At 46.5% G+C, this 57671-nt stretch carries 40 protein-coding genes and 2 pseudogenes (1 of these 42 running past the window's edge); 21 read left to right on the forward strand and 21 right to left on the reverse strand.

Features of this window, described 5'->3' with window-relative positions; genetic code table 11:
• Positions 1 to 86: 86 nt before the first annotated feature.
• From ADIS_RS01885 to ADIS_RS01925, 9 genes are all read left to right on the forward strand, one after another.
• The gene (locus ADIS_RS01885; protein ID WP_238325357.1) at positions 87 to 596 is read left to right on the forward strand and encodes a hypothetical protein; all 510 of its coding nucleotides are present in this window, start codon (positions 87 to 89) and stop codon (positions 594 to 596) included.
• Positions 597 to 673: 77 nt separating this feature from the next.
• Positions 674 to 1606, forward strand: a complete 933-nt coding sequence (locus ADIS_RS23310) for a hypothetical protein (RefSeq protein ID WP_238325358.1) — start codon at positions 674 to 676, stop codon at positions 1604 to 1606.
• Positions 1599 to 2015 (forward strand): hypothetical protein, encoded by a 417-nt coding sequence (locus ADIS_RS01895; protein WP_035804336.1) that lies wholly within the window; start codon positions 1599 to 1601, stop codon positions 2013 to 2015. Before ADIS_RS23310 ends, ADIS_RS01895 begins: the two co-directional genes overlap by 8 nt.
• Positions 2016 to 2062: 47 nt before the next feature.
• Positions 2063 to 2554, forward strand: a complete 492-nt coding sequence (locus ADIS_RS01900) for a hypothetical protein (RefSeq protein ID WP_155907026.1) — start codon at positions 2063 to 2065, stop codon at positions 2552 to 2554.
• Positions 2547 to 2963 (forward strand): hypothetical protein, encoded by a 417-nt coding sequence (locus ADIS_RS01905; protein ID WP_010852577.1) that lies wholly within the window; start codon positions 2547 to 2549, stop codon positions 2961 to 2963. The genes ADIS_RS01900 and ADIS_RS01905 overlap by 8 nt, the downstream gene beginning before the upstream one ends.
• Before the next feature lie 103 nt (positions 2964 to 3066).
• Positions 3067 to 3435, forward strand: a complete 369-nt coding sequence (locus ADIS_RS01910) for a hypothetical protein (RefSeq protein ID WP_010852578.1) — start codon at positions 3067 to 3069, stop codon at positions 3433 to 3435.
• 26 nt (positions 3436 to 3461) lie between these two features.
• Positions 3462 to 4253 carry an RHS repeat-associated core domain-containing protein gene (locus tag ADIS_RS01915; RefSeq protein ID WP_010852579.1) on the forward strand — a complete coding sequence of 264 codons (792 nt, stop codon included), beginning with the start codon at positions 3462 to 3464 and terminating at the stop codon, positions 4251 to 4253.
• 152 nt (positions 4254 to 4405) lie between these two features.
• Positions 4406 to 4615 (forward strand): hypothetical protein, encoded by a 210-nt coding sequence (locus ADIS_RS01920; RefSeq protein WP_010852580.1) that lies wholly within the window; start codon positions 4406 to 4408, stop codon positions 4613 to 4615.
• Between the two features lie 6 nt (positions 4616 to 4621).
• Positions 4622 to 4882, forward strand: a complete 261-nt coding sequence (locus ADIS_RS01925) for a hypothetical protein (protein ID WP_035804338.1) — start codon at positions 4622 to 4624, stop codon at positions 4880 to 4882.
• Between the two features lie 235 nt (positions 4883 to 5117).
• Here ADIS_RS01925 and ADIS_RS01930 read toward each other — a convergent pair whose 3' ends face one another.
• A complete protein-coding gene (locus tag ADIS_RS01930; protein WP_010852582.1) occupies positions 5118 to 7391 on the reverse strand; it encodes a hypothetical protein in 2274 nt (757 codons plus the stop codon).
• A gap of 80 nt (positions 7392 to 7471) precedes the next feature.
• A complete protein-coding gene (locus ADIS_RS01935; RefSeq protein WP_035804340.1) occupies positions 7472 to 9799 on the reverse strand; it encodes a hypothetical protein in 2328 nt (775 codons plus the stop codon).
• A gap of 213 nt (positions 9800 to 10012) precedes the next feature.
• Here ADIS_RS01935 and ADIS_RS23740 point away from each other — a divergent pair.
• Positions 10013 to 10687, forward strand: a pseudogene (locus tag ADIS_RS23740) (hypothetical protein).
• Positions 10688 to 11234: 547 nt separating this feature from the next.
• Here ADIS_RS23740 and ADIS_RS01950 read toward each other — a convergent pair.
• Both ADIS_RS01950 and ADIS_RS01955 read right to left on the reverse strand, forming a co-directional pair.
• Positions 11235 to 12350, reverse strand: a complete 1116-nt coding sequence (locus tag ADIS_RS01950; protein ID WP_010852587.1) for a Fic family protein — start codon at positions 12348 to 12350, stop codon at positions 11235 to 11237.
• Between the two features lie 238 nt (positions 12351 to 12588).
• A complete protein-coding gene (locus ADIS_RS01955; protein ID WP_155907040.1) occupies positions 12589 to 13650 on the reverse strand; it encodes a hypothetical protein in 1062 nt (353 codons plus the stop codon).
• Positions 13651 to 13891: 241 nt separating this feature from the next.
• On the opposite strand from ADIS_RS01955, the gene ADIS_RS01960 reads away from it, so the two are divergent.
• From ADIS_RS01960 to ADIS_RS01970, 3 genes are all read left to right on the forward strand, one after another.
• Positions 13892 to 18313, forward strand: a complete 4422-nt coding sequence (locus ADIS_RS01960) for a type IIG restriction enzyme/methyltransferase (RefSeq protein WP_010852589.1) — start codon at positions 13892 to 13894, stop codon at positions 18311 to 18313.
• Positions 18314 to 18871: 558 nt separating this feature from the next.
• The gene (locus ADIS_RS01965; RefSeq protein ID WP_010852590.1) at positions 18872 to 19654 is read left to right on the forward strand and encodes a DUF2971 domain-containing protein; all 783 of its coding nucleotides are present in this window, start codon (positions 18872 to 18874) and stop codon (positions 19652 to 19654) included.
• Positions 19655 to 19912: 258 nt separating this feature from the next.
• A complete protein-coding gene (locus ADIS_RS01970) occupies positions 19913 to 20632 on the forward strand; it encodes a hypothetical protein (RefSeq protein WP_010852591.1) in 720 nt (239 codons plus the stop codon).
• 721 nt (positions 20633 to 21353) lie between these two features.
• Here the strand turns inward: ADIS_RS01970 and ADIS_RS01975 are convergent.
• Together ADIS_RS01975 and ADIS_RS01980 are read right to left on the reverse strand one after the other, a co-directional pair.
• On the reverse strand, positions 21354 to 22853 hold the full coding sequence (locus ADIS_RS01975) for a sulfatase (protein ID WP_010852594.1): 1500 nt from the start codon (positions 22851 to 22853) through the stop codon (positions 21354 to 21356).
• 12 nt (positions 22854 to 22865) lie between these two features.
• Positions 22866 to 24647: a c-type cytochrome gene (locus tag ADIS_RS01980; RefSeq protein ID WP_162141546.1), complete on the reverse strand. Its 1782-nt coding sequence runs from the start codon at positions 24645 to 24647 to the stop codon at positions 22866 to 22868.
• A gap of 155 nt (positions 24648 to 24802) precedes the next feature.
• On the opposite strand from ADIS_RS01980, the gene ADIS_RS01985 reads away from it, so the two are divergent.
• Positions 24803 to 25339 carry a hypothetical protein gene (locus ADIS_RS01985; RefSeq protein WP_010852596.1) on the forward strand — a complete coding sequence of 179 codons (537 nt, stop codon included), beginning with the start codon at positions 24803 to 24805 and terminating at the stop codon, positions 25337 to 25339.
• 3 nt (positions 25340 to 25342) lie between these two features.
• On the opposite strand, the gene ADIS_RS01990 is transcribed toward ADIS_RS01985, so the two are convergent.
• The 12 genes from ADIS_RS01990 to ADIS_RS02045 all read right to left on the reverse strand — a co-directional run bounded on the left by ADIS_RS01990 (position 25343) and on the right by ADIS_RS02045 (position 42779).
• Positions 25343 to 27076 carry a M14 family metallopeptidase gene (locus tag ADIS_RS01990; protein WP_010852597.1) on the reverse strand — a complete coding sequence of 578 codons (1734 nt, stop codon included), beginning with the start codon at positions 27074 to 27076 and terminating at the stop codon, positions 25343 to 25345.
• Positions 27077 to 27136: 60 nt separating this feature from the next.
• Positions 27137 to 27928 (reverse strand): PhzF family phenazine biosynthesis protein, encoded by a 792-nt coding sequence (locus ADIS_RS01995; RefSeq protein WP_010852598.1) that lies wholly within the window; start codon positions 27926 to 27928, stop codon positions 27137 to 27139.
• A gap of 133 nt (positions 27929 to 28061) precedes the next feature.
• Positions 28062 to 29513 (reverse strand): TrkH family potassium uptake protein, encoded by a 1452-nt coding sequence (locus ADIS_RS02000; protein WP_010852599.1) that lies wholly within the window; start codon positions 29511 to 29513, stop codon positions 28062 to 28064.
• 3 nt (positions 29514 to 29516) lie between these two features.
• On the reverse strand, positions 29517 to 30857 hold the full coding sequence (gene trkA, locus ADIS_RS02005) for a Trk system potassium transporter TrkA (protein ID WP_010852600.1): 1341 nt from the start codon (positions 30855 to 30857) through the stop codon (positions 29517 to 29519).
• Between the two features lie 174 nt (positions 30858 to 31031).
• Positions 31032 to 31871 (reverse strand): hypothetical protein, encoded by an 840-nt coding sequence (locus ADIS_RS02010; RefSeq protein ID WP_010852601.1) that lies wholly within the window; start codon positions 31869 to 31871, stop codon positions 31032 to 31034.
• 11 nt (positions 31872 to 31882) lie between these two features.
• Positions 31883 to 33376, reverse strand: coding sequence for a DUF6850 family outer membrane beta-barrel protein (locus tag ADIS_RS02015; protein ID WP_010852602.1), 1494 nt, complete (start codon positions 33374 to 33376; stop codon positions 31883 to 31885).
• Between the two features lie 98 nt (positions 33377 to 33474).
• Complete coding sequence (locus ADIS_RS02020; RefSeq protein WP_010852603.1) at positions 33475 to 34683, reverse strand: DUF4876 domain-containing protein; 1209 nt, start codon at positions 34681 to 34683, stop codon at positions 33475 to 33477.
• A gap of 66 nt (positions 34684 to 34749) precedes the next feature.
• Positions 34750 to 37455 (reverse strand): TonB-dependent receptor, encoded by a 2706-nt coding sequence (locus ADIS_RS02025; protein ID WP_155907044.1) that lies wholly within the window; start codon positions 37453 to 37455, stop codon positions 34750 to 34752.
• Positions 37456 to 37587: 132 nt separating this feature from the next.
• Positions 37588 to 38784, reverse strand: a complete 1197-nt coding sequence (locus ADIS_RS02030; protein WP_010852605.1) for a GTP-binding protein — start codon at positions 38782 to 38784, stop codon at positions 37588 to 37590.
• A gap of 291 nt (positions 38785 to 39075) precedes the next feature.
• Positions 39076 to 40248 carry an AGE family epimerase/isomerase gene (locus tag ADIS_RS02035; protein ID WP_010852606.1) on the reverse strand — a complete coding sequence of 391 codons (1173 nt, stop codon included), beginning with the start codon at positions 40246 to 40248 and terminating at the stop codon, positions 39076 to 39078.
• Complete coding sequence (locus tag ADIS_RS02040) at positions 40248 to 41786, reverse strand: sialidase family protein (RefSeq protein ID WP_010852607.1); 1539 nt, start codon at positions 41784 to 41786, stop codon at positions 40248 to 40250. Before ADIS_RS02040 ends, ADIS_RS02035 begins: the two co-directional genes overlap by 1 nt.
• Before the next feature lie 78 nt (positions 41787 to 41864).
• On the reverse strand, positions 41865 to 42779 hold the full coding sequence (locus ADIS_RS02045) for a dihydrodipicolinate synthase family protein (RefSeq protein ID WP_010852608.1): 915 nt from the start codon (positions 42777 to 42779) through the stop codon (positions 41865 to 41867).
• A gap of 343 nt (positions 42780 to 43122) precedes the next feature.
• Between ADIS_RS02045 and ADIS_RS02055 the strand changes: the two genes are divergently transcribed.
• From ADIS_RS02055 to ADIS_RS02070, 4 genes are all read left to right on the forward strand, one after another.
• A complete protein-coding gene (locus ADIS_RS02055; RefSeq protein WP_238325359.1) occupies positions 43123 to 46080 on the forward strand; it encodes a SusC/RagA family TonB-linked outer membrane protein in 2958 nt (985 codons plus the stop codon).
• Between the two features lie 20 nt (positions 46081 to 46100).
• Positions 46101 to 47654 carry a RagB/SusD family nutrient uptake outer membrane protein gene (locus tag ADIS_RS02060; protein ID WP_010852612.1) on the forward strand — a complete coding sequence of 518 codons (1554 nt, stop codon included), beginning with the start codon at positions 46101 to 46103 and terminating at the stop codon, positions 47652 to 47654.
• A 285-nt stretch (positions 47655 to 47939) separates the two neighbouring features.
• Positions 47940 to 49781, forward strand: coding sequence for an alkaline phosphatase (locus ADIS_RS02065; protein WP_010852613.1), 1842 nt, complete (start codon positions 47940 to 47942; stop codon positions 49779 to 49781).
• Between the two features lie 98 nt (positions 49782 to 49879).
• Positions 49880 to 50608: a lysophospholipid acyltransferase family protein gene (locus ADIS_RS02070; RefSeq protein ID WP_010852614.1), complete on the forward strand. Its 729-nt coding sequence runs from the start codon at positions 49880 to 49882 to the stop codon at positions 50606 to 50608.
• A 54-nt stretch (positions 50609 to 50662) separates the two neighbouring features.
• On the opposite strand, the gene ADIS_RS02075 is transcribed toward ADIS_RS02070, so the two are convergent.
• On the reverse strand, positions 50663 to 51859 hold the full coding sequence (locus ADIS_RS02075; RefSeq protein WP_010852615.1) for a DEAD/DEAH box helicase: 1197 nt from the start codon (positions 51857 to 51859) through the stop codon (positions 50663 to 50665).
• A gap of 171 nt (positions 51860 to 52030) precedes the next feature.
• On the opposite strand from ADIS_RS02075, the pseudogene ADIS_RS23745 reads away from it, so the two are divergent.
• Together ADIS_RS23745 and ADIS_RS02085 are read left to right on the forward strand one after the other, a co-directional pair.
• Positions 52031 to 52189, forward strand: a pseudogene (locus tag ADIS_RS23745) (IS91 family transposase); the annotation flags it as partial.
• 284 nt (positions 52190 to 52473) lie between these two features.
• Positions 52474 to 52806: a hypothetical protein gene (locus tag ADIS_RS02085; RefSeq protein ID WP_010852618.1), complete on the forward strand. Its 333-nt coding sequence runs from the start codon at positions 52474 to 52476 to the stop codon at positions 52804 to 52806.
• Here ADIS_RS02085 and ADIS_RS02090 read toward each other — a convergent pair.
• Positions 52787 to 54745, reverse strand: a complete 1959-nt coding sequence (locus ADIS_RS02090; protein WP_162141547.1) for a glycoside hydrolase family 97 protein — start codon at positions 54743 to 54745, stop codon at positions 52787 to 52789. The two genes, ADIS_RS02085 and ADIS_RS02090, sit on opposite strands and share 20 nt — an antisense overlap.
• A 559-nt stretch (positions 54746 to 55304) precedes the next feature.
• Between ADIS_RS02090 and ADIS_RS02100 the strand changes: the two genes are divergently transcribed.
• Complete coding sequence (locus tag ADIS_RS02100; RefSeq protein WP_010852621.1) at positions 55305 to 56345, forward strand: bile acid:sodium symporter family protein; 1041 nt, start codon at positions 55305 to 55307, stop codon at positions 56343 to 56345.
• A gap of 41 nt (positions 56346 to 56386) precedes the next feature.
• Here ADIS_RS02100 and ADIS_RS02105 read toward each other — a convergent pair whose 3' ends face one another.
• Positions 56387 to 57671 carry the 3' portion of a M81 family metallopeptidase gene (locus tag ADIS_RS02105; RefSeq protein ID WP_010852622.1) on the reverse strand. 194 nt of this gene lie beyond the right edge of the window, so only the last 1285 of its 1479 coding nucleotides appear in the window; the start codon falls outside the window, past its right edge; its stop codon occupies positions 56387 to 56389.

Here is a 57671-nt window from a genome sequence, read left to right on the forward strand (position 1 = left end):
AATGACTGTCCCGACCCGTCGGGAAGGTCGCGGGTTCGAGTCCCGTCGACAACCAAGTCGCTTGGCTGAATGCCGACCGGGGCCGCGTGGTGGGCCCCGGCAGGACGCAGCCCGTCTATGCGGGAGACAGTGTCACGCTCCGCGTACACGGGAAGTACGCCGATGACAACCTAACAAAAATCAATGCTGGCAGTTACATGACCCAATCCGCAAAAGACCGGATGGTGGATGGTTTAAGCGAACTGGCGGGAAGCCTCCAACGCTCCGGTTCAGGTAACCCTATAGCCATCCTAAACCTAGCCAATATCCTAGCCAGTGACTTACAGAACAAGGAAGCTCCTGAAGCGTATCTGATTTACGCACTATACGATCAGGACAGCAATAGATATGAAGTCGGCAAGCAAGTGCTGACGAAAAACGCAGCCAATCAACATGAAGTTCTGGAAGAGAATCTCTATATTAGTGAGGACGGATACCTGGAAACCTTCGTCGTCAACGAAACCCCGGAGGACGTATGGTTCGATGACTTTATGGTCATGAGCACCACCTCTCCCATTATGCAGGAGACGCATTATGACCCGTGGGGTTGGAACTGACGGGGATTGGGTTTCAGTATGGGGAGGACCGAGCGTTAAGAATTAGTCCTTTAGGACTAATTTCGCAAGGGGCCGGGTTGCAGCGTTGGACGAATAAATATCTGTATAATGGTGGAAGCCTACTGATTGATGAATTGAATCTGGGATTGTATTGGACTGCCAATAGACAATACGATCCGATTATCGATAGATTTCAAGGAATGGACAAGCTTTCGGACATGTTTACTTCTGTGAGTCGCATGGTCTATGGCTTTAACAATCCTTTGATATTCAAAGACAAAACAGGCCTGTCTGGGGAATGCGAAGATTGTGTTGACCTCAATGAAGTAGTGGTTTATGCCACAAAGCTACCGAGGGTGGCTCCGGATTATGGTTCTTTGATGCGAGATCTAGGTAGAAGCAGCAGTCCCATCCATCGGAATATAAGCTTTACCGCACAGAACGAGGGGTTATCCCAGGCCCACCAGCTTTTTAGCCGCGGAAGCAATCTCCATTTTAGTTCCGGGGAGGTAATAAAATACAGAGACTCTGAGTATATGAGAGGAATACGGGCGATGGTGGCTTATGGTATTACAGGGAGCGGGAGCATGGTGGCAGCGGCGGCCAGTCCCATGTTGATAGAGACGCTAGGCCCCGTTTTGGCAAGCCGGACAAGAATTAATATGACTATGGAGGCCACAGGGCAGGCAGGAAACAGTTTACTATTTAATGGGAATTTTTCGCAAATGGATTTGGCGGATATTGGACTTTCGGCTTTTAGCAAATATGGATTTGTTGGAATGGCTCTTGTTGATTACAATTTAAGCGGTGAATTTAGTACTGTAGGAAATGGTAAGAGTACCTTACAATTTGGCACAGATATGCTTATTGGAGGATTTAATAAATGGCATAACGATGCTATGGGAGTTGCCGGAGTTGAAGCTTCCGTAGTTAACATTTTCAATCGATTTAATAGTAATTTAACAAATACTGTAGGAACTGGAATTAAGGAAGGGGTGAAAGATGAGTGATAAGAAAGAGCTTTTGACTGTGATCTTAATTTGTTTTTTTGGAGCGGTTTTGTGGTACTTGTATTGTGATTCTTATGACAAATTGTATACGGTAGGTATAGTTGAAAGAAAGCAAATCGGTTTGAAATCAGGCACGGTGATTAAATTCAACTATTCATATAATGGCCGTAAGTATGAAGGAGGAACCGGAATAGGTGATTATAACATAAAAATAGGCGAAAGGTATATTGTTGAATTTGCTAAAGATAAAGTGGATTTGTCAAAGGCTTTATTTTATTATCCCATACCAGATTCCGTTAGGGTTGAAATCCCTTTCGACGGGTGGAAGGAAGTTCCATCAGAACTTAAACGATATCACAGGAAGAGGATGGAACTATTTGGATTGTATGATATCATGTTCAAAAACTAAAGTCGATTTATTTCCATCAAGGTAGGAATCTACATTATAATCAGGCAATGGCCGCAGAAAACTCAGAATTTCTTGACGGTATCCGAGCAATGATGAAATATGGTGTTACAAGAAGCATGGCTGCTACTACAAGTCCGATGTTGGTTGAGACTTTGATTCCAATAATGGCTAGCAAAACAGGAATATATATGACAATAGAAGCCACATGGCAGACAGGTAATAGCCTTCTATTTAGTGGGAATTTATCCCAAATGGATTTGGCGGATATTGGGTTTGCAGGGTTGTTTGGGAAATCAGGATATGTTGCAATGGCTATGTTTGAATATACTCAAGAGGATGGATTTACGAGGTTGGGTAATAGAAAAAATGCTGCACAATTTGGCACGGATTTGCTGATTGGTGGCTATAATAGATGGCACGTGGATAAAATGAGTGCTGCAGGAGTTGAAAAGTCAGTAGTTGACTTTTTTAACAGCTTTAATGGCAACTTAAGAAATACCGTAGGAACAGGCATTAAAGAGGGTATAAAAGATGAGTGAAAAGCAAAAATTTATTTTGGGGTTAGTCCTTGGCATTTCTGGAGTGATTATTTGGAACATCTATTACAATTCATTTGAGAAGTTGTATACTGTTGGAGAAATAACCGGTACAAGCATAGGACTGAAATCAGGCACCTCGGTACAATTTGATTTTTATTTCAAGGGACAGAAAATAGAAGGATCAAGTTGGAAAGGATCTTATTCTGCAAAGATTGGTCATCAATTTATAGTGGAGTTTGGTAAGGATAAACAATCCATATCCACTATTCTTCTATATTACCCAGTTCCAGAATCGCTAAATATTGATATTCCAGAAGAAGGTTGGGTTAAAATTCCTGATGAAATAAAAAAATACAGGTTGAAACGGACCGAGGATTTTGGATTAAGGGAATATTTTCATAGGGATTAAGCTGGTTTTTGAGTTTTTCTAGGAAGAATTTTAAAAATGTAATACAGCTGAGCGAACCATTCTTAACGCTGGATCCTACCTCACCCAATCCGCAAAAGACCGGATGGTAGATGGCCTAAGCGAGCTGGCCGGAAGCCTCCAACGCTCTGGTTCCGGCAACCCCATAGCCATTCTAAATCTAGCCAATATCATAGCCAGTGACTTGCAGCACAAGGAAACCCCTGAAGCCTATCTGATCTACGCATTGTATGACAATGACAGTAATCGGTACGAAGTCGGCAAGCAGGTTTTAACCAAAAACGCAGCCAATCAACATGAAGTTTTGGAAGAAAACCTGTATATTTCGGAGGACGGTTATATTGAAACCTTCGTCGTCAACGAAACCCCGGAGGACGTATGGTTCGATTACTTTATGGTGTTGAGCACTACCTCGCCTATTATGCAGGAGACGCACTATAGCCTGTCCCGATAGCGCAGCGTATCGGGAATCCGTGGGGGTTGGAACAGAAGGGGATTGGGTTTCAGTATGGCAATATAAAGGCAAATAAGTATCTCTATCAAGAGGTCGAGTTTAATGACGCTATTGGTGTTTACGAAACAGAATATAGACTTTATGATCAGCAAATTGGTAGGTATTTGAGTGTTGACCCTTTAGCGGATCAGTTTTTAAGTTGGACACCATATCATTATGCATATAATAACCCTATCTTTTGGAATGACCCTACAGGAGCTGCTCCAGAATCTGGAGATGAGTTTAGGGGGTTAGCTACTCGACACATTGATCCGAGTGGAAGAACCATAATCAATACGGATGATGGTAGAGATGATGTTTTCGTGGTTCCGTGGAATAGGGTCAATGATTTTAAAAGGAATGCTGAATTTGCTTCAGAGACAGGGGTTTCAAATTCAGTTGGATGGAGCGACTATTGGAGGTCTGAGTTTCAAATGCTTGTCAGTGAAGGTACTCTTAATACGCTTCATTCTGAAAGGGCGAAAGATGCTTTGATTGACTATCTGGTTTCGGGTGATTGGAAGGATTGGGGTAGGTTTCTTATGTGGGAAGTAGGAGGACAATGGACAGATCCGGAATTAGTTGTGGGGAGTCTATCCCTAACAGTTTTATCATTACCACGTTCAATTAGAAATTCCATCAGTCCTAAAAGGGTAAAGCATATTTTTAGAGATGCACCTGGCCATGTTGCCGATAGTCCAGCAAATAGAAGAATGGTTGAAACTGTGGGAAATAATAGGCGAAATTTACAAGGTACTGATAATCATGGGAATACCTAACATGCATTTACCCGGAAAGATGGTACTCAAGTTTGGACACAATCTAGGAACGGTGAAATTATAAATGGTGGTGTTAACAATACTCCTAGAACATATAATCCAGAAACTGGCTTGTCTGCGCAGAGTGCTAAAAGAAATTAATTAAGAATGATATGGAAGAAAAAAAAATAACAATATTGGAGGCATATAAAGCCATGTTAAAGTATTTAGAGAACCTTTATGAATTGACCGAATCTGATGATTTAGCGGGTTTTCTTGGATCAATGACATTATTGGAAGACGGTAAACCAGCAGATCAAGCGGTGTGGCATGATTGGATAAATGCGGTTAACAATACATTAGATAAATCAAAAGAGCATTAAATTCGAATGAATTTTTTATTACTTAAAAGGCCGAGGCGCATTGCTTGGGCTTTTTTAATGCGCCAGTTTCTGCACATGCCTTTTGGTGATAAAAGCATCCAGGATAAACAATCTGTTTCTTCAATCCTTTTGTATTATCCCGTTCCCGATTCATTGGAAATAAGAGTTCCTGAATCAGGTTGGACAGAAATCCCTAAAGAAATAAAAAAGCACAGATTGAAAATAAAGGGAGATTTTGGATTAAGGGAATACTTTCACAAGGATTAAGCTGATTTCGGAGTTTTCCCACAAAAGAGTTTAAATTATAGAATACAACTTAGGAAACCATCCTCAAGCCTGCGGCTGACTCATCTAATCCGCATACATGCCATGCCAATGCCGGTCGCACCATTGGTGCTTGTTTGATTATCCGTGCAATAGGGTTTGGTACCGCAGGAATCGGGAACTACCTCCGTTTTTGCACTTCCGACTACCCGGGAAGTATTCAGGATAAATCAACTTTCTATTTCCGCACCGGAGCGCTGATGACTCCAAGATACCTTCCCATCCAATAAGGAAGCAAATAGGTATCTCCCGCACTGAGTTCAGATCTTCTGTCGCCCGCATCCAATTTGAATAGGTTTCTGTTATGCTTTAGTTCAGGACGCTCATCTGGAGGAAGCACCTCCGCTGTCAGCTGTCCCCAAAATCCAGGATCCATCAACATTTCGATATCCATCCGATGGCTGTTTTCGGTTTTGTATTCAATCATGTCCAGGGGAAATTCCTTCAGGTGCCAGATGGACTCTTCCAAGTCAAATTCGCTGGCTCCTGTCATCGCATAGCAGAAATTCCAGAGCGCGTTCTTTTCTGGACGCTCAAACTCCCAATGGTCTTTGATCGCTTCCCTGTAAATCGGCTTTAGAGAATCATGCAACGCATACGGATACAGTCCCCAATAAGCCAGAAAGTACATTTCGTCGTCGCTGTGATTCCATTCCTCGGAAAGCATCTTGCTCCATTCATCGGCATCTGCGGGGGCCTGTCCTATTTGACTGAAAGGCCGGGTCAGGTTTTCCAGGTACCCGTGATTTCCGATCAGGTCCTCTGCACTATTCTTGTAAATTTCCTTTCCGGTAAATTTGTAGGCAGCCTGCAAAAAAGCGATCAGGTTGGAAGAATAGACTTTTCGGTCCCCGATCATGGTGTCAAACCGGTTGATGAATTCGGGATTCCATCTGCCCCAGAGGGAGGGTTTTCCATCTACATCGACCAAGGTATAGTTATTGGCTACGATATAGCCCATCAGGTCGTCCACCAGTTTGATGGCCCGGTTTCTCCAGTCTTCCTCATCGATGTACTCCGCTATCAGGATCAAGGCAAACATCTGCCCCACCGCCTGATCGCTGCTGGCAGAAGCTCTCCAATCCCACTCGGGGTCTTCGGAGTGGTTCCAGCTTACGTTATTGTTGTAGCCCTCATACCAATAATTTTCCACATAATCCCGGTATTCCTTTCGGAATTCAAAATAGCCGCTACGCTCGAAAGTCCTTCCAAAAAGGCCTGGAATTCGCGTAATATGGTGTAACCTCTCCATGGCCTCAAAAGCCTCGTAGCAGTTTTGCTTGGCTTCCTCGGATTGGGTGACCAAATAGCGGAAAAGCTGACTTCCCAGGTACATCCCGGTCCAGAGATTGTCACTGTCGGCGATGCTGTTTTGTGTGGTTGCCAGATCATGGTTATGCAGACGGCTTACGTTCGCATTGATGCCGTAGCGGATATGGCGCTTCCTGACCTGTTTTTCAAAAACCAGGGCCTTATCCTCCAACGTCATTTCTTCAAAGACGATCTGGCCCAAGCCGCGGTCTGTAAGAATCAGCACCGACTGTTCAGGCCCCTTGGAGATATGAATTACCTGCTCTCCCGGAAGCCACCGTTCCCCATGGTAATAATTGAACTTTCCATCCTCTCTGAGCATAAATGCTCCCTTGGTTGACCCAAACCACAGCTTTCCGTCAATCTCTTGTATGGCCGTAAGCACTGTCCAAGGCAACCTAGCGTTGAGAGGTCGGGTCACTTGGCCTAAAGCATCGACCACCACATATCCTTCTTGAGTGCCCAAAGCGATTTCCCCGGAAGCCAGCAAATCAAAGGCAGTCAGCCCCACACCTGAATAAACCTGCTTCTGCTCTCCCCCACTTTCCGAAATCCGGTAAAGGGCAGTGGAAGTCAGGATATAAAACTGGCCGGTGATCGAATCATACTTGCTGTCCAAAACAGGAGAATCGACCTGTCCCGAGAACTTCGCCTTTGAATCGTGGATCAGGGTATAGGAACTTCCTGAGGCGACCAGAAACGCGAAGTCCCTGCCTCCCGCCAAAACATCAGCTTGCGAAGTTTGATGCCGGGAAAACAATTTTCCTGCCAAGGCATTGCTGAATACTGCCTCATCGTCCAGATAGACAAACTGATTTTGGTACAAGATGAAATCAGATACCTTTTTGTCAAGCATGGGCCGGTACTGGATGTCAGGGCCAATGGTGCCGGGGTATTGAAAATGCCCGTTGACGGGATTCATCAAGCCTTTGGAAGTCAGGATTTGGATGACCTCATTTCTATCCGCAAAGACTTTCTTGAAACTAAGCTGCTCATCATCCGAATAGAATTTGACCGCATAATCCTGTAGGTAGGCCACATCCTGATAAACCGAGAGGGATTCCTTTTCCTGTCCTGCTTTTTGCTCGCAGGAGAAAAGTTGTAGGACAACAAAAGGAAGCAGGTAAACAAATTTCTTCATGACGTTGAACTGGAGATTGTTTGCACTTGTAAGGGTTCTGGAATCAACATCCAGGATGGGTTTCGTATTGAAATCCGGAACTACCGTTTGATCAGCCACACATCGGATACTCTGGAGTAATTTCTCCAGCGCATATGAGACTCTTCGGGACGGTCAAAACTCACGGTGATCTTACCGTCACCGACCACATCTCTGGGCACAATGAATTCTTTGAATCCACCCAATTCCTTTTCATACACCAACGGTTCCAAACGCTTGCCGTCAATCCGGATTAAGGCCTCCCCAAAACCGGTCACCCGAATCAGGTAGCGGGCATTGGGATCCAGATCTTCGTATTTCAAGATAGGCTCGACCTGATAGACTTGGGAAGAAAGTCTCCATCGGCTATATCCACTGTCCCACCATCCAAAATCCACCGCATCATACACCGTTGTGGTGACGTGAGGGCTTTTGGAAATATTGGAGACATCGTCGTAGTAGCCACCTTCGCCGGGGTTTTCCCAGTTGGCGATCAACTGCAGCCGGTCTTGCTTTTGCTGTTCTGATTCCATCTTACGGATGGCTTCAAACTCGTCTGCCAGCCACCACCGGTTATTAAGCGGATAATCCACAAAATCCAGGATACAGCCCCTTTGGGAGTTGCTCGCCTGGAATTTGTCCACACTGGTCTGTAGGCCAACAGTCGTAAACAAGGCATAGGCGTAATCCTCGATTTTCTTTCGGGATTCCCGCTCAATAGGTTGGGAGTCGGCCCGATTGACCAGTTCCAATGCCTGATCCATGGCAGCTTCTACGCCAAGTGTTGGGTATTGAAGGAGAACCGCATTGGCTTGTTTTTCCAGGTCGGTTTCGTAGATCTTTCGCTGACGCACATAGGCATCGTAGTAGGCCCTCATCACCAGCATCTGCCACCTCCAGTTTCCCGAAAGCTGGGGGTGGCCCGATTCCAGATTTTTCCAATACGCAAGGGTTGGTTCTATACTCCCGTTGTCTATGATAGAACCATCCCAGTTTTTTTCCAAGCCAAGGATACCCTCGGCGGCCTTTTTGTCCAGGCTAGCACCAAAGAAAAATCGGGAATACGCTGTGAGAATATCCAAGATGTTTTTGTCCGGATCCCAACCTCTTTGGCTCCAAACTACCTTGTTTACATCATCGTGAGCCCCATCCGAGTAGGAGACAAAACCGTCTGTAAAAGGGGCAAATTTGTTATGGACCTGTCCATAGAACACAGGCATGGGATTGATCCCCTCTCGGCCAATGGTCAGGGCAAAAGCCTGGTCAAAGTTTGGCACCGGGTAGTCACAGCGCACATTGTGGGTGATATCGGGATAGTGCCTGTGCTTATACTGCTTGGGAAGCCTGAATCGGGTCTCTGAAATCGGAGGACTACTGGGACCCGACACCACGCCACGAAGCCAAGTCGGTTGGTGTCGCTCCAAATACTGGTAAAAATAATCCACCTGCTCCTGACTGAATCCCTGAAGGGAAATCCAGATGCCTGCGTTGGGATGGTATTTGACCAACCGCGCATGCAGATCCCGGAGAAATGGCATGACTTCCTTGGGGTGGTTATTTCCAGGGTCTCCGCCCGGGAAAAAGATATTGTCCAGCCTTGGCACTTTTCGGTAATTGGCTTCATGGATGTCCAATTCTTTGGTCCGAACCGCTGGATCAGTCAAGTCCACGGTGGCCGGAGTCCATATCCAGTATTCGATGTCGTACTTCTCACAGATCTCACTCATCTTCACGTTCATCTCCTCCCGGGAGATTTTGAAATGAGGACTGTTGTCCTGGACGCCATCAGGCGGAATGTTTTCGATGGCATTGGTGCCAAACAGTACCAGATCACGGATATACTGATCGTATTGTTCCACCGACCAGGCATCGTAGGAATTGGCGGTATTTCGGTAGCCGATTTGATGTCCCCGCAGGGAATATCTCGGCGCAGAGGCGAAATCAAGGTTGTCGTCAATCAGAAACTGCCCTTTGCCCAGTAGGGAGGTTCGGAGCAACTCTCCGATCCCGAAGAGCACCGCTCTGGAGTCCGCCCCAATAATCCAAAGGACATTGTCCTCCCATACAATCCTGAAACCTTCCGGCTGAAATTCAGGCGAGTTACTTCCCTTGGGTTTTGGGAGGTTTTTCCCTTCCAACTGGACCGAAGAAGTTAAGGCAAGCGCTATCGTATATTTTCCGGCTGCGTTCCAATTCTCAATTGCGCTTACGCTAATTTTGCTTCGTTTTCCGATTTCATCCCGCAATATCTCCAAAGCCGAGGCGCGTACCTGGGATTTGATATCCTTTGACAGAATGACATTTACTTTGGAAAGGTTGATGGATTCGGCAGAAAGGGCTAATCGGAAAAAAAATAAGCCAAAGAATAGCAAGGCGATTTTCGTTCTCATTGGTAAAGGGCTGAGGGGGTGATGGGATTTTGGCAGATTGATTATTCAAATTCTCACATGCATTACTACCGGTTCCGGAATTTGGGCTATCCAGTGGCCTGTTTCTAGCTAATACTACTTTACGGAGTTAAAAATTTTGCCCAATAGGGCAAAATTAGCTATGTTGTGGTAACATATATAGCGTCTTCAACCATTACCGATTGAATTAGGCCCATGCTTCTTCAATCGGATAAAAAAATTTTTGGTTTTCGGGTAAACCTCTGTGAATCAACTGCTAGGCTACAGGGTTTCGCCGCCTCATTCAACCCACATTTTACCTGTCACCGTTTCGACAACACCCCGACGGCCCTGGAGTACATAAAAGGGCTGATGGTCTGCGAGAAGAACACCGCCAATATGGAAAGAATGGAAGAGACAATCGATTTGTCCGATTACAGGCGTTACCAGCACTTCCTGTCCAATCCCACCTGGAGCCACCATGCCGTAATCAGGGAGGTTCAGATCCAGGCCTCCTCAGTCCTTGCCGTGGAAAAGTCCAGGAACGGCGGGGTGGACGAATATACGCCAAAGCAATACGCTTACTTTCAGGCACAAAGGAACTGAGTGGAAAGGACGTTAGACGACAGCAAAAATGAGCTGGGCCTTTCTGATTACCAGACGAGGAAGTGGATAGCATGGCACCACCACCACGCCATGGTTTTCATGGCCGCGCTCTTCATGATGAAAGAGCGGATAGCAAACAGCAATGACTTCCCACTCATGCGCGTAAGGGACCTGAGGATATTGATGGTCCTCCTGCTCTTTGGCAGCCCAGAGGATTTTGATAAAAAGCTCAACCAGATGAAATCGGGCATGACGCAAGCGACACACACTGGGATGCCCCGATAGCTATCCGGGGCTGCCATGCGAGATTCCATCCCGATAAACCGGGACAAGTTCTGACCATTAAAAAACAATTATAGACAGATGAAAACCAGACATAAAACCGTAAAAGAAACATCGACCGGTATTACCAAAACGATGGTTTGTTTAACTTGGTAAAGTAGAAATATTTACCCACTTCCAGCACCGCAAAGCAAGAGTAGCCCGATATTCCATTCCGCTGCGCTACATTCCATACCGTACCACACTTGCTTTTCCCAACATACCCCCCAACGCAGGTAAAGCGGTGTCCGTCAGTCGTTCCGTTTTGTTCCGCAAAAACATATCTGCAAGGGTAAAATGAACTTCCTTCGGTCGCCCTTGCATATACCGTTCACTTACCAGTTCGCTTGCGCTCCAGTAGGTGCTTACTCATTGCCGTTCACTTGTTTTGATTCACACACTCTCTTCTTCCTCACTCGCAGCTATTTCATCCCCACAAACCCCATAGCCTATCGAACCATCAAACCGATAAAAGTAACCCCGAGAAAGAGTCCGTAAGAGAAAAACAGCATCAGATTATATCTGGATTTCTATCCCCCATTGGGAGATAGTAGCGAGTATACCTAAGTTTACCAGTCTTTTTTAGAGCTCCAAGGGCTACCATTTCCGCTAGATCTCTGGTTGCGGTAGCAGGAGAAGTTTTGCAGATACGAATGTAATTCTCGGCACTCAGACCACCTTTGAAACCCTCCGGTCCTTCCCGAAACAATCGCAGCGCGACTTTGGCCTGCCGCTCATTTAGCTTATTCCGGAATTCCTCAAAGTAGCGAGCCTTTTCAACAATAAATAGAATCAATTTCTGCACATTGATTTGGGCTTTCAATACCTCTTCAGAAAAATACACTAGCCAATCTGTCACCTCCAAAGAGCCATTGGCACGCTCTAATGCCTGATAATACGCTTTTTTATTTCGCTCTACGGTACTGGAGAGTGAAGTAATCAAGGGATGCTTGGCACCCATAGCCAGGGCTTTTTCTGCAATGGCTCGTCCAATTCGACCATTTCCGTCTTCAAAGGGGTGAATTAATTCAAAATACAGGTGCGCCAAGCCAGCATGAACCAATGTGGGCATTCCCTCGCTGAAAGCTCTATTGAACCAAAGAAGATAATTTTCCATCTCTTTTGGCACCCTATAAGAAGGCGGAGCCTCATAGAAAACTTGGGGCGAATCTAACCTCCCCGATACAATCTGCATCGGATCTTCATGAACTCGATAACCTCCTACAATTTCTAAATCAATCCTTCCGTTCATCATCATTCGATGCCAAGAGAATAGGCGCTCCTGGTCAAGGGGCTCATTATAACTCTTATAAAGGTCCACCATCATTCGGGAAACACCCGTTTCTTTGGGACCAGGCCTTCTTCCATCAGTCTGCAATCCCAGCTGACCGCGGATGGATAATTGAACAGAATCTCTGTCCAATATCTCCCCTTCAATTTTAGATGTATCCAGCGCTTCGTTGCTCAAAAGACTCACCTTTAATTCATCCGCATCGTCAGGCGACACAGAACTAACTGAACCTAAAATCAAACCCGTATTTCGATGAAATTCGCGTTCTAATTGAACGAATGCCGCAGGGTCAAATGTGAAGTTTGGCCAGTCCGCTCTCTTCCAAATCCATTGCATGAGCTATTGAAATTGTTTCTATAGCTCAATAATACGAAATAAATGAGTTATAGGATGATTTTCTATCCCTCAAAGTGAAAGACTTTGCGGAAAACATTATCTAAAATTGCAAAGGAATTTGGGATTGGCAATGATCTATTGTCAGGCATAAATGAGGATCTAAACCAGGTGACCTTAGAGGGCAAAACGGTACATTTAAACTTCAGAACCATGCTGAAATGGTTCAACTGGTTCCGCATTACTTCGGTTGCCCAGCAACCAACCGATAGGTATACAGGGTATGGAAATCTTCCTCTACTCCTGCCCTTTCCTGGTCCTTCAACGCCACAATTTGCCCTTTGCTGTCCACCAAGGCTGAATAGGGATTCATGCTTTTCGGAATGGATTGATCAATGGTCAATTTACTTAAATTTGAGTCAAAAACAGCCATTTCCATAGGAAAAGAGTAAACCAGCTCCATTCGCTGGGTCGGGTCTGATACGTTGTAGGCCAACTTTGTTTCCGGAGAAACACCCTTACTATAAAAGACCAAAAAGTGATCTTCTAGTGGCAAAAACCGGTGAATCCGTGGAATGCGATACACAAGTCCGTTTTTCTCAAAAAAAGTATCCATCTGCTCCAGCGGAACAGGTTGGTCCGGGAACGCATTTTTAGCCGAAATTTTCACGGTTTTCCCAAAGATCAGCTGTTGCTCCTTTTCATGATACACGTGAAACTCCAGCGCATTCGTGACCGAAAGGAACCACTTGGAGCCGCCATTTTGGATAAGGGGCGTGGGGTAGCCGTAAAAAAGCCCTGGCTCAAACGCATCGGTCTCCGGGAAATGCATAGTACCATAATGGTCCCCACTCAACGTATCCAAAACCTCCATCATAGCCCCACCATCCAGCATGCGCTGATAGGCTGCCTGCCGGTCTTGTCCTTCTACCGCCGATCCCGGTTTATAATAGAGTAGTTTGTCCCCAAAGGAAAAGCCGGCAATACTTCCTCCTCCTACGATCCAGAAATAGGGATAGGGAATCTCTGTGCGGTTCAAGAGATTTCCAGATCGGCTCAACGTATAGATTTTGTCTCCAAAAATGCAGATGCCGTTTTCGGAAAACGTGGGGTTTAGTCCATAGCCATGGATCGCCTCAGGCCCTTCACTCAACAGGGTAAAAGCCTGTTGGATAGCTCCTACCGAGTCAAAAATCAGGATTTCTCTTTTTTGGTGGTTATATGCCAGGTACTGATTGGTTGCCGGGTCGTAATCCTTTAAGTCCAAGTTTCCCATGTAGGCTATTTGGACCGAGTCAATCAATACAAGGGAATAGTTACTTTCTGTTACCGTTTCCTTTTCGGATCGAGCACATGACAGCAAGCACGCTACCGAAAAAAATAGGACTGCTAGGCGAAGATTCGACATCACTAAATGTAAAACGAACGGCTTAAAATTCCAAAAAACATCGCACATCATGCATTCATCAGCCCTTTTTTGTTGCAAATCCCGGCAAAAACAAGCAACTTGGTTCTCGGTATTTTTCTGGATCTAATCCCGCAACATGAATCAAAAGATTTTCAAACCTAGGCAGGCATTAAACAAGGCATTTTTGAAAGTAAAGCCTGTACGGACGCAAATCGAGGTCTTTAAATCCAACCTCATCCGCTTGCTTGATCAGATCAATGAAGCGGAGTCCGAAGAGTTTCACAAGAATTTGGTTGCGGACTTCCTCAAACGAACCTATTATGAACCGGATTTCTCCATCAACACCAAAGGGAGAAACGATCTGGTCATCCACAATGGAAAGGATGGGAAAAGCCCCGTGGGCATAATCCTGGAAACCAAGAAGCCCGCAAATAAGAGTGAGATGATTGGGTTTGGCGCCCTCACCCCCCGGCCCCCTCTCCCCGCCGGAGAGGGGGAGATTTTGAGGAAGGCTAAGGAAATAGCACTTCAGCGAAAAAAAGTTAATCCCATCATTCTCGAGTTTGCTAGAAACAACCGGAAAAATGCCACGGATGCAGAAGCATTCTTGTGGGAAATGCTCAGAAACAGAAAACTGAATGGGTTAAAATTTAGGAGACAACATCCTGTCAACGATCAGTTTATTCTGGATTTTTATTGTGCCGAATGCCGATTGGTAATTGAAGTTGATGGCGGATACCACCAATCATTGGAGCAAAGAGGATATGATGAGGGCAGGACACATGAATTGAACGAATTAGGATTGACTGTATTAAGGTTTTCCAATAAAGAGGTCATCGAAAAAACCGAAAGGGTTTTGCAGGAGATTTTGGATTGTGCCTTTGTACTTCAAACTTCATTGGGGGAGAACGCCCTCACCCCCCGGCCCCCTCTCCCCGCCGGAGAGGGGGAGGCTGACCTCTCAGCTTCGCCGAGAGGGGATTTGAGGGCGAATCTCAATGTAAAATCCTTGCAGGAGCTCATATTGTACTTCCTCAGAGAACGCATTACGCATGGTAATCTGGAGATAAAGCACCTGATCGTTACCAATATACATGAGTGGTTTGTGTTTGACGCAACCGTGTTTGAAAAGGCTTTTGCCCAAAACAATGCGTTGGTGAAGGACTTCAAGGCATTTGAGGAGGGAAAACTATCAGGCACAACCACCGATTTTTTTTATAAGGAGATCGCCGCCAAGGCGATTGACAGGATGGAGGGGGAAATGGCATTTACCTATTTTGACCTAAGGCAGTATGAAAAACCGCTCCGAAATGCGGATATGGCGGATGATGTGCAGCTGATTGCGCTTTTTAAACTTTTTTCGCCGGAGCATTTGCTCAAGCTGCCGTTTGCGAACGACAGCAACAGCCTGGACAGACGATTTTACGGCGAACTGTTGCATATCATTGGACTAACCGAGACCAAGGAAGGCAGCAAAAAGGTGATCGGGAGAAACAAGGTAGGCGAGCGAAATGCAGGTTCCCTGTTGGAAAGCACCATTACCGAACTGGACAGCTTGGACAAAATCAGCAGACTGGAAAAGCCAAGTCAGTTTGGAGCCACCCATGAGGAGCGGCTTTTCAATGTGGGATTGGAGCTCACCATCACCTGGGTCAATAGGATCCTGTTTTTAAAACTCTTGGAAGCCCAGCTTATCCAGTACCATAAGGGAGACCGCTCCTATTCTTTCTTGAATCCGGAGAAAATAAGAAGTTATGACGACCTTAACAGCCTCTTTTTTAAGGTACTGGCCAGAAAACAAGAAGACAGGTCTAAGGAGATCACCCTCACATTTGGCCATGTCCCCTACCTGAACAGTTCCCTGTTTGAGCCGACGGATATGGAACACAGCACCCTGTTCATCTCCAACCTTGGGGATGAAAAGCCCGTCCCCATCATCGCCACGACGGTCTTGAAAAGCGAGCAGGGGAAAAGGCGGACCGGGAGTCTTTCCGCACTGGAGTACCTGTTGGAGTTTCTCAACGCCTACGATTTCAGTTCGGAGGGGTCGGAGGATATTCAGGAAGATAACAAGACCTTGATCAACGCTTCCGTGCTGGGCCTTATCTTTGAGAAAATCAACGGCTACAAAGATGGATCTGTTTTTACGCCCGGGTTTATTACTATGTACATGTCTGCGAAGGCGATTCGGAAAACCATCGTCCAAAAATTCAATCAGGCCAAAGGATGGAACTGCCAAACCTTTGAAGAGCTGAAGGAAGACATACAGGAAGAAATCAGAGCCGGCAACAGAAGAGAAGTCAGAAAAACAGCCAACGAGATCATCAATAGCCTGAAAATCGTGGATCCCGCGGTTGGATCTGGGCATTTTCTCGTATCTGTATTGAATGAGTTGATTGCCATCAAGAGTGAGTTGAAAATCTTGGTAGATGCCAATTATGACCCGATCAGCAGTCATGCCGTCGAAGTGGTCAACGACGAATTGGTCGTTGTGGACTTAGAGGGTAATTTATTCGAATACAACTACTTAAGCAAGGATAGCCAGCGAATCCAGGAAACCCTTTTTCACGAGAAGCAGACGATCATCGAAAACTGCCTGTTTGGCGTGGACATCAATCCCAATTCGGTGAAGATATGCCGGCTACGGCTTTGGATTGAGCTATTGAAAAGTGCCTATTATAAAAAGGCAGGTTCTGCAACCGGCAACAGCTCTCCCGTTTGCTACGCTGAGAGTGAGGACCTGAGGGATGAATACAAAGACCTTCGAGGATCTGAAAACCTCAAAGGTCAGCGCGAACTGGAAACCCTCCCCAATATCGACATCAATATCAAATGCGGCAATTCGCTTGTGTCCCGTTTTGCGCTGGATGCCAACCTTAAGTCTGCGCTCAAAGGGTCCTGGAAAATCGAAGACTACAAGGCAGCCGTCTCCACCTACCGCAATGCCAAAACCAAGGACGAAAAGCGGGCAATGGAAGCACTGATTGCGCAAATCAAAACCAACTTCCGCTCCGAGATCTCCAAAAACGATCCCAAGATCATCCGCAAGGCCAAGCTTGGGGGTGAACTGTACAACCTCACCAGTCAGACCGCTATCTTCGAAGCGTCTGCCAAGGAGAAGAAAGTCCGACAGGCTAAAATTGAGAAAGTTTCCGCGGAGCTCAACAAATTGGAAATGCAAATAGAGGAAATCAAAGCCAATCGGATCTACGAAAATGCCTTCGAGTGGAGATTTGAGTTCCCGGAAGTATTGAACGAAGAGGGCGATTTTGTGGGATTTGACCTGATAATCGGCAATCCCCCCTACATCCGGCAGGAGGAGTTTTCCCATCTAAAACCCTACCTGAAAGAAAGGTTCCAAACCTTTGCGGGTACGGCAGACCTCTATGTATATTTCGTGGAACTCGGCATGACCCTGCTGAAGGACGCCGGTGATTTTATCTTTATCATCCCCAACAAATGGATGCGGGCCGGATATGGGAAAGCCATGCGGAGTTATGTCAAAGGCTTTGCGATCCGTGAGCTCCTCGATTTCGGAGACTTGCCCGTCTTTGAGGAAGCGACCACCTATCCCCTGATCATCGCCTTGTCCAAAGCGGCTGGTGGGGAAAATTTCCACGCGGCAAACCTTCAAACGCTGGATTTTTCGGGGGGTATGGAATACTATCTGAGAAAGAACCGGATGGAAGTATCGCCTGAAGGCCTGGGCGAGGAAGGCTGGACCCTGACCGACAGTCGGTCTCAGGCACTGCTGCTCAAACTCAAATCCCAGGGCGTTCCCCTATCGGAGTATGTAGAAGGAAAAATATTCAGGGGTGTGTTGACAGGCTTAAACGAGGCCTTTGTCATCGATTTGGAGACCAAAGAGCGGCTGATTGCAGAAGATCCGCGCAGTGCAGAGGTGATCAAACCCTTTTTGGCAGGTAGGGACATCAAGCGGTACCAGCAGCCAACGAGTGATAAGTTTTTGATTTTCACACGACGGGGAATTGAAATTGAAAACTATCCTGCAATCCTCTCCCATCTCGAAAAATTCAGGGAAAGGCTAGAGCCCAAACCCAAGGACTACAAAGGGTCTAACTGGCCCGGCCGAAAACCCGGCACTTACAAATGGTATGAAATTCAGGATGCTGTGGATTATTATGAAGAATTTGAGAAGGAGAAAATTATTATTCCAGCAATTGTAAAATCAGCGTCTTATTGCCTTGATGTTGAGGGAAATTACAGCAACGATAAAACCACGATAATCCCAATAAAAGATTTGGTGCTTTTAGGTATTATGAGCTCAAAAACGATTGACTTCTATTTAAAGTCAATTGCATCAACAAAACAGAATGGATACTTTGAATACAAGCCTGTGTATATCGCCCAACTTCCAATCATAACTCCCGAGCAAAGAATCAAAGACCAAATCGAAGAATTGGTCATAGAAATACTTGAAACCAAAAAGCAAGATCCGAAATCTGACACCTCTACTTTTGAAGCCGAAGTTGACCAATTGGTTTATGAGCTGTATGGGTTGAATGAGGAGGAGATAAATATAATAAAAGGAATTTAATAGCTATTTCTATGGGATATTACAAAAACATTAGATGTAGGCATTGTTCCTATTCATTTACAGAAGGATACACACCAGCTAATGGATTTAGGGTTTCAAATCTTGTAATACCATACATTCAATGTCCAAAATGCAAAAAAGTAAATGCCACTGGAGATATCCCATGGTCAAAATTCTCAAATTTGAATAAAATCTATCGTTGGGTTTCTTTATTAATTAGAGGCTTGCATTATGGTTTTTTTTTCTAGGTATAATAATTTGGGGAGTCTTAATAAAATTATTATAACTAGATTTATATTTACATATTTTTTCACATATTTTTATTGATATACTCAAAACTATTTCAATTATGATAAAATATAATAGCATGACTATAAGAAAAATACAAGAATTATACAGTAAAGAATACTGGGGCTATCTATTATCAAATACAGAGGATAAGTAACCTCTAATCACTAATAATAGAGTATCAATCATGTATACATTACATCGCAGATAAAAATAGAGTTTCATCTTACTGTATTTTTTAATAATTGAAATATAAAATCACAAAAACTTATGAAAACACCTAGTATTTTGTATAAGTATAGAGATTATCACAATGAATACAACAAGCGTATTCTTTTTAACTTTGAAATATTTTTGCCTTCTACAACAATGTTCAACGATCCATATGAAGGATCAATTCCGTTTGTATATAATCCAGAGGACTTAACTGAGGAAAATTTATATATAAGAATGAGGCAATTAGCCAAAGAGGAAAATCCCAAATGGTCTGATACAGAAATTGAAGAATATTGTTATGAAGCAATGAAAAAAGATCTGCTAAACGATCCAAAACATTTGGAGGAACAGCGCCTGGAAAATATAAGAAAAATCGATGCGACTTTTGGAATTCTTTCTTTAACTCCAAAATATTTGAATTACTTAATGTGGTCTCACTATGGTAATTCCCATCGAGGCTTTTGTATTGGTTTTGATTCTCAAGATCTATTTAATGAAATTGGTGGAACAATAGGACCAGTTGTATACCAGAGACAAATCCCCAAGATGGATATATTCGGAGGCCCACTTGAATTTTATATTAAACAACTATCTACTAAGTCAGAAATCTGGCAATACGAGGATGAATACAGAATAGTAAAGGCCGATGGATCACGAGAAACAATTTGTTACGATAAAAAAATTATTAGAAAAATTGTTTTAGGGTGTAAAATGACTCAAAGTGAAAAGCAGGAGATTATTGACTTTGTAATCAAAAATGAAATTAACTGCGTAATATCAGAGCTAAGTCTTGACACAGAGTCTGAATTTAAATTGAATGAATTAAGAATATATTGAATAAAACTCATGTTGAAGCCCTATTAAGGAGTATCGAAAATTACTCAAAAGTTGCAAACAAATCGCCTTTACAGGAAGATGGACTACGTATCATCTGAACCCTCATTATTTATCAGAAGGTTCGGATTCATCTAGTGAAAATTCAAGGTCAAAGGTTGACTACTCAAAAGTTGACAGCTTTAGAGAAGCTCCAGTCAAAAAGCTTCCTCTAAATCCCCAGTATTAATAAGGTACCAAAGACTTAACCCCATGACACGCATGCTTCCAATACTACTTATTATCCTCGGCGGAGGACTCCTACTTGTTGGGATTGTTCTTCTGATCAGATCAAAGCCGGAAAAGAACGAATCCCTGAATCAGGTTATCGCAGCCGTAAAAGCCGATGGAATCCTCACGCCCAAAGAGGAAAAGCTGGTTCGGGAAGTGGCACAGGCGGAAGGAAAAGATGGGGATTTGATCGTTGCCCTTATCAAGCAGGAACTCGAAGCCTCCGAAGAAGACAGCGAAACAGAACTCATCGATGTGAACGCTAAAGCGGGATACGACTTTGAGAAGTTTGTGGTGCAGAAGTTCGACAAAAGGTACTTCGACATCCGAAACTGGGCAGGGGATAAATTTGTGGAGGGACGATACGCCGACACCACCACCCAGCCGGATATCCAACTATCCCTAACGCTTCGCGGCGACTCCTACCCTTTTGCCGTAGAATGCAAATGGAGATCCGAACCCACCGGCGATTTTGTTCGGTTTGCCAACGATGGCCAATTGGAACGCTATAAGGCCTTCGCCAAGCAGGAAAATTACCCCGTCTTCATTGTGTTGGGCATTGGCGGGAAACCTTCCGACCCGGCGGAGCTCTACGTTTTGCCTGTTCACGAACTGAATAAGCCAGTCCTTCACAAAGCAGGCCTTGGAAAGTACAGAAAGAAGGTGGATTCAGATTTCTTTTTTGACCAGAAATCCCAAAAGTTGAACTGAAAAGTGGTCAAGCAATGAAGCATTTTCTCATCGTCGGGTGAGATAGGCCAAAACTGCTTCAATTTCGTTGGACAGAGATTGAAAGCCTACACAATGTACGTTTTTTCGGTCCACCGGTAGCTAAATAGGCAATACCAGTGCTCATCGCACCGTTGTTGCCTTTTTAAATATCAGAACCAAGTGCAAAATCACCAGCCTTGGGCAACGCCCAAGGAGGAATGCGGATACCCTACCCAAGCGTCAATGGCGCGGAATCAATATTGGAAGAACAATGAATTTGGCATCAAAATGAAGGCACTAAAAGGTTAGGAAGGCAGAAAAATAAAAAAGCTATGAAACATCGTTCCATAGCTTTAGTCAATTAACAATAAACCCAAAATAACCAAGTTGCAACAGAAGGATTCGAACCTCCGGTGGATGAAACCACCTCCAGCTAGATCTCTGAACGATCTTGTTACAAACGTATGACCGAAGCAATTACCTCGAACTACACTACAAAGGTAATGGCTATTTTTTGATTAAAAAAATTTTTGTTAAAGTATTATTCAAAAATACATTTTTTTCAATACCGGTTCGTCGAATTGAAATTTTATTAATTTGAGTTCATTGAGATCACGTTTCATTGACAAAATATAAATTTTTATCTCCCTGTATGGATTACCTGAAACCAACGATTCATTGGAAAAACAGAAGCATACATCCCTACTTTCGAGAGTTGCTCCTACTTCACCAGCTCCTCCCAAACGATCGGGTTGCCTTCCCAATGCCATACACCGTCCACTTGCTCCAGGTTTCTATGCCCACTGCCGGGTGCATGGGGTTCGTCTTTTTCCCTGATCCATCCCCGCAATTCATCCTTCACGGCCCGAAATTCCGGGTTTTGGGCCAAGTTGACATGCTCATGGGGATCCAGCTGATGATCGTACAGTTCCTCCGCGCCATTGGCATACCGAATGTACCGCCACCTTTCAGACCTGACGCTGTTGTTTCCGGGGTTGTGGGTGGTGATGGCAGGGCGCTCCCGGTCGGCGGTCGGATCCAATAACTGGGGTTTAAGGGAGACTCCTTCCAATCCTTCCTTGAATGGCAGGCCTACCCAGTCCACCAGGGTTGGGTATATATCCAGCAGCTCGGCAGGTCGGGCTACCACATTTCCCTGCGGAATGCCCGGGCCGGCAAAAATCAAAGGAACCCGCGTAGATCGTTCCCAAAGGGTATTTTTGCCTGTAATGCCTTTTTCGCCCAGGTGAAACCCGTGGTCAGACCAAAGCACCACGATCGTATTGTCCGCCAAACCTTCGGCTTCCAACGCATCCAATACCCGTCCCACCTGCGCATCGGTAAAGCTGATCGTCGCCATGTAGGAACGGACAAAATTCTCCCATTGCCCATTTTCCTTCAACCAACTCAGCCGAACCTCCGGCAGGTACCAATGCAGGTACCAGGCAAAATCCGGCACGTCCTCGCGCTCGTTGTCCGGTGCAGGAGGTAGCTGAATGCCAGCTTCCATTGGGTATAGATCAAACCACTTTTGGGTAGCAAACAAGGGTACATGGGGAAGCCAAAAGCCCACAGCCATAAAAAACGGCTTGCCGTCCTCGTTTTGGGCCAAGGCTGCCAAGCGCTCTTCCGCCCAGCTTGCCACCTTAAAATCATTTCGGACACTGTCATCTTCCGCAGGGTACACGCCCCAATCAATCAGGGGATGGTTGCCCATATGGGTGGCAGGAACCAATTTTTGCGGAGGATGCCCGGCCGTTCCGCCTCCGATAGGCCCCCATTCCTCAAAATCGACCCGTTTGACGTCGGTATCGCCTAGCGTATGAAAAACTTTTCCGTTTGAAAGGGTTTTATACCCATGCTGCTGAAAATATTGCGGAAGGGTAACCGCATCCCGCGTTTTTTCCACGTCCCTGAAATGGGGGAGCAGATTGTAAATCCCTGTCGAGGAAGGTCTGTAGCCCGTCAGGATGCTGACCCTGGAGGGGTTGCACAGCGTGGCCTGGGTGTGGGCATTGGCAAACAAAACACCCCTAGCTGCCAACCTATCGATGTTTGGGGTGTGAATTTGGGGGTGTCCCCCCAAAGCCCCTACCCAATCGTTCAGGTCATCTATCGCGATAAACAGGACATTTGGGAGCGGCTTCTCGGCTGTCTTTTCATCGCCGGTGCATCCAATAAGGCCAAGAATAACTAGGGCAATAAAACCTGATTTCTTCATAACACAATTGGTTTAGGGAAATGACACCGTCCAGATATTTCCTCCCCGTTGTCGTCCTCCGTACTCAATAACATATAATTCCTTTCCTACCAAAACAGCATCGACCGGCTGGTTAAAGCCTTCTGCTATGCGCCAGGAATTCAAGGTGAAATTATCCAAGGCAGGATCATACCTTACCCGAAGCAGCAGTAAATCCTCTCCATTTGTGGTAAAGGGCTGCATTAGGCTGGATTTGGTTCCTTTGGTATATCGAAGCGTCAAGGCACTCCCCGTATAGGGATCACCGAGGAGTCCATCGCGGTCAAAATTCAACCCCAACGGCGAAGAATGGGCAGTAAAACTGGTAATGCTGCTACCCGTGGCTGCGGCATCCATAATTTCGCCGGTTTTGCGGTCCCTGTACTTGACAGCGTCCGGTCCGAAATTCCGCATGCCCGGAGAAAAAACCACCTGATCGGGGCGCTTTGGAAAATCGGGATCGTTGTAAAAATCCTGAGGCCATGCCGCTGCAGACGTATTCAGGAACGGATCTTTTTCAGGGTCGGGATGCCAATCGGGAAATTGCTGCGGGGTTTCCAATCCACCCATTACCCAGGGAAAACCATAATGGTGACCTTCCCTTACCCAAAACATGTCCTCACTCTGGTCGTAGTCTCCGGAATTTACCACCGCAAACATATTGCCTTCTTTATCAAAATCGAAATCATACGCATTTCTTATACCCTCAGCGTAGAGAAATCCCCTGCTACGCAACCAGTCTAGGTCATTTTCCAGCAACAAATCCTTGGTGTCAATCGGAAAACGGAAAATGGCCGCCGTCAGGGGTTCATTTCTCGAATTTGGATAGGCTCCTTTGTTGTCCTGAACCTCTCCGTGGTCTGTACGGGATCCGCTTACGACAAAAAGGTGGCGACCATCTGGGCTTACGCGGACGGCACTCCATCCGTGATCAAACGGTGTACTGGTAGTTCCGTATTCCACCGTAGAGAAAACCTTGGTTACCGAATGCTTTCCATCAGAATCTAATGACACGCGCATTACCCATCCCGTTGTTCCCTTGTTGTCGTTTACCCGGTTATTTCCCGCCAAAAAAAGTGTGTTGCCTTGGATGGTTGCCCCTTGAAGCCGGCTGATGCCGTGATCGCTGACCGACAAGATCCGCTCAGCTTTCAGAGGCTTCTGGCTTCGCAAAATACGAAAAACCTCTCCCTCAAAGGTCGCGTACCAAATTGCGTCGGTCTTCGGTTCGTAAAATATCCGCACGGCCCTCGGCGCAACTTTCATGTAGTGGTTTATCTGCAGGTCGTCACGAAGACGAACGGGTGAGGCAGCCAAGGTTTCTGCCATTCCCTCCCCCAGTTTACGGATGTAAGCAGTAACCTGCCATCGCTCCTGTTCTGAGAGAACCTCCTCGAATGAGGGCATGATGTTTCTTCCAGTAGATATCTTCCAAAAAATAGCCCCATCTGTCTGGTTCAGGAACGACTTTGTGTGAAAATCTGCCGGCCTGGAATCCATGGCGCCTCCCGCGGCCCCATCACCCATCCCTGTCTCTCCGTGGCAGCTCCAGCAGTATACCTGGTAAACCGCCTTGCCTGCCTCGAGTGCTGATTCGTCCTGAAATGGGTTCAATCGGTGATTGGCGGATTCAGGGGCACGCCAAGGTGTCTCCCCCTGCGTTGTTCTGTTCTCTCCGGAAGGCGAGCAGGCGGGGAAAAAAACAGCCAAACCAAGCCAAAAGACCAGCATTGGAACCACTCGATACACTCGCCCGTATCCTACCAACTTTCTCATATAGGTTAATAAAGCCATTAATTCGATTCAACTCCCAAACTTAATCTGCGGCATTTGGGTTATTTTTATACATTTCTACTGATCGTTGCAGTTATGCCTTCGAATTTGCCAAATATTTTTGTAATTTGACTATACTTTCTATTCAAAGAATTTCTATGAGACGATTTTACTTGGTTGCTTTTTTTCTGTTGGTATCCGTTCAGCTCTCTTGGTCACAAGTGGGTGTCAATTCGCTCAACGTGGGGTTTGATGCAGGGATCACATTAAACGAGTTTTTTCAAAATGAATTTCCTGCCGGTTTTGGGGGATCCGTCAAGGCACTCTATGGCGTGGGTATGAACGGGCAGGTAAGCCTAACAGGTGGCTTTACCTACTTCCCCATCAAATCTACGATAGCCCTACCCGCGGGTGACAATGTAGCATTCAACCTAATGCCGCTTACCATCGGGTACCGCATGTTTTTTGACCAGTTGTTTTTCGAGCCCCAGGTAGGAGGTGCCCTGCACGTTACCCGTAATCGGTTCGCACAGAACAGCGACAACGTGACTACCGCAGAGCTGGGCTTTGCCGCAGAGGCAGGCTACGTTTTTGATCCCTTCGAGCTGAGTTTCCGCTACCAGCACACCGGTAGGTCGCCTTTTCATATGGGCTTTTTGGCGGTGCGGGTGATGTACCGAATACCTGTCTTTTAAGCCCTATTCTAAGCGGAAAACCGGGTACCTGTTATGTTCCTTTTCCTTCCAGGGAGAGCGTTCATAAACCCAACGAAGTTGGGCAGAACCATCCTGGGCAAAACCAGGATCTGCCTCCTTTGCTTCTTCCAACTGCGCCTTCAAGGCCGGATGATCCCGTAGGTAGTCCGCGGCCAGATCTTCAAATACGTAGGCCGAATAGCCCTCTTTGGCCTGCAAAATGGTATCAAAAAAATTCCAAGCAAAAAAACTATCTTCTCCCTGGGGTTCCAACACCTCCGCAAGGTACCGCGCGGCGGGCTGGTCTGTAGGGACAATAACGTCCCCTTTGCGGAATGTCTGCCTAACGACTTGGGAGGAATGCTGCACATCCGAATGCAGGTAATGTCCCTCATAGGCATTTGGTACTGTGTTGAATTCTTCTAGGCGATACACCACCACTTCCATCGCCGTGTCCTTTTCAAATCGCTCCATGCGCACGCCATTCCTTGCCAGATTCTCGATCACCTGGTGCCAACCTTGCGGTATCAGGTATGCTTTTGGCAAGGTAATGGTCAAACCTGCGATGTAGGTATTGAAAAATTTTACCTGTGTCGAAAAAGGTTGATTCCTATCGTAATAAAGACGTGGAAATCCAGACACTTCTGAAGGCTTATAAGCCGACCTGTAGCCTTTAAAGTCAATGTATTTGAATTTACCGCGATCCAATTGGTGGTTTATCGCAACCTCTTTCCTTGATCTTAGCCATTCGCGCTGCTGCCGATACAGACGATTGATCAATTCCCCATCACGTTCGATTACTTCAAAAAAAGATTCGAACAACGCATACGTGGACATCACCCGATCGTTGTAGGGTTTAAGCATGTGGGTTTCGGGCATGAAACTGAGGCATCCGAACAGGGCAGCATATCCGCTGCTATACCGGCCGCTGTCCTTGAATTGAGGCCACCCGTCCTCCGGAGCGCCATTCCAGGCGTTTACGTAAGGGACGAGCGGATAGCCGGCCTCCTCCATCAACGCATACAACTGCGGCTCTAACCTTTCTTCCAAATACGGTGCCAACGGCCCCCCCAGTCGGTTATGTTGGGTCGAAATCAACGTCATCACATGTTGGTAATCCGCTCCATTACTGACGTGGGTATCGATAAAGATCTGGGGCTGCAGCCAATGGAAAATCTCCTGGAAAGACTGCGCATTTCGGGTGTCCGCTTTGATGAAGTCCCGGTTGAGATCGTAGTTGCGGGCGTTGGCCCGAAATCCATACGCCTCCGGCCCATTTTGGTTTACCCTACTAAAGGAGCCTCTGTTCAAATGCCCTCCGATATTGTATACAGGGATCAAAGCTACAACGGTGTTGGCGGGCAACCTCTTTTTTCCCAAGGCTAGGTCCCTAACCAACATCATAGAGGCATCAATGCCGTCCGGTTCTCCCGGATGGATGCCGTTGTTGACAAAAAGGACTACCCTGCCCTTGCTGTGCCAAACGGAGGGGTCAAAATCCTTCCAGGGATCAACGATTACAAGATGCAACGGAAGCCCCGCATCGGTCATCCCAACTTCCCTGATTTGGATAGGATCAAAATCCCGGGCCAGTCGATCAAAATAGGCAATCACCTCCGAATACTCGGGCGTCTCCTTTCCCTGACTGGATTCGAAAAGCGTCTGGTAGGCCTGCTGTCCCAATACATGACAGGTCATTAAGGCCGGTAACAGGGAAGATAGGATGGTTTTTAGCATGGGCAAAGTTTAAAAAAATAAAAAAGGAATGCAATCAAAAAAGTAGGCTATGGGTTTATACTAGCGTTCTATCAGGAAATGTCCAGTGAGCTCAACCGTATTATCCGTTAGTTGGATCCTAAAGGCTCCTCCTCTGCTGCTGAGTTGGTGTGCTAGTAGGCTACTTTTATTCAATTGCTTACCCCAATAAGATGCGAGCATGGCATGGGAGGATCCGGTAGCATAATCTTCCAGCTGCTGCACATGGGGAACCAACGTCCTGCTGACAAAATCAACCTCGATGCCCGGTGCCGTAACGGCATACCCGAATAAGTCGGCGTCACGGAGTCTTTCGAAATCAGGAACCATGGTTCGCACCGATTCCTCCAAATCGGTACGTATCAAGTGCTTGTTGCCTGTTTCATACATGGCCAGAATGGGTATTCCCAACCCTTCCTTGATAGCCCTTGGCACTGGGATCTCCTGCTTTATGGGAATAGCTTGCAGTAGCAATGAAACCATACCGGGCTGCTGAAAACGCACCTCCATTTCTCCAGATCCGTAAACAAGCTCAAACCGGTTTAGTCCAGCGTATTTTTGTCCCAAGTAAGCCCCTGCGGCCGCGGCACCATGCCCACAAAGTCCGATCTCCTCATCCGGAGCGAACCACCGTACGTCGAAGCGGGACGGATTATCTACCGATCTTACCAAAAACGTGGTCGCAGGTTGCCCCAGTAGGGCCGCCAGCTGTTGCATGTCCGCTGCCGGTATAGGCGTTTCCGATTCGACGACCGCGGCCGGGTTTCCCTTGAATCCTCTGAGCGGGTCGGTAAATACCGCATATACGGGTATATTACTAGGTATATTTTCCATCTTATTTAGCAGAAGTAAAACCCTTACCTACCCATTGTATTCTAAGTGGGTACATACAAGGTGTTGTTAGTCAGATTATTATGGGTATAAATAACAAGCATTGACTAAAGCAAATTTGACAGGTTGATCCGGCTTAATTGGCCCTCCAAAAGAACGGTGTGAACAAAACCAAAATGGTAAACAGCTCCAGCCTTCCCAATAGCATCAGAAAACTTAAAAACAGTTTGGCAAAGGGTGAGAAAAACGCAAAATTATCCATAGGACCTACCCTTCCAATGGCGGGACCCACATTGCCTAATGAAGTGGCGACCGCCCCGAAAGAAGTAAGTAGATCGTAACCCGCTATGGACATCACAATACTTCCCAAAACAAAAATCATCAAATAAACCAGCAGAAAGGTAAAGATATGGGTAATGACTCGACCGTTTACCCTTTCTCCATTGATTTTCAGGGGTATAACAGCTCTTGGATGAACTATTCGTTTAAATTCAAGTGTGGAGTTCTTCACGAACGTCAGGTGCCTGATAAACTTGATTCCGCCGGAAGTGGATCCGGCACAGGCCCCGGTAAACAACAACATAAAAAATATAATGGTAAGGCCGGAATTATAGGATGTATAATCAGCGGTCACGTAGCCGGTGGTAGTGACCAACGACACTATTTGAAAGAGCGAATCCCGAAAAGCTTTCTCCCAATGAACGTCTGTAACGGAATACACTCCTACGGCCACAGCCAGAACCGTTAACGACACAGACATAAAATAGGCCCTGAATTCATCGCTGGACCATACCTTTTTAAACTTACCAGTTAACCCCAAGTAAATAAGTGTAAAATTTGTTCCTGCCAAAAACATAAAAAATATGGCCGTGTATTGTATGGATGGATCAGTAAAATGCGCCATTGAGTCATTTTTGGTCGAAAATCCACCAGTTGCCATTGTAGTCAAACTGTGGTTTACCGAATCAAAGAAGGACATTCCCAAAAGAAAATAAATGGCAATAAGCAAAAGAGTTAAGCCAACATAAAGGATCCATAACCTCTTAGCTGTTTCTTGAATTCTAGGATGTAGCTTGTCAGGTTTTGGGCCTGAAGACTCAGCAACAAACAATTCAATACCACCTATACCCAATAGTGGGAAAATGGCAACGGTGAGTACAATGATTCCCAGTCCCCCTATCCATTGGGTCATACTTCTCCACAACAAAACACCTTTTGGTATGGATTCTATGTCTTCCAAAATAGTGGCACCGGTGGTGGTGAAACCAGAAATCGTCTCAAATACGGCGTCGGAAAAATTAGGAATAGAGCCACTAAACAGGTAAGGCAACAAACCAAAAATGGTCATGAAGACCCAACTGAGGGCAACTATCAGGTAGCCTTCCCGCTTGCGGATGTTTTGATCCTGAGATGCGAAGGAGAAAAAAAGAGTCGCTCCAACAATTCCGGATATCAATGTAGAGATTACCAGCGGGAATTCATCTCCACTATCGTAATAAAGCGAAAAAGCAATGCAAGGCATCATACTCAGCGCCAGCAGCATAAGCAGCCCTCCCATCACCTTAAAAATCGCCTTAAAATGAATCATGCCTCAATTGAATAATCGCTCCAGAACCGGCTTGGCAGATGGCAATGCGAGCACGATAGCCTTGTCGTTGAGTTGTAGATGGAAGTTACCGTCCGGAATAAACACGTCGTCTCCCCTGATCACGCCTGCAACGATGGCCGTATCTGGAAAATGAAGTTTTTTGAGCGATTTTTTAGTTATGCGGTTGTTTTTCGTAACCACATACTGCACGAATTCAGCATCCACTCCATGGATTCCCGCAATGGCCTCCACATTGCCCTTTCGAAGGTAGCGACTGACATAATTTGCCGCCACCAGTTTTTTATTTATCAGGGAATCTACGCCAATGCTATGCGAAATATGGATATACTCCCTGGTATCCACGTGGGCAATCGTCTTGTAAACCCCGTGGTTTTTTGCGCTGAGGCTTGTGATGATATTGGTCTCGGAACTTTCTGTCAGCGCCAAAAATCCATCCATGGTTTCCAATCCCTCATCAATCAATAAGCTGATGTTTTTATAATCTCCATGAATTACCAAGGACCTGTTCAGCCGTTGGGAAAGCCATTTACAGCGTTCCTTCTGATTGTGAATGAGCGTAACCCGGTAATTTTCCTCCAGCTTTTTGGCCGTTGAATAGGCGAGATCGTCACCACCTATTATCATTACCTGGCGAATGGGTACTTCCTTATGCCGAATAAGCTCCTTTACTGAATCCACCGCCTTTTTGTTCGAGATAAAAAACACGTGGTCTCCATTTCGAATGTAGGTTTCGCCCTTAGGGATGATCGTAATCTGGTCGCGGACCAGGGCAATGATGCGGATATCTTCAAAGATGGGATCCGTACTGGCATCGGAAAGGCGCTTGTTTACCAAAGGAGAGTACCTGTCCAGCGTGATCCCTACCACATTTAGCTTACCTCCCTCAAACTCCATCACATCCGAAAACGTGGAGTTTTTCATCATCCGGGTAATTTCATTGCTGCAGAGCATAGAGGGCGAGATAATGGAGTCTATGCCTAGCTTTAAAAAATAATCCTGGTTTTCGGGATTTAGGTAATCGTGGCTGCGTACCCGCGCCACTACCCTCTTTGCACCCAACTGCTTAGCCATTACGGCCGTTACAATGTTTGTTTTTTCTGAGGTGGTTACAGCCAGAACGAGGTGGGCTTGATGTACATTCGCATACCTCAACACGTCTATGGACGCTGAATCGCCCGAAATGGTCAACACGTCCAGCTGTGCAGAGGTGCTATCCAATACATCCGAGTCAAGATCAATGAGCGTAATGTCATTATTCTCGATAATCAGCTGCTCGGCAAGATGAAATCCCATATCTCCCGCTCCCGCGATTACAATGTTCATGGCCGTCTCAAAAATTCCACGTATCTGTTAGACGGCTCAAAATTACATAAGAATATTCGGCATTTCGTAAATTGAATGAACTATTTACGGCTGACATGAAAAAAGACTGAGCGAACAAAAGATTTCAAATACAAGGAGTGTAGAAGGAAGGATTAGGGCAATGATGCCACCCATTCAATTAAGGCAATTGCAATTGCCAAAACTCTCCCGTACAAATTTGAATAATTGCAAGAATGGATAATCCGTCAATGCGTCCGGCCTTTCATCTCGGATCCTTTTGTATGTTTCCAAAATTTCCCGTGCCCTCCGTTCTATTTCCAAGTCTACTGGTTGGGGTTCTTGATTTTCAGGGATTGCATACACAAATCTACCGGTGTCAGAGCTGGCCACTGGAATTTGAAAGAAACCCCGCTTTACAAACTCGCCGGTTTCTTCTTGATGTAAGGCAGCGTCGACAAAAAAATCCACAGCATAGGCAGGGTATCCAAATAGGTAACCGTAGGCCCGAAAACGATCCATCTTTTCTTCAAACTCATACATGATCAATAACGGGCTTGGGTCGATTTCGGCATCTGCTAGGACACCTCGTTTGATAAAAAAATCGGGATACTTGGCTATGGCCTTTTGAATACTTGCTCTGTTAAATACCAATAATTGAAAACTCCTTCCACTGCCATAAACCGCTTTAAATGGCACTATGGCAAACCCGATATTATCGTCTGTCAATTCCATCAGGCTTTCCTTGAGCATACGTATTTGCTGTGCCACTTGTGCTGGGTTTAGGTATTCTTTGGAAAGGCTGTCAATCGAAAACTGTATATGCTCAACAGTACTGATCGGTTTTAGTCCGCCCATTACGGTAAAAAGTCCCTCTTTTTCTAGGGTTTGTTTGGCAATAGAATCCGCCAACTGTAGTTTTTGGACATTTTCCTGTGCGGTGAGGGCAGCATAGGTGAAAATGAACCAAAGCAATAGGCTACCTTTTCTAATTTGCCTAATGAAAGCACGTTGCATAATTTGGTGATTTAAAGGATTAATGAAAGGTTAACCTGAAGGAAGGAAAAACTCCGTGATCGTTGGGTTCTGTATGAATAGTCGGCACCGAGCTTGATGGATTCTTTTTCGGACCGCAGCAATAACCAACAGGCTAACTGACCTTCGAAATGATTCCCCCCGTAAAATAATCTGTTCGGATGGTGCACAAACTGGGCAATGCCCAGTTGCCCTTCAGGAAAACTATTTGACTGCGGTAGAAACATGCCAATACCTGGCCGAATAAATAGACTTGCATTTTGGTAATTGAGCACCGAAAGAGCGTTGCTGGCAAGAAAGTACAGGCTGGAAAATCTTCTCTGTGTTCCCGCAGCCAAGTCTTCATCCGATTGCTGCTTGAATGACCAATACAACTCCGCTACTTGGTTGGCCTGTTTACCGCTTAAGGTGTGAACTCCCTGCCATGTACGGGTACCAAAATGGTAATTGATCGCTTGAAAAACAGGATCCAACGCGGTACCGTTTGATCCCTCCCAAGACAGATGCTGTTGATAGTCATGGGCTTTGAATGGGATGATCAATCCGGAATGAATTGAATAGGTATTTCCCCGTAAACTTCCTCCGTCCAAAGGAAATGCAATACCATCCCTAATGGTAGCTGACCTCGACCCATTCTTTAATGCTACAAATACCATAGAACTGTTGGAGAACGTATATTTTCCGTAAAATTGAAGCGCCAGCTCCTCGGTAAACTGGTTTCTGGTAAAGCTCTGGAATGCGTTTCTGGAAAATGTGTTGAGTCCTCTCATAAAGACCAATGAAAACTCCTGGGCGGCAAAAACTCCAAGTTGGTTTTCTTCATTTCCTTTCAATATTCTTCCAGCAAGTCCGATTTCTGTTTGGACGTTTGGACGAAAATTTTGGCCGACCTGAATTTGGTACTCGTTCCTATGGTAAAGAGGTCTGGGTTCCGCATCCATGGAAGAGGTTTCAACCTGGTAATTGACAAGAAAAAAATTACCTAATTTTCCCTGTTTATATCTCGCAGCGTTGCCCGAGAGATTTATTGCTACAAGATCTCCCGACCAAGGGGATGTCTGCTCTTGGCCCAACAGAAAAGGATTGGTCTGATTGCCCAAGCGCTGCAGCAAAAAAGGACGGACGATTTCCACCTGCCTGGTATAGTGGAAGTCACCTTGAAGAGACCATGATCCCAGTTGTTTTCGAGACTGTGAATAAAACCCAATGGTCTTAACTGCTTCTGGCTTCAAGGACTCAACAAGCATTCCCCCCCCTTTAGCATAAGATAATACAGCCCGATAGAATTCGGTTTGGGTTTCCTGCATTAAAAAAGGGTAAGCAGCATGCCACGATATATCCTGACGCAGGAAATACTGAATAGGGTGAAAATCACCCATCTGTTCATTTTTCAGCGAAAGAGAATCCAGCGTGAAGGCCGTTAACGAAGTTGTGGTAAAAAATAGGCTGAAAACCAGCCATCGCAACAGGCCTTTTACCCTTTTCATGTATCTATCCTTGTTTTTTAGCACTCGGGAACGGTCAGGTAAGACTTTGACTCTTTTAACTAGAAATTACTCATTTTATTTGAGCGGTTTTTCAGCCGTCAACGGTTCGTTGGTGAAGGACTCGGATTGATGGCAAAATCATTGGTACTGTTGTTGGTGTCAACATACAGCATATTTCCATCCACTGTCCTGGATTTTCGACGAATTGACTCACTGGAATAGGTGCCATTTACAAAAGAAAAACCAGCATCCAAACTGACAGGAATTCTTTTAAAGCCTCCGTCGGTTTCACTCCTCAATGCCTCCACGGCATCAATCACCAAGCCATTGGGAACCCTTACCACAGGGGGGGCGGTTGGGTTGGCTCCCGGAATAGCGACCCGTTCGAGCGCATCGAAATCGTCTGTCCTCCAGATGATTGTCGCCGGTCCAAACACCGGAACAAGGGAGAAGGTACCATTAAACGGATGGTAAAGCATTTCCATGTTTGGCACATTAGGTGCGTCCACATCGCGCTCTGACCCTACTACGAAAAGTTCAAAATTTGCTTGACTAAGGTCAACGGGGCTTCCTGGGTTTGCTTCGGGTGCACGGTGGTTAATCCCTTGCTGGGCAATGGTAACTGCAGAAAATGGTTGCAAAACCTGGGTGTTGCCATTTCCCGGAATCCTCCACGCGGTTGTAATGTAGACGTTTGATTGATCGTCTGCAAAAGGCGTAGGGATAGTATTGGGGTTGATTTGTCCCGAAGGCCCATGGATGTTTGATAGAATCAAGCCATCCAAGGCAATGGGCTCACTTGAATTATTATAGATTTCAAAAAATTGGTCAAAAAAGTAATTGGATCCTTCAGGTGTTTTAGACCCGGCATAATACACCTGACTAATGACGAGATTTCCCGTTACCGAGCCAGCCAACCTAATCTGAATGGGAGAACCGGCCGAGGTGGTATTAAGTAACATATTGGCATTTACGTAATTCAAGTTGATGTTTAATGGCGTGCCTACCATGGCGATCGCCTCTGCCTCGTCCAAAAACCTCGAAGCCTGTAGGCTGTAAGCACCGGGAACTAGATCTACGAAAACCACCTCACCATCAACCCCTGAAACCAACTCAACCTGCTGGCCTGAGGCGAGATTGACCAGCTTAACAGCCACGTCAGAAGCCGATTCCTGAAGGAAATCCTCCGGAAATAACAGCTGAAAGGTAACATCAAAGCGTTGAAGCCGAGGCTCATCCTCGTCGCCGCAGGCAAAAATCAAATAAATTATCGCAAAAATGGATAGTAATCTTGTTGTTGGTTTCATCTGATAAATGAGTTTAGTTTAGTATTTGTTAAGAGCATGTGTATTTCGAAGTTGATTGCTTGTCTCCTATAACCGGTAGAAAATCTCAGCACCAAAAAACAAGCTGAGATTTCGCTGCACAAACGCATCGGTCCTCGGATCTTGAAACAATGGTCTATGATTAAAGAGGTTATTTACAAAAAATGCAAAGCCTCTTTGGGGTTGGAATTCTTTGTTCATCCTTAAATTCACCAACAATAGAGGAGGTCTACTGATTGCTGCCAGTTGCTGCTCAGCAACCAAATTCCGAAACTCGGCAAGTGCCTGGTTTTGGCCCTCCTCCAACGTAAGTCTCAACAGTTCACCTCTCCTATTCAACAACGCTGTCGGAAATGGATCAAACCCCATCAATTTGTCTCTTTGATGCCATATCACCTGCGTAAGGGAGGAAAGGACAATGCCAGCGTTTGGAATATGGTGAATAAGCCTTATCGAAGTATTCAGTTGGGTTCCGAGATTTCCCTGACCTGCCTGAAAAAACGGGACAAAGGGCGCATTCACCTGACGAAAGATGAAATTTGGGTTCACTTCTTCCCCCTCTACAAAGCTCTTTGTCTGAATAAATGCGCCGTTCAGGGAAAGAGACGTCCGAAGAAATTGGATCTCGGGAAAATCAAGAACAAATTCAACGCCCCTGTTCTCTAACCTTCTATTGTTCACGGGAGCATCATAAGCCAAAAATAGGGTATCGAATCGGGTCGGCCCTTCGGTCAATAGGGGAGGCATTCCCGGTCTGGCCTCTAAAATGTCAAATAATCCACGATGGGCAATATAGGGCTGACGGACAAAACTTGGCCCTCCCTTCGTTTTTTCGATAAATCCATTGATCGAATAGCGAACCCTCCCTATTTCACCGTCCAAACCAATTTCTGCTTTATTGGAGCTAAAACTTCTTAACCGTTCGGTTTCGGGAGTTATCCTTCTTGTAGTTACGACCAACAATCGCTCATCTGGATTTGGTGCGAAATAATTGAAGTTTATCAAATCGATAAATCTTGGGCCGGTAGACAGAAAATTCAATCCAGGCACTTTGGCATGGATACCATAGCCCAATCGTAGCCTATGTTGTGGCGTCAGGGAGATGGCAGTCTGAACCCTAGGCTGCAAATCAGTCCCGATGGTACGCTGTTCAGTACCAGATAGAGAATAGCTATCTGCCCGAAAGCCGATCTGCCAAGACCATACCCTGACACCTCCCAATCGGAGAAAAAACCGATCCTCCATATAGGCTGAAAGTTGGTTCAAACCAGGTATATCATCAAAGGCTCTAGGTCGGTCTCCGGCACTGAAATTTTGTCTGGGAGGAGTTTCGAGATCAAATTGCCTCCCCTGTCCGGAGTTTACATCATAGCGATACTCCGTACCCATTACCAATCTGTGTGAAATAGTTCCAGATGCAATGGTTTTGGAAAGCTCAACCCGGTGATAGTAATTTAATGGATTGCCTTCCACGGTGGTTTTATTGAAGTAACGGGCAGGTCCAAATGGGACTACACCGGTAGAGTCTGTCAAAAAAGTAGGACGCGGCCCAACGTTTGTGGTTATAAACTCGGTAAAAAAAGATCTTTGCCGATTTTGGGAAAGTGAAAATGTCCCCTCTAACCGGTCAAACCAACCGGCATTGTTTTGTAAAACTAACTGGGTATTCCATCTAAACGATTCATCTGTGGATTCCCAACTTCGTCGGGAAGGATCCCTGTCTGCCTGCATGGCTCGAGACGCAGTGTTTATTCCAACAGTAGCCCTATTTCGGACGATTAACCTGCCACTGAGACCAATCCATTGATGACCAACCGTTACTTGTTGGCGCCTAAATTTGTTGAAAACATCCCTGGGATCCGGTCTTGAATCCATTGCATCCAAATCAACGCTTAATGCCTGCGATTTATTCCATTGAAATCCCGCACCGCCTGAAAACTGCAATGCATTTGGGTTGGCACGAAGGGTGAGATTGGGTCTGAATGGGCCGATCCGAGTCTGCACTATTACCGCACCGGCTGTAAAATTTCCATGCCTGGCAGAACCTACACCTCTGAGTACTTCCACTGACTCAATTTGATCAGCAGGGATCTGCCTTAGATCAAACCCTTGGTTGGCAACTGATTGGAATGGAGGCGGAGATCCTGGGCTGCTGTTGAGAATATTAACGTTGGACTGAAGGTTTGCATCGTTTGATAAAGGGCTTCCATCCATCACGATGGACGTGCCCATTTGGGCAACTGCATTTCCGGCCCCATTGGTTGAAACCTGCCTTATCAATATTTGCTGCGGAGTGTTTACGCTTGGGTTTATCGCCAGCTGACCCGGAATAAGCTGTAATATATCCCTCAAACTATTTGGCTGAACATGGGCGATGGCATCCCGCTCAATCAGCGAAGAGGTGCTTAAGCCCTGCGTGTTTTCCTGGGCGGTTACCGTGACCTCATTCAGCTCTAGGCTCCTCTGCTTGAGCACAAGGTGAACCAGTATTGGCTCATCTTTTACCAGAACGATCGTGTCTACCCGCTCAAATCCCATCATGGATACACTAATGCGCTTTTGTCCAGTTGAAACCATATTAAAAATTACTGCACCAACCCCACTGCTTATTTGATACAAGCCATCAGGCTCAATCTGAACGATTGCTCCTATAATTGGCTGATTTACCTCATCCGCTAGAGACAATCTTAATTCAGAAGAACGCAACCCCGCCCAAGTAAGCGCGAGGAAAGTATGGACGATTGCTGCCACCATTGGTTAAAGATTCATATCAACATTCAATAAATGCAACAATATTGCATTTTTAAAACAGACATACCTCATCCGTCTTGGAATGTGTACCCCTAGAAAATCAAACATTACAAACCACCGAAAGGAATATTTAGGTTAAATGGGCCATTTGTCCGAAAACTTCTTACCCTTTAGGTATTCGGCCAACTCGGCATTGGTCAGCAGACATGCTTCCAACTCCTCTATGATTTGGCCTTGGTGCAGGTCTTGGCCTATGATAACCAACTCATTCATTCTATCTCCAAAGACTTTATCCCATTTGGATTCGATATATTCTTGGTTTTCAATGTAGGAGCCATTCCGTATACGCTCTTTGAATGGCATACTTGCCCACCACACACCGACCGGCTCGGCCTTGAGAGAACCTCCCGCCTGAGACCAGGAAATGGCTTGGTCTTTTCTGGAGGCGATGTAAAAAAGCCCTTTGCTACGGATAACCCCAGCTGGCCAGCTCTTTGTTATGTAGTTCCAAAAACGCAGGGGATGAAAGGGTCTCTTGTTCCGAAAGACAAAGGAAGATATCCCATATTCCTCTGTTTCGGGGGTATGGTGATCCCTTTGCAGTTCTGCCTGCCACCCCGCCGAATTGGAAGCCGTATCAAAGTCAAACAATCCGGTATTCAATATCTCCTTGGGATCTACCTGGCTGTTGGATGTGCTTAGAATCCTTGCAGAAGGGTTCAGTTTCCGGATAATGGCTTTCAATTCATCGACGGTTTCCCTGGATACCAAATCCTCTTTGTTAATGATGATTACATTTGCAAATTCAATTTGGTCCGTCAATAAATTGACAATAGAACGTTGATCTTCCGGATCATCATTCAGCATTTTCGAAAAAACCGTTTCCGCTGACCCAAAGTCTTTGTAGAAGTTCAGTGCGTCTACCACAGTAACCAAGGTATCCAACCGGCTGAATTTAGATAGGTCAATTCCTTTTTCTTCATCCACAAAACTAAAGGTTTGTGCGACCGGCAGGGGCTCGGAAATTCCCGTGCTCTCGATCAACAAATAATCGAAGCGGTTTTCCTTTGCCAAACGCTCGACTTCAAGCATCAAATCCTCCCGTAGGGTACAGCAAATACAGCCATTGCTCATCTCGACGAGCTTTTCCTCGGTACGGGAAAGCGTATTTTCATTCCGTACCAATTGCGCATCGACATTGACTTCGCTCATGTCGTTGACAATAACGGCCACTTTCAACCCCTGCTTATTGTGAAGCACATGATTGAGCAAGGTTGTCTTTCCGGCACCTAGAAAGCCGCTTAAAACAGTAACAGGTAGTTTTTTTTCCATCAGTTTAGTAGAATACTACAAATGTCAGATCCTGCCCTCTCCCCTCGGTCCATTACGTTCTCTAACCAACCAAAAGCCTACAGCGTACCGTAGGGGAACATTCACTTGTATTCTCGTGGTATTTTATGCAACACTGTTGCAAACAAAGGAAATTAAGTTTAAAAAGGAAAGAAAATCCGGAAAATGTTTTTTCCGGATTCAACAATTCTACAAAAACATTCTGATAATCAGTTATTTAAAACAGCCTACATGCATATTGGCAGCAAACTGCCTGCATTGCGATACCTCCTGTCACCCCTCACCGGATTTTTCCAACGTTTTCCACACTTGGTACATTGCCCTAGGAACATGAAAGCATCCTTTCCATTTTCCTCCCTTTAGCATCAACAGCGGGTTTCCTCGCCGATCCAGGTAACCGAACCACTCGCCGTGGGACGGATCGGCGAAATGTTCCCAGCTGTAATTATGGACACGCAAAAACCACTCGGCGCATCGATGGTCCCCGGTTAGCTGATACCCTTTTGCCAAGGCTACCAAGGTCTCCAGGTGAACCCACCATAGCTTCTGGTCCCATTCCAACTGTTGGGGGGGATATCCTTTGACATCCTTAAAATAAAAAATCCCTTCAAACTCGTCGTCCCATCCGTACTCAATTAGCCGAATGGTCACATCAACTGCCCTTTTTATGAGTGTCCTATCTCCCCTACGAGCGGCTAGATCCATCATAAACCACATGGCTTCTATGCCATGTCCCGGATTGATCAGCCTGCCCTCGAAGCTGTCACTTTTACTTCCGTCTGTATGCAGGTTTTCGTAGACCAAAAGCTCTTTTTTATCCAAAAACACTTCCATGACCTCGTGTTCGCAATGCGCCAAGGTCTCCGCCACCAAATCCGGTGACAGCAGCGGCTCCAACTCCAGGCACAAATTGCTCAAAATCATCGGAAGGGAAAAGCCCTTCAAGGGTCGGGTACCGGGAAAGGCTTTGTTATAGACTCCTTTTGGGTTTTTCTGACGGATAAGGATGTTGGAAAAGGTGCGTTTGGCCAAATCCAGACTCTCTTCGTCGCCCGCCGCCAGTCCGTATTGGCTGAAAGCCATCGCCGCAAAGCAATCTGAGAAAACATTGTAGGCCTGCACTAGGGGGGCACCTTCCCTGGTAAGCGAAAAGTAAAAATTCCCGTCTCGGTCCCTGCCATATTTTTTTAGGAAATCCACCCCTAACTTAGCTCCCTCAAGCCATTCTTCTCTTGGTGCTACCCGCTGATAGAGCATCGCATAGGTCCACGCCTGCCGCCCCTGGAGCCACACAAACTTATCCGTATCAAACACCTGTCCATCCCGCAAGAGGCAGGTAAAATACCCTCCGTGTACCCGGTCATGAGAATGTCGCCCCCAGAACGGCATTACATCATCCAGAAGCGTGTCCCGGTAAACGGCCTGCAACTCTTTGATCCTATCCATCACGGTATGAGCTCTTCTATCGGTATAATCTGAAATGTCATGTGGGCCTGACTGCTTTCGTACAGAATCCCTACGTGGCGTTCATCGACCATCGTAAGGCAGGTGTAACCCCATCCAACTCCCTCATCAAGTAGTACCTGATTGGTCTCCGGCCACGAGTTACCTTCGTCAAAACTGGTTTTGATGGTAATGTTGTACCTACCATCGGTGGTGTTGGGGTTGGAGAACAAGAAAACCGGAGCATCGTCGGTATAGGGATTGGCGATGATGCTTGCCATACAAATCGGTTCGACCAGTGCTGTTCGGTGTGAAGCATGTTCTTCCCAAGTCTCTCCGAGGTCCCTGGTCACCATAATGGCCCTTGCTCCGCCCCGGTCGTCGCGCATATTGAGCATAAGTGATCCGTCAGAGAGTTCGACCACCTGTGCTTCGGTGGTATGGGTACGGGCGCCTTTCCCCATACGCCAGGTTGCGCCACGATCTATGCTGTAGATAATTGTGCTGTGTGGAACCTGATCGGCATCTTTATATTGGCCGGCAAAAACCAAGGTTCCATCCCGTGTGGTAATTCCCCTGCCCGGTCCGGCCAAAAACAAGTACCAGGAAGGGTCTTTTAGCGATTCGGTTACATTGATGGGATCCGACCAGGTGATCCCGTCATCCTCTGATTTCACCAGTACCAACTGACCGGTCTGGTCGGGACGCATACCCGGCTGGGAGCTGTTCCATGCAGCTTCCGCGGGCTTGCCATGCATCCAAAGCGCGGCCACCCAAATCGTTCCTGTTTGGTCATCAACCAAAATTGCGGGATCGCCCACCCCGTTTTGATCTTGGGGAAGTCCGCCCCATTCTCCCATGTCGATGATGGTCCTCATGGGTTCCCAAGTAGATCCACCATCGGTACTGCGACTCAGGCCTACGTCCACATGTCCTTGTAGATCGTTGGACCGCTCCCACCGCATATCGTATACGGCCAATAAGGTGCCATTCTTTGAGGTAGCCAAGCCCGGGATTCGGAAGGAGTGGACACCATCATCGCCCCTGTTCCGCAGCCCCCTAGCCAACCGCAACTTAAACACGTCTCCGACACCACTTGGCAATCCCCTCTCTCTCCCCCATTGCAGGTAATCGATCGTTAAGCGCACCTTTTCGAGTAGAGAGGCCTGCTGCGAAGGTATAATATGAAATATAAAAACCCTGTCTTTCGATGTATCCGATGCCGGAATCGGAAAAACGACGGGTCCTTGCACATGGTTGGCGGCATGTACGATCGTGAACTCACTGCCATCTTGCTCCACGAGCACAACCTGATCCAAAGGTGTGTCAGATACAAAAGACGCCTGCATCTGATTGAATTCTCCGGCGATCTCTCCATCGATCCGCAACTCACCGACCAGATTAACCGCGCCCTGTATGATCGGTACTTGCTTAACTTCAAATACTGCTTTTTCGGTAACGGCATACCGTTCCTCCTTGGCACAGGAAAAAAGAAAAAAGACGGCCACAAGCCGTATAAGAGAGTAGATTGATTTGTTCATCAGCTTTAATTGTTTTTACGCATTCACCCAGTTGCAGCATTGCGGGCCTGTCGACTTTCATCTCCCGTCCCAAACCAGCTAGTATCCGATATCAGAAAAGAACCCGAGGTTTTCCAAATCCCTACGAAGCGCTTGCTTCCTTTCAGGGCTCAACGATACCACCGGCGGTCTAAACTGCCCAAAATCATAACCACAGAGGGAAAGAATGGCCTTGCCCGCTGCCGGCCCGCCGTAGGTAGCATAGAGGGATATAAAGTCGATGGACTTTTGCTGCAGTAGTAATGCAGTATCCATGTCTCCTTTGCGATAGGCCTCTAAGATCCGAAGATAAAGTGGCGCCGCAAAATTATAGGTACTGCCTACCGCTCCACGCGCACCCATGGCCAAACCTGCAAGAAACAACTCATCCCAACCCCAAAGCACATCGTACCTGCCTCCATCAAAACGAAGGCAGCGGTTAAACTCCATCAGATCATGGTGTGTGTATTTGATTCCTGCAAAATTGGGAATACGATCCCTAACTTGATCCAACAGATCCAACATGGACAAATCTACCCGGGTGAGAAGTGGGATATGGTAAAAATATAACGGCAGATCTCCCGCCGCATCGGCAATGGGCACAAGGTACTCCACCAACTGGGAAACAGATGAGGGACGGAAATAATAAGGCGCCGTAACCGCAGTACCATAAATGCCCTGTTCCCGGGCCGCTTTAGCCAGTAATATTGCCTCCTGTTGGCTTGTACCGGAGAGCATTACGATCACGTTGAACTCTTCGTCATTGAACGGGGCGTAGGCGGCTATCAATTGCTGCTTTTCAGAAAGCAGCAAGGAAGCACTCTCTCCGGTAGTCCCAGCTATGAACACGCCCTTGACGCCCTGTTCGCGAAGGCGGGTTACCAACTTCGGAATGAGAGAAACATCCAGTGCGCCTGATGCATCATAGGGTGTAAAGGTCGCGGCAATAAGACCGGAAATACGAGGATAAACCATGCTTTTTTTGGTAAAAATAGATCAAAATCCCTGCATCTACCAGCGACGATTTCATTTACCTCTGTTTTATTACAGTGTTACCTCTATGTTACTGAAAGATTTGTCTCCCTTTTTGGTCATTTAGGGAGGAGTTTTTGAAAGATTTCTCCAACTACATGAAAGATTTCTCCACCTTTTCGACTATTCCTTTCCCTAATTTTAGGGTAGAAAACATCAAACAAAATGTTCTTATGAAGAAAAAGTATTACTTAATCACGGCCCTTTTGGTCTGCTTGGCATATTTGGCCCAGGCGCAGACAAGGACGTTAGAGGAACGGTTGTCTCTGAAGAAGACAATAATCCCATCCCAGGGGTATCCGTTTTAGTCAAAGGTACAGGTAGCGGATCCGCTACGGATGTTGATGGTAACTATTCCGTCAGTGTAACCGACGAAAATGCCGTTTTGGTCTTTTCCTTTGTTGGACTTGAATCGAAGGAGATTACCGTTGGAAACCAATCCATCATCAACGTATCACTTAAAGCCGATATGGGTCAGTTGGGTGAAGTAGTCGTGGTAGGTTACGGTACGGCACGTAGAGCTGACTTGACCACGTCCATCGGAACCCTGGAAGATGTAAAGGGTACGGTAAACCGACCTATCTCCAGCGTACAGGACATGTTGCAGGGTCAGATCGCAGGGGTTACAGTAGTGGCTAACTCAGGCGACCCAGGGGCTACGCCGCGCGTGGTCATCCGAGGTGCAGGAACATTGGGAGATGAATCCCCGCTCTATGTAGTGGATGGTATGCCCTATTATGGAGGAAGAATCAATCCCAATGATATAGAAAGCATGGTGGTATTGAAAGATGCAGCAGCAGCCGCTATCTACGGTGCCCAGGCCGCATCTGGTGTGATTGTAATCACCACCAAAAGTGGTAAAAGCGGTGCGCCTAAAGTGAATGTAGACTTTTACCAAGGCTGGCAATCTGCATACCAAACACCGGAAGCACTAAATGCGCAAGAGTATTCGGCCGCTTACCGGGCAGCCGCAGCCCATGCGGGTGGTGTTGCCCAACCAGCGCATGACCCCCAATTGAACCCTTGGGGCCAGACCACACGAACCATTTGGATGGATGAGATTTTCCAAACGGGCGCCATCACCAACGCAAACATCCAACTAAGCGGTGGAAGCGACAGAGGTAGATATAGCACCTCATTTGGTTACCATAATAAGGATGGGATTCTACTAAACACCAACTACGAGTTGTTCTCCTTCCGTCTGAAGTCGGAATACGATGTATCCAGTAAATTCAGAGTGGGACAAAACGTGTATTTTAACCACTCTACCGCCCGTGGCGTAAACACGAGCAGCAGCTACAGCGGCGCGATCATCAATGCCATCTACATGAATCCAGCTGCACCCGTTTACGACGAATTTGGCCAGTTTCATGGTACCGTACCGTTCGAATTGTCCCAGTTTGCCGGTGCCTATGGCGATACCTACAACCCTGTTTCATTGTTGCTTCGCCCAAACATCAGCAACCCCCGCACAAATGTCAACGCCATTGCCTATGCCGAGTATGACATCTTGGACAACCTTACGTTTAAGTCCAGCTTTTCCATCGATATGTGGAACTGGAGCGACAAAAACTTCAGCCCAAGAGCTCCGGAAATCGGAAGGCCCAGCAACATGAACTTCCTGAACCAAGGTGCCGGCAGCAGCAGCCGATGGATTTGGGACCAGCAGTTGAACTACAACAAGTCTTTTGACAAGCACAACCTTGGGGTAACGGCTGTATATACGGCCCAATTTAGGCAGGAAGAAGGCTTCAACTTCCAAGTGCAGGACTTCGACCGTGAAGACGATTGGTTCCAGTACGCCAGCAATGCCACGACCATCCTTCGGGTACCTGATGCATACGGTAACGAAGATGCGCTGACCTCTGCCATCGGGCGATTGACCTACGATTTCGACGACCGCTATTTCTTCATGGGTAGCGTTCGGAGAGACCAAACGTCCCGTTTGCATGCCAACACCAAAACCGACTTCTTCCCCGCCGTATCCGGTTCGTGGAAAATCTCATCCGAGCGGTTCTTCAGCTCGTCTGTGGTTAACTTGCTAAAGATAAGGGGTTCTTGGGGACAGATCGGAAACATTTCCTCTGTAGGTCTGTATGCATTTAACATCCCCTTGGCCTCTGGCAACAACGTAATCCTAGGTGAGCCAGGTACCCGCAACCGGCACGTTTCTTTGAACGAAATGTCCAACTCAAACCTACGCTGGGAGCGATCTGAAACGGCCAATATAGGTTTGGATGCAGCATTCCTTAACAACCGATTGAATGTGACGGCAGAATACTATGAAAAGTATACCCGCGGTTTGATCCTTCGAAATGCCCCCGATCCGCACTCGGGCGTACCTACCGGTGCACTTTCCAATGTCGGTACTGTGTTAAACAAAGGCATAGAGCTCACCGCCTCCTACCATGGCGAGATTGGCCAACTTAGGTACCGTGTAAACGGAAACTTCTCCACCATCCACAACGAACTGTTGGATTTGGACGAGTTTACCAGCGACTTCATCCTCCATGGCAATGACCTCAGAGGTACCATCCGACCATTTAGAAGCGAGCCTGGACAGCCTCTGTTCTCCTATCACCTGATCCCAACTGACGGAATTTTCCAGAACCAGGCACAAATAGAAGCTCACGTGGGACCAAACGGCAACCGAATTCAACCTAATGCCAGGCCGGGCGACCTGATTTTCCGCGATGTGAACGGTGACGGAAGAATTACCGACGACGACCGGGTATTTATGGGCAATGCCATGCCGGATTTCACCTATGGCTTGAACTTGAATCTCGAATATAAGAATTTTGACCTTTCCCTGTTCGGTCAAGGTGTAGGTGGCGTTATGTTGTTCAACGGCTACAAACACACCGCCTTCAACGCAGGTCTACAGGGGTATAACCTGGACAGAAGGGTGTTGGATGCCTGGTCTCCCTCCAATCCCAACTCCAACATTCCGGTACTTTCGACCCAAGATCCTAACGGAAACTTTGGTCAGCCTTCGGATTGGTATTTGGAAAAAGGCGACTACTTCCGCGTTAGAAACCTTACCATCGGCTACACGATGCCAGCTAACCTGATGAGCCGCGTTCGAAACGGATCGGATGTCCGGATCTACGTTTCTGCCGAGAACCTTGTGACCTTTACTCCCTACTCTGGAATAGATCCGGAAGTGGGTTCGGGTCCGGTGATTGACAACGGAACCTTTCCTGTTCCGAGAACCTTCTCCGTCGGTTTCAATATGAATTTCTAACAAGGCAATCTAATAATCATATGAAGAATTTAATCATACCTTTCTTGGTGTTGGCAGGCCTTATCAGTGCGTGCAGCGACACCTTTACGGAACTAACCCCACTGGGTAGTCCCACTTCTGGAAACTTCTGGGCCTCCGAAGAGGATGCCATTACCGCTGCAAACGGTCTTTACCAACATTGGGACGACGACCACCTATTTGGAAGAGGTTTTATGTACCTCATTGCTGCATCTGACGATATTATGCAGGGAAGAACCGATGCAGCGGCTGCAGCGATACGCAACTTTCAGGCTACGGGCCAAGAAGGACGGATGGCAAACATATACCCCAGAATGTACACCGTTATCCAACGGGCCAACAACATTATCCGGTACGTACCTTCTATGAATATCTCCGAAAGTCTAAAAAACCGGGTTCTTGGAGAGGCTTACTTCATGAGGGCACATACCTACTTTTGGTTGGCACCCCGATTTGCAGACCACCGCGCCGGTATTCCGATAGTTACCGAAGAGAATATGGAGGATCTCACCTTTACCCGGCCTGCAAGCATTGTGGACAATTTCCGGCAGATAGAAGCTGATCTGCTAAAGGCAGCCGAGCTTCTCCCCTACTTCACCAGCTATTCAACTACAAACCTGGGCCGGGCACACAAAGATGCAGCCCATGCGTTCTTGGCCAAAACCTACCTGTACTGGGGCCACCACGATGCCAGCAAGTGGGCCAGCGTGGTAACCTATGCGGACATGGTGATAAACTCACCCACCGGGAGGGCTCTCATCAACACCGGAAACCCTGCGGAAGACTTTGCCAGTGTATTCTATGTTGACAACAATTTCTCGTCTGAATATGTGTTTTCCACCGTATCGAGCAACGAAAGAGGACAGATTCTTCCCGGTGTAATGCTGGAGAACACAGGCTGGGGCCTTTACAATGGCTGGGGAACCTTCTCTCCCACGCTCGAGCTGTATAATGCGTTCGAAGAGGGCGACCATCGGCGACGGGCAACCCTTCTTGAGTTCGGCGATGAGTTTATGTTCCTAGGTAATCCCCGACGGTATTATTCCGGCAACTCTTGGACAGGTATTCAGGTAAACAAATACATGCATCCCTACCGTTTTCCTGCAGAAGTTCACCTGAACCCTAACGGAAACTATGTAACCACCAACCTGAATATTCCACTGATCCGCTTTGCAGAGATACTCCTGATGAAATCTGAGGCATTGATCATGCAAAACCAAAATGGAGATGCCCCACTTAATCAGGTGAGACAACGGGCCGGGTTGGCACCAAAAACCAACGTGACCCTTGCAGACCTGAAGCAAGAACGACGCGTAGAACTGGCCGCTGAATACGCAGACAGGCACATCGATCTGATCCGTTGGGGGGATGCCAGAGAAGCATACTCAAAGCCGGCAACCGGCAGAAACCATTTCAACAAAACCGATCCGGACTCGGGCTACGAAGTCTACGAGGTATGGCCTGCAAGGAATTTCAATCCGCAAATCCACCATGTGTGGCCTATTCCGCCAAACACCATTGCAATCTCCGGAATACCCCAAAACCAGGGATGGTAATTTGATTGATCACCCCAAATGCACAAGCTCCGGAACTGCGATTCCGGGCTTGTGCCTTTAACTCGATCCCTTAAAGGGATTGACCGAAATAATAATACCTTTACGCAGGGTCTGGCTGTCTTTCCTATTTTGCAATTCTATACCGATAGGGAACACGGCTCCTTCAAATCTTTAACCACAAAACAGGCTCGATATCTTCTTTTGTCAAAAACCGGCGCATCGTAGAATACTTTTTCTGACCGAATGGAATTCCAACGGTGTTTACGCTAGCAAAAATCCAACACCATGTTGCAGGTAATAAAAAGCTGTATATTTATTTTACTTTATTTTTTCGTCCATGTGGTCTGTGTTGCACAGCAGGAAACAAAGATACACAGCCACAACGACTACATCCGCCATGCACCCTTTTGGGAAGCCTATGCCAACGGCCTTGCCTCCATAGAGGCCGACGTACTATTGCTTGATGGCGAGCTCTACGTAGCCCATGAATTGGCGAGCGTCAAACCTGAACGCACCCTTAAAAGCCTTTACCTAGATCCCATACGCTCCGCCTACAGCCTGAATATACAAAACAGAAAGCCCTTTCAACTTTTAATTGACATCAAAACCGAGGCGTACTCCACAATGAAAAAAATAGTTGAGCAGCTTGACCAGTATCCTGAACTATTCGGCATTGATGGAGGGGAAGCCATGGTTACCGCAGTTATTTCCGGCAGTCGACCCAAAAAGGAAGACTATCGCAACTACCCAGACCACATCTTTTTTGACTACCAAAGCATAACCGACAAGGAAGATCTTCCCCTGGAAAAGATCGCACTGTTTAGCCTGAGCTTCCGCAATTTTTCGGACTGGAACGGTAAGGGCCGATTAATCGACGAGCACGAGGAGAAACTGAGGAATGCCATTGCCGTGGCACATGCCCATGGAAAACCTTTTCGTTTTTGGGCCAGTCCTGATAGCAAAACCGCCTGGAAAGCCCTCAAAGAACTGGGCGTGGACTATATCAATACCGATATGCCCTATCAGGCAAGCGAGTACCTCGCTACGCTTTCCGATCGGCTGTACGTAAGCCCCAACGTGCGGGAGATTTACAAGCCAACCTATGAAAGTGATGGCATTCAGGCTCCGGTGAAAAACGTTATTCTCCTTATCGGTGATGGATTTGGGTTGGCACAGTTTGCTGCGGCCCTCTATGCCAACAACAACCAACTCAGCTTGGCCACCCTTCGCAACCTAGGACTCATCAGGACCCAGTCCTTGGATGACTTTACGACGGATTCGGCAGCAGCCGGCACCGCCTTGGCCTCCGGCCAAAAAGTGAAAAACAGAAGCATCGGGGCACTTCCCGATGGCTCCCCTGCCAAAAACCTACCGCAGCATCTACAGAAATTTCAGTTTCAAACGGGCATTGTAACTACCGACAACCTCACCGGCGCCACTCCGGGAGCCTTCTTTGCCCATACAACCGAGCGGGACATGATCAAGGAAATAGCGGGCGACCTCGCAAAGAGTCCACTGAACCTTTTTATCGGAGGCGGCAAAAATGATTTTATCCGCTACGGAAATCCCGAGCTGGACAACCTGAGGCAAGCTGGTTTTGAGCTGGTATCCGGATTGTCAGAATTGGAAGCGTATCGGGGCAATCGGGTGGGTTACTTTGCCTCCAACCACAGCCTGCCCAAAGTAGCTCAAGGCAGAAAAAGCTTTCTAAAGAATGCCGTTTCCGCCTCCCTCACCTACTTCACCCAAAAAGAGTTGCCATTCTTTTTGATGATTGAAGGGGCTTACATAGACTCTGGAGGGCACTCAAATCACGTGGAGACAGTGGTGGAAGAGGGAATCGATTTTGATGAAGCGGTCGCAGAAGCACTTCGTTTCGCAGACGAAAATGGAGAGACCTTGGTCATCGTCACTGCCGACCACGAGACCGGTGGTATAACCATCCCCCAAGGAAACGTGGAAACTGGGATGGTGGAATTGGAGTTTTCAACTCAGGATCATACCGGTATCCTAGTTCCTGTATTTGCCTACGGCCCCCACGCAGACAAGTTTAGGGGCGTCTACGAAAACACCGACATCTTCCATAAGATCCTAGAGATTGTTGAAATGTATTTTGGGGAAAAATAGCGTTTTTTTCCTGAAATAACGCAGTCTGTTTTTCGGTTGGACAGGTCATTCCCTTTTATAAATCGGCAAAACCACGTTACTTTGAACCAAAAAGGAGCATGGTGATTTTCCGCTTTTTCTACAGTGTTTATGCCATCTTGGTTTTCAACCTGTTAATGGTTTTGTTGGGGCCTTTAATCTTGGTGCCTTCCTTTTTCCCTCCCGGAGGCACCCGGGTTTCTTTCTTCGTTATCCGAAAATGGGCCGTCATTTGGTCCTATTTGGCAGGAATCCGTTACGAGGTCAAAGGAATCGAGCACATCGATGCAGACCAGCCCTACATCTATACCTTTAACCACCGCTCATTTTTGGATGCCCCTGTCATTCCCATGAGTATTCCCCAAGAAGTCCGAGCCCTAGGGAAAAAGGAATTGAGAAGGATTCCCCTATTTGGATGGATCATTTCCCAATTTGCGGTTTGGGTGGATAGAAAGAACCCCGATTCCCGGGAAAAAAGCATCCAAAAACTCATCCGCTTTTTGACCAAAGGCCACTCCATTGTCGTAGCCCCGGAAGGAACTCGAAACGATTCGGCAGATCCGCTTCTTCCCTTTTACAACGGAGCATTCCGGCTGTCCATCGAGACCCAGACCCCTTTGCTACCCATGGCGATCATTGGATCTGAAAAGGTGATGCCCAAGGGTTCTCTACTGATGTGGCCGGGAACCGTGCAGGTCTACTTTTCTGCGCCAATCTATCCACCAAAAGAGCTGACCCCCCACTCGATTGAGACCCTGAAGGCAAAATGCTATAACCGATTGGAAGCGATGATCCTCACACACGAGTAAAAGTCGGAGTACCCTATCAGGTGACCCAAGCTGCCCACTGCAAACCCAAGCTCACTATCTTCTTCGCCGCTGATTTTGTTGGGGTTTTTTCTTTTTTTCCGGAGCCTGTTCCTTCATCACTCCCTGAAATTCATACGGGTGGTTTTCCACCACGGGAATTTTTTTACCGATTAACTTCTCGATATCCCTTAGGTCTTTCAACTCCTCTGCATCGCAGAATGACATGGCCACACCCGAGTTCCCGGCCCTTCCCGTACGCCCGATCCGGTGGACATAGGTTTCGGGAATATTGGGCAGGTCAAAATTGAACACATTGGCCAATTCATCTATATCGATGCCTCTTGCTGCTATATCCGTAGCTACAAGTACCTGCAATTTGCCGCTTTTAAAATCCTTCAACGCATTCTGCCTGGCATTTTGGCTTTTGTTGCCATGGATGGCGGCTGCCTTCACATTTTCCTTCACCAGAAACTTGACTACTCTGTCCGCCCCGTGTTTGGTGCGGGTAAATACCAAGGCCGAACCGATCTTTTCTTCCTTCAATAGGTGTAGCAACAATTTTGGCTTGTCTGCTTTGTTGGTAAGAAAAAGCTGCTGCTGGATCTTGTCTACAGTGGAGGATGGAGGGGTGACTTCCACAAACGCAGGTTTGGTCAATAAGGTGTCGGCAAGCTTCTGGATTTCAGGTGGCATGGTAGCCGAAAAAAACAAGGTCTGTCTTTTCTGTGGCAGCAGCGCGATGATTTTTTTCACGTCATGTATGAAACCCATGTCCAGCATCCTGTCTGCCTCATCCAGGACAAAGATTTCGAGGTTCCTGAGATCCACAAACCGCTGATTGATCAGATCGAGCAATCTTCCAGGCGTCGCCACCAAGATATCAACCCCTTTTTTGAGGGCATTGGTCTGATGTAGTTGCGATACACCCCCAAAAATCACCGTATGACGGATACCGGCAAACTTCCCATAGGCCGCAAAACTTTCGTCTATTTGGATGGCCAATTCCCTGGTAGGCGTCAAAATCAACGATTTGATTCCCGGCCTTTTTTGTTTTTGGAGGCTAAGCAATTGGATGATGGGTATGGCAAAGGCGGCGGTTTTTCCGGTGCCTGTCTGGGCGCAACCAAGCAGGTCCCTGCCGCCCAATACGAGGGGGATTGCCTGTTGCTGAATGGGTGTGGGAGTGGTGTATCCTTCGTTGGCTAAAGCCTTGAGGATAGGGTCAATAATTCCTAAATTTTTGAATGGCATAAAGGCCTTGTGATAAGAAGCCGGGTGAGCTGTTGTATGGTCTTTCCCGGCGGGAGATGGATTAAAAGCTGCCTACAACTGGCACTGCTTTATTATAAAGTAGTGCAAAGGTAGGCATTTTTAGGGAGGAAGTAATAAAGTTTTTTCCCAGCTGGGTGGTGCTTTCGCAGCACACTCGTTTTTTTAATTTGCCGGATGCTCGAAAAATACGGCAGGGACCTGTACAGGTGCCCCTGCTGCGATAACGGAAGAATGGAGACCATCTTTGATACCCGGGACAGGTCGGCAGGAAAACCAAAACCTATCAAACCCAACCCGGAACCATCTTGATCTAATTGTGGGATCCAAGAAGCCAATGGTTGGATCCGGGACATGCCATAAACCAACTCCCAAAAAATGGGTAGGGGACGCTGTGCCCAAATGGCGGGAAAATTCCCAAAAAGCCATCAAAAGCCAGAACAACCAGCTCCTGAAATCCACCGACCAGTCTACAATTCCACCTAGCCGCCGCTTCACCCGGAGGGTGTCAGTCAACAGCCACTAGACAAATGCTTTGCATTCATGGATTCCATGATAAAACAAACCCTATATCCATAAAAATCCCTGATAGATGAATGCATCAATCAGGGATTTTTTGCAGGGGCTTTTCTCTAGTGGTTGGGATAACCAATCGACAAATCATCATCGGCGACTTCATCTATACCGAGAAAGAACCCCTTCGTGACGACATCATTGGACTGCTCAAACAAAAGCCCGCCTTGAAAGAACGCAAGACCATCGCCGAGCGCATCAAGGACAAGATCCTTGGATTTGTGGAGACCTTCATCAATGGGATTTCGGAGGGGGCTAAGGGGTGGACAAATAGCACAGCCCTTCAAAAGTTGCAAAAAAGCTCTGCCATTGGTCTGTCAAGAAATTTACCCACATTTATAAATGCTTCCTATTAAAGGTATAAATTTGATCTACAGGAGAAAAAATCACCGCCAAACCGTTCTGATTTAAGATGTTTTTTTCAAAAACAGTTTTAGAGTTTACTACCATATTTTCGATCCTCACGTTGGTACGGGTATTTAGGGATTTATCATCAGAATACACGGTTGCTTCATAGGTGGTGTTCTCATCAAGGAAATCAAGTTTTAAGGAAAGCTTGTATTCCTCGGTCCCGGCAATAGCACCCAGGAACCATTTATCTCCATTTTTACGGGCAATGGATACATACTTCCCTGGATAACCTTCAATGATTTTGGTTTCATCCCAAACAGTTGGAACATCATCAAAAAATTGCAGGTCATCTATTTCAGGAATTGTCCCTTCCGCACCGCCGGCACCTCCTGTTCTGGAAGGTGCGCCTGTAGGCCTATCATACCAAAATAGAAACTGCCAAGGACTATAAATGCAAATTACCTTTGCCATTTGCGAAGCATGGGAACCCATTTTTTCAGTTACACGAGGGGCAAAATAACAATTGGTCTGATCGCCGGCACCAGCAATCATCCGTGTGAAAATGGTAGTGATAACACCATCATTTGGCGTGCTTTCCTCATCGCCCCGAATTCCTTCCTGGGTCATTAAATTAGGATAAGTTCGTGAGTAACCCGTAGGCCGGTATTCATCATGCACATCGACCATTAACTGGTGTTCGGCGGCTTTCTTTACAGCTTCATGAAGCCAACTTGTCCACTTTTGCGGACCTACATTAACAAATCCGTATTTCAAGCCTACCACACCCCACGATTTCAGCGAGGATAAAACGTCATCCAACTGTTTTTCCAGTGCCCTTCGGTTCACGTAAAGGATTATTCCTATCTCCTTATCTTTGGCATAGTCAATCACCTTTTGCAAATCAAGAGGCCCAGGCGAACGATTAGGATCAACGGTTACTGTCGTTGCATCTGACGCATCATCGTATTCGTTTCCATACCAACCGGCATCGAATTCAACGAACTGTAAGTTGTGTTTTACGGCAAAATCGACACACGCTATTCCTCCCTGAGTAGTCAAGGTAACTTCCCGTATCACTTTCCCGGGTCTTATAAATGCAGTATCAGTGATCTTGTTTGCTTCGTTCAGGTTCAACAACAAGTAATTATTTTGTAAAATCTGCGCTGTATTTTTACCCGCCATCACATAACGCCATGGCGTGTTATAACCATCCTTGGGAACAACGACAGGGTATTGATTTTTATCGCCTTTTTCCAATGAAGCCACCAGGGTATTGGCTTTTGTTTCATCCTTTTCAAATTTCATGCGGGCAAAATCCACCAAAGCAGCTTCACCAATTGCTGTAAAAACCGAATCCGAAAGCTCAGCCAGCAATGGCCGTTCTGCGATAATCGAAAGCGCTGAAAGCCTGTGCCTTTTTATTTCACTTTGGGCAGCAGCACTGACCCAAACGGTTGCATCAACCGGAAAGATAAATTCAGTTAATTCTTTATCAATTTGCAAATCCTCATTGCTGTTAATCTCATATCTAAAAGCCACGCCTTCGTTGTATGCACGAACCCGAAGTGCAAATTTTCCTTGCCAACCGTCACTGTTGAGGTGAACAATAATCTCATTGTAATGGTCGGTGTACATACTTTGTTCACCATAAATGGGTTTCCAGCTTATATTATTGGATGCCTTCTCTATTTTCAAAACCGTCACACCAGCAGGCAATAGCGTACCATCGTTTAATCTAAAACCTAACGCCGACTTTTCGATAAGTGATACGCCATTCCAGTTAACGGAGTATGCAAGGCCATCTTCTACATCGAGGTTAAACGTGTACATACCATCCGGACTGCTTAACTCGACCGTATCGAAACTGTATTTACAACTCGATATACAAAGTGCCAGGATAAATACCCAACAGCTGCTATTTCTCGATTTCATCATGATTTCCATTTTTTTTTCGCAAGGCATCGAATTGTCCCGCATGCGTTGCAAGCAACTAGTTGGAAACACCAATTCTTTTACCCAACCGATTCGCTTTAATCGTCACTACGCTTTCTATCTCCCAGTTGTCGCTAAAATAACGCATTTTCTATTCTCAATCGCCTCCATTTTGTCAAATCCTTGTCCATTTTTCGGGGCAATCAAAAGACTTTTCACCCTTGGTTGAAAAGCATAGGCTGGATTCCGATGGTTCCCGTCCGTGTCCATCTCCCCTACTAGGAAGCCCGGATGGAATTCGTCAGGACCTTCCGGGAGTTCCTGCCCTTGAAGAAAGTTCTGGGAACCTTCGCGGAGTTTTGGCTCGACGACCTGTGTTTTACCCAAATTTGTTGCTTATTTGTTGCCAATAATTATCGTATATTTATGATTAACTCAGACCACCAACGACATCGAATCATCAATTAGTATAACAAGTTATTTTGATAAAATTATAATCTAATAAAATATTTAATAATAATTCTTGAAAGATAAATTTTACAAGTATTCCTTAGGGTTATCAATAATCCTAATGGTGATCTTTTTATTCCATTTGATAAAAGGAAATATTGAAAATGGAGACCCATTTTTGATCTTTTCCTTATTGGCTCTATCATTCGGAGTAAAGGGCCATAAGGTGTTACGTGGCCTTTCGTTTACCCTGTTAATATTGGCGGTAGCATCAGCTGCGCTTTTTTATCCGGATGTTTTCCTGCAATTGGGAAGTTTTGAGACCGCCGAGTTGATCACTCCGTTGATTCAGCTGATTATGTTTGGCATGGGAACATCCATGGGCGTAAAAGATTTCATAGCTTTGGCAAGATCACCCAAAGCGGTGATCATTGGCGTTGGATGCCAATTTACCCTCATGCCTGGGTTGGCTTTTCTGATTGTGTCTCTTGCTGGGTTTCCAGAAGAGATTGCCGCAGGAATCATTCTACTCGGCTGTGCCCCGACCTCGGTAGCATCTCCCGTCATGTGTTACCTGGCAAAGGCCAACGTTGCATTGACCATAACGATTGTTTCCATCACCACCCTTATTGCACCATTTATTATCCCTTTTTTGATGAAATTCTTGGCAGCGGGCTTTATTGAGATCGATACCATGGCCATGATGTGGAATATCATACAAATTGTGTTGATCCCTATTGGTGCAGGCCTACTTTTTAATAAATTTCTTGCAGGAAAATCGGATTGGTTGGACAAAGCGATGCCCTATGTATCCATGGCCGGGATTGTGGTGATTGTAGCCATCATAATCGCGGCTGGGCAGAAAAGTTTGATAAACATGGGATTAATGCTTTTGGCCGCTGTCCTAGTGCACAATGTGTTGGGGTACTTTACCGGGTACTGGACGGCCAAATTTTTCAAATTGGAGAAACAAGATTGCCGCACCATTGCCATCACAACGGGGATGCAAAACGCAGGTTTGGTTTCCGGTATCGCCAAAACCATGGGTAAGATCGCCACCGTTGGACTCGCATCGGCTGTGTGTGGTCCCTTAATGGGCTTTACCTCCTCGCTCCTAGCCTCCTACTGGAACGCCGCTAAGCAAAATGATCGTTTGCCTTAGAGAAGCCCAAGGAAACACTGGTTAGCGCGATCGTAACGGATTCAGCTAATTTGCTCAAACGGAAACAACGGTTTTCTTCGTTTGGTAAAGCATAAGCTGGCTACATCAGCGGTCGTTATGCCGGGCGTATTTACACGAATCAGGTCCTTACAAACGGTCATATAGGCTGCCAACGGTGCATGTACTCCCTTGGCCACAATCAACTGGTAACTGCAGGGATCCAACCCAAAAGAAAGCAACTGCTGTAAACTAAAGGGAACGATCCTCCTGGATGTCAGCATAATGGTGTTGTTTTTATTCGTATGAACAATAGCTGTCAATCCCATGTCAAACGACACCTGCCCTCCGTGCCTAGGTGCAAATTCGGAAAATTTTCCGTCAACCATAGCACGCAACTCCGCGGTAACAGAAACAGGATTTCCATGAAGCCGATCGGTCTTCCCGCCAATTTGAACGGACAGGCTGTCACCTGCACAGACTTGGCTAAACAGATCCACCACTTCCGGATCGTAGATGCACATAAATCCTTTTCCAAAATCACATTCTTCCAAAAAATCCAAGAGGAACGTGCTATCGCCGGGCGAGCCTCCACCAACATTATCTCCCATATCCAGTAACAGGAGTGGCTTGTCGGCTTTGGACACCAAGACCGGCAACTCCCGTAACCCGATCTTTTTACCTGAAAACACGCCATGATGGGTTTCCAAATAGGATTTAAGCCTGCCCGCCAACCTAGCAGCTTGGGGGGTATCATCATCTGTCACAACGATAATGCTGCTTCCCATTTCATACACATCAGCATATGGAAAGCCCAGTACAATACTTACCGCTAAAACCCTGGGCTGAGTGGCAATTTCTTCCGCCAAACGATACAGGCTCAAGCAGGGCTCGGAACCTGTATGTTGCATTTCAATGCTAATTGCCACTTGGGTTTGCACCGCCACCATAACCGGCCTGTGTTCCCCTCGTAACATGCCAAGTAAAAGGAGAGCTGCGTCCCTGCCCGTTTGCCGTTGATCGATATGGGGGTTTGTCTTATAGGCAATCAAAGCATTTACTGCTGCGGCCATTTCGTCACTCAAATTACAATGGGGATCAATTGTGCCCACTATTGGCACATTTTCACCCACTAACTCTCTGACTAGGCGCAGCCATTTTCCATCAAAATCCGGATAATCCTCACTTACCGCAGCCCCATGAGGCAACACCATAAGCCCATCCAAGTGGCCGGCTTTCACTAAATAGTCCTCCAAATTCCGGAGCAATTTGCCGGAGGCTCTGGTGGATATTTTCCCGCCTGGCGTGGCTTCTGCATAAAAAATGGGG

Source organism: Lunatimonas lonarensis (assembly GCF_000390185.1).
Taxonomy (GTDB): domain Bacteria; phylum Bacteroidota; class Bacteroidia; order Cytophagales; family Cyclobacteriaceae; genus Lunatimonas; species Lunatimonas lonarensis.

Excerpts from the sequence above, each read along its gene's own strand:
- ADIS_RS02085 (WP_010852618.1), top strand. The coding sequence starts at position 52,474 with ATGCATCAATCAGGGATTTTTTGCAGGGGCTTTTCTCTAGTGGTTGGG.
- ADIS_RS01965 (WP_010852590.1), top strand. The coding sequence starts at position 18,872 with ATGAAAACACCTAGTATTTTGTATAAGTATAGAGATTATCACAATGAA.
- ADIS_RS02100 (WP_010852621.1), top strand. The coding sequence starts at position 55,305 with ATGGTGATCTTTTTATTCCATTTGATAAAAGGAAATATTGAAAATGGA.
- ADIS_RS01920 (WP_010852580.1), top strand. The coding sequence starts at position 4,406 with ATGGAAGAAAAAAAAATAACAATATTGGAGGCATATAAAGCCATGTTA.
- ADIS_RS02090 (WP_162141547.1), bottom strand. The coding sequence starts at position 54,745 with ATGGAAATCATGATGAAATCGAGAAATAGCAGCTGTTGGGTATTTATC.
- ADIS_RS02040 (WP_010852607.1), bottom strand. The coding sequence starts at position 41,786 with ATGAACAAATCAATCTACTCTCTTATACGGCTTGTGGCCGTCTTTTTT.
- ADIS_RS02035 (WP_010852606.1), bottom strand. The coding sequence starts at position 40,248 with ATGGATAGGATCAAAGAGTTGCAGGCCGTTTACCGGGACACGCTTCTG.
- ADIS_RS01970 (WP_010852591.1), top strand. The coding sequence starts at position 19,913 with ATGCTTCCAATACTACTTATTATCCTCGGCGGAGGACTCCTACTTGTT.
- ADIS_RS02025 (WP_155907044.1), bottom strand. The coding sequence starts at position 37,455 with ATGGTGGCAGCAATCGTCCATACTTTCCTCGCGCTTACTTGGGCGGGG.
- ADIS_RS01985 (WP_010852596.1), top strand. The coding sequence starts at position 24,803 with ATGAGACGATTTTACTTGGTTGCTTTTTTTCTGTTGGTATCCGTTCAG.
- ADIS_RS02045 (WP_010852608.1), bottom strand. The coding sequence starts at position 42,779 with ATGGTTTATCCTCGTATTTCCGGTCTTATTGCCGCGACCTTTACACCC.
- ADIS_RS02015 (WP_010852602.1), bottom strand. The coding sequence starts at position 33,376 with ATGAAAAGGGTAAAAGGCCTGTTGCGATGGCTGGTTTTCAGCCTATTT.
- ADIS_RS01960 (WP_010852589.1), top strand. The coding sequence starts at position 13,892 with ATGAATCAAAAGATTTTCAAACCTAGGCAGGCATTAAACAAGGCATTT.
- ADIS_RS01935 (WP_035804340.1), bottom strand. The coding sequence starts at position 9,799 with ATGAGAACGAAAATCGCCTTGCTATTCTTTGGCTTATTTTTTTTCCGA.
- ADIS_RS01925 (WP_035804338.1), top strand. The coding sequence starts at position 4,622 with ATGAATTTTTTATTACTTAAAAGGCCGAGGCGCATTGCTTGGGCTTTT.
- ADIS_RS01975 (WP_010852594.1), bottom strand. The coding sequence starts at position 22,853 with ATGAAGAAATCAGGTTTTATTGCCCTAGTTATTCTTGGCCTTATTGGA.
- ADIS_RS02030 (WP_010852605.1), bottom strand. The coding sequence starts at position 38,784 with ATGGAAAAAAAACTACCTGTTACTGTTTTAAGCGGCTTTCTAGGTGCC.
- ADIS_RS01980 (WP_162141546.1), bottom strand. The coding sequence starts at position 24,647 with ATGAGAAAGTTGGTAGGATACGGGCGAGTGTATCGAGTGGTTCCAATG.
- ADIS_RS01910 (WP_010852578.1), top strand. The coding sequence starts at position 3,067 with ATGGTAGATGGCCTAAGCGAGCTGGCCGGAAGCCTCCAACGCTCTGGT.
- ADIS_RS01895 (WP_035804336.1), top strand. The coding sequence starts at position 1,599 with ATGAGTGATAAGAAAGAGCTTTTGACTGTGATCTTAATTTGTTTTTTT.
- trkA (WP_010852600.1), bottom strand. The coding sequence starts at position 30,857 with ATGAACATTGTAATCGCGGGAGCGGGAGATATGGGATTTCATCTTGCC.
- ADIS_RS01990 (WP_010852597.1), bottom strand. The coding sequence starts at position 27,076 with ATGCTAAAAACCATCCTATCTTCCCTGTTACCGGCCTTAATGACCTGT.
- ADIS_RS02020 (WP_010852603.1), bottom strand. The coding sequence starts at position 34,683 with ATGAAACCAACAACAAGATTACTATCCATTTTTGCGATAATTTATTTG.
- ADIS_RS02075 (WP_010852615.1), bottom strand. The coding sequence starts at position 51,859 with ATGCCATTCAAAAATTTAGGAATTATTGACCCTATCCTCAAGGCTTTA.
- ADIS_RS01900 (WP_155907026.1), top strand. The coding sequence starts at position 2,063 with ATGGCCGCAGAAAACTCAGAATTTCTTGACGGTATCCGAGCAATGATG.
- ADIS_RS02070 (WP_010852614.1), top strand. The coding sequence starts at position 49,880 with ATGGTGATTTTCCGCTTTTTCTACAGTGTTTATGCCATCTTGGTTTTC.
- ADIS_RS02000 (WP_010852599.1), bottom strand. The coding sequence starts at position 29,513 with ATGATTCATTTTAAGGCGATTTTTAAGGTGATGGGAGGGCTGCTTATG.
- ADIS_RS01950 (WP_010852587.1), bottom strand. The coding sequence starts at position 12,350 with ATGCAATGGATTTGGAAGAGAGCGGACTGGCCAAACTTCACATTTGAC.
- ADIS_RS02065 (WP_010852613.1), top strand. The coding sequence starts at position 47,940 with ATGTTGCAGGTAATAAAAAGCTGTATATTTATTTTACTTTATTTTTTC.
- ADIS_RS01905 (WP_010852577.1), top strand. The coding sequence starts at position 2,547 with ATGAGTGAAAAGCAAAAATTTATTTTGGGGTTAGTCCTTGGCATTTCT.
- ADIS_RS02060 (WP_010852612.1), top strand. The coding sequence starts at position 46,101 with ATGAAGAATTTAATCATACCTTTCTTGGTGTTGGCAGGCCTTATCAGT.
- ADIS_RS01930 (WP_010852582.1), bottom strand. The coding sequence starts at position 7,391 with ATGAAGAAATTTGTTTACCTGCTTCCTTTTGTTGTCCTACAACTTTTC.
- ADIS_RS02010 (WP_010852601.1), bottom strand. The coding sequence starts at position 31,871 with ATGCAACGTGCTTTCATTAGGCAAATTAGAAAAGGTAGCCTATTGCTT.
- ADIS_RS01995 (WP_010852598.1), bottom strand. The coding sequence starts at position 27,928 with ATGGAAAATATACCTAGTAATATACCCGTATATGCGGTATTTACCGAC.